Here is a 57,093-nt window from a genome sequence, read left to right on the forward strand (position 1 = left end):
GGCGAAGCCCGGCAGCCCGCCCTGCCCCATCACCGCGCGCACCCAGCGCGGATGCCGCGCCACGTCGAGCAGCCGGCCCCAGCGCAGCCTGAGCGCGCCGCGATAGCTGCGGCGGTCCCATTCGCGGTTGCCGTAATGCACGGCGTCGGCCGTGAGCACCAGCGCCTCGAAACCGCTGCGTCTGGCCCGCGCGAGCAGGTCGAGCGTGATCGCGCGGTCGCGCAGCGGATAGAGCTGGAACCAGCGCCGGCCCTCGGGCGCGGCGGCGGCGATCTGCTCGATCGACGCATTGGCCACGGTGCTGAGCGTGAACGGCACGCCGGCCGAGGCGGCGGCCCGCGCGAGCGCGCAATCGCCGTCGCGCGCCTGCAGGCCGTTGAAGCCCGTCGGCGCGATCGCGAGCGGCAGCGCGAGCGGCCTGCCGAACAGTGTCGCGCCGAGCCGACGCGCGGGCGCGGGCCGCAGCATCGGCGGCAGGAAGCGCCGATGCGCGAAGGCCGCGCGGTTGGCGGCGAGCGTCAGCTCGTCCTCGGCGCCGCCCGCGAGGTATTCGTGGGCGAAGGCCGGCACGCGGGCGCGCGCCATGCGCTCCAGCTCGTCGATGTTGATGGCGTCGGCCACGCGGCGGCGCAGCGGCAGCTTGCGTTCGAGCATGTCAGGCCGCCAGCCGGTCCTGATGCTTGCCGGCGAGACCGAGGTAGACCTCGATCACGCGCGGGTCGTGCGCGAGATCCTTCGCGTCGCCCTGGAGCGTGACCTGGCCGTTCTCCAGCACGTAGGCGGTGTCGGCCACGGCGAGCGCGGCGCGCGCGTTCTGCTCCACCAGCAGGATCGACACGCCCCGATCGCGCAGCGTGGCGATGATGCGGAAGATCTCGCGCACGATCAGCGGCGCGAGGCCGAGGCTCGGCTCGTCGAGCATGAGCAGGCGCGGCTTGGCCATGAGCGCGCGGCCGAGCGCGAGCATCTGGCGCTCGCCGCCCGACAGCGTGCCCGCGAGCTGGTCGCGCCGGTCGCGCAGGCGCGGGAACAGCGCGTAGATCTCCTCCAGCGTCTCGGCCACCGCGCGGTCGCGCCGGCGCCAGCGGTCGAAGCCGCCGAGCAGCAGGTTGTCCTGCACGCTCATCTCGCCGAACAGCTCGCGCTTCTCGGGCACGAGGTTCATGCCCATGCCGACCCTGCGCTCGACGCTCGCGCCGCGGCAGGCCACGGCCTCGAATTCGATGCTGCCGCTCGACGGCAGCAGGCCGATCAGCGCCGACAGCATCGTCGTCTTGCCGGCGCCGTTGGGGCCGATGACCGTGGCGATGCGGCCCTCGCTCACCTCGATGTCGATGCCCGACAGCGCCTCGACCTTGCCATAGGCGACATGCAGGTCGCGCACCCTGAGTAGCGTGTCGGCCATGTCAGACCCCTCCCAGATAGGCCTCGAGCACGGCCGGATCGTTCTGCACTTCCTCGGGCAGACCGGCGGCGATGCGCGTGCCGAATTCCATGACGACGAGGCGATCGACCAGCCCCATCACGAAGTCCATGTCGTGCTCGACGAGCAGGACGGCGAGCCCTTCGGCGCGCAGCTTGCGCAGCAGGTCGCCGAGCGCCTGCTTCTCCTGCAGGCGCAGGCCGGCGGCGGGTTCGTCGAGCAGCAGCACGCAGGGGTCGGCCGCGAGCGCGCGGGCGATCTCGAGAATCCGCTGCTGGCCGAGCGCGAGCGAGCCGGCCGGCAGGTGCATGCAGTCGCCGAGGCCGACGCGTTCGAGCTGGCGCGCGGCTTCGGCCAGCAGCGCGCCCTCGTCCTTGCGGTCGAGCCGCCAGGCCGCCGGCAACACGCCCGCATGGCCGCGCAGGTGGGCGCCGATCGCCACGTTCTCGAGCACGCTCATCTGCGGCAGCAGGCGCACATGCTGGAAGGTGCGCGACAGGCCGCGCGAGGCGAAGGCGCGCGAGCCCTTGCCGCGCATGTCGGCGCCGCACAGCAGCACCTGGCCCGAGGTGGGCGTGTCCACGCCCGAGAGCTGGTTGAACATCGTGCTCTTGCCGGCGCCGTTGGGGCCGATGAGGCCGAGGATCTCGCCCGCGCGCAGTTGCAGGTCCATCTCGTTGTTGGCCACCAGCCCGCCGAAGCGGCGCGTGACCTTGCGCGCCTCGAGCACCACGCTGCCGCGCTCGGGCAGGGCGCGGCGCGACAGGCGGCTCGCGCGGTCGATGCGCGGCGCGCGCGCCGCCACCGGCAGCAGCCGCGCGACCAGCGACCACAGCCCGGCCGACGAGCTTTGCAGGATCACGATCATCAGCACGCCGAAGACGATCACCTCGAAGTTGCCGCTGCGCCCGAGCAGCGCCGGCAGCAGGTCCTGCAACCATTGCTTGAGCACGGTGATGACGCCCGCGCCGAGCAGCGCGCCCCACACGCTCGACGCCCCGCCCACGACGCTCATGAACAGGTAGTCGATGCCGTAGTGCAGCCCGAACGGCGAGGGGTTGATGAAGCGCTGCAGGTGGGCATAGAGCCAGCCCGCCGCGCTCGCCTGCAGCGCCGCGAGGATGAACACCACCATGCGCGCGCGGCTGCTGTTCACGCCCATCGCCTCGGCCATCGTCACGCCGCCCTTGAGCGCGCGGATGGCGCGGCCCTCGCGCGAGTCGAGCAGGTTCTGGCTCGTGACCGCGCCCGCGAGCACGAAGGCCCAGATCAGCCAGTACATCCGCGCCGGGCTGTCGAGATCGAGGCCGAACAGCGCGATGGCCGGGATGTTGCCGAGGCCCGACTGCCCGCCGAGCAGCGTCGAGCTGCCGAACAGGTAGTACAGGCTGATGCCCCAGGCGATGGTGCCGAGCGGCAGGTAATGGCCCGACAGCCGCAGCGTGAGCGAGCCGATCGCCAGCGCCGCCACGAAGGTGACGAGCAGCCCGGCCGCGAGGCCGAGCCAGGGCGAGCCCTGCAGCCAGCCGAGCGTGTCGGCGCCGAGCGCGCCCGACGACAGCACGCCCGTCGTGTAGGCGCCGAGGCCGACGAAGGCCGCCTGGCCGAAGCTCGTCATGCCGGCCGTGCCCGTCAGCAGCGTGAGGCCGAGCGCCACCAGCGAGGCGATGCCGATGTAGTCGAGCAGGCTCACGTAGAACGGCGGCAGCAGGTAAGGCCCGACCGCGAGCAGCGCCGCGAACACCGCGCCGACCATGAGGCGCGAGGGGCGCCGGCGCGGGCCGGCGGACGTGGCGGGCGCCGGGGCGAGCGCGCGCGCGGGTTGGGAGACGCTCATTCCTCGTCCTCCAGTCGATGCGTGGTGAGGGAGCGCCAGAGCAGGACGGGGATGATCAGCGTGAACACGATCACCTCCTTGTACTGGCTCGCGAAGAAGGCCGAGAAGGCCTCGATGAGGCCGACCAGCAGCGCGCCGCCGGCCGCGATCGGATAGCTCGCCAGCCCGCCGATGATCGAGCCGACGAAGCCCTTGAGGCTGATGATGAAACCCGAGTCGTAGTAGAGCGTGGTGATGGGCGCGATCAGCACGCCCGACATCACGCCGATGAAGGTCGCCAGCCCGAAGCTGACCGAGCCCGCGAAATCCGGCGAGATGCCCACCAGCCGCGCGCCGGTGCGGTTGAACGCCACCGCGCGCAGCGCCTTGCCGTAGAGCGTGCGCTGGAAGGCGAAGAACAGCAGGCCGATGAGCGCGAACGACACCGCCACCACCCACACGGTCTGGCTGTTGAGCCGCAGCGCGCCCAGCTCGATGAAGCTGTCGGAGAAGGGCTGGGTGCGCGCGCCCTCGGGGCCGAAGGCGAGCAGGCCCGCGCCCACCAGCGCCACATGCAGCGCGATCGACGCGATCAGCAGCACCAGCGCGCTGGCCTGGGCCAGCGGCGCGAACACCGCGCGGTAGAGCAGCGGGCCGAGCGGCACCAGCACGAGCAGCACCAGCAGCACGCGCAGCGGCGCGGCCAGCTCGGCGAGCGGCAGCGCTTGCAGCGCGAGGCCGAGCGCGACGGGCCAGGCGAGCGTGCCGGCCCACAGCGCGAGCCGCCTGCCCGAGGGGCGGCGGCGTTCGCGGGCGTGGCGGATCGCGTCGGCGAGGCAGGCGGCCAGCGCCACGACGCCGAGCAGCGTCGTCGCGTTGCCGGGCTGCCCGGCCTCGAAGGCGGCCATCGTCAGCGCGCCGAAGGCGACGAACTCGCCGAGCGGGATCAGCAGCACCCGCGTCACGGTGAACACGAGCAGGATCGACAGCGACAGCAGCGCATAGATCGCGCCGTTGGTCACGCCGTCCTGCCCGAGCAGCAGGGCGATCTGGAGGTTCACGTCAGGGTCTCCGGTCCGGGGCGCGGCTTACTTGAGCAGCGTCCAGTTGCCGTTCCGGACGGTGATCAGCTCGCGGCCGCGCTCGTCGAAGCCCGAGTGATCCTCCGGCGTCATGTTGTAGACGCCCTGGGTGCCGACCAGCTCCTTCGTCTGTTCGAGCGCGTCGCGCAGCGCGGCGCGGAACTCGGGCGTGCCGGGCTTGCCCTTCCTGAGCGCGACCGGGATGGCCGACTGGAGCAGCAGGCCGGCGTCGTACACGTTGGCGCCGAAGGTCGCGGGCTTGCTGCCGTTGAGCTTTTCGTAGGCGGCGATGTAGTCGGCGGCGACCTTCTTCGACGGGTTGCTGTCGGGCATCTCGGGCAGCACGAGCATCAGGCTCGCGGCGAGGATCGTGCCCTCGACCTTCTTGCCGCCGTTCTGCAGGAAGGCCGGCAGCGCCGCGCCGTGGGTCTGGTAGAACCGGCCGCGATAGCCCTGGTCCACCAGCGTCTGCTGCGGCAGCACGGTGCTGCCGCCGGTCGCGGCGATGAGTACCGCGTCGGGGTTGGCGGCCAGCACCTTGAGCGATTGCGCCGTCACCGAGGTGTCGGTGCGCAGGTATTTCTCGTTGGCCAGCACCTTGATGCCGTGCTTCTCGGCCAGCGCGTCGAACACGCGGGTCCAGTTCTCGCCGTAGGGGTCGTTGAGGGCGATGACGGCCACCGTCTTCACCCTGGCCTTGACCATCTGGCCGACGAGCGCGGTCGCGATCACGTCGTCGTTCTGCGTGGTCTTGAACACCCATTTCTTCTCGGGCGTCATCGGCTGGACGACGGCCGCCGTGCCGACGGGCGCGAGCATCGGCACGCCCGATTGCGCGACGAAGGGCAGCACCGCCATCGCGTTGGGCGAGCCGGTCGGGCCGATGAGGGCGTCGATGTTCTGCTCGGCGATGAGGCGCCTGGCCTCGGTCACGGATTGCGTCGGGTCGCTCGCGTCGTCGCGCGCGATGTACTCGACCTTGACGCCGGCGATCGTCGTCGGCAGCAGCGGCACGGTGTTCTTCTGCGGCAGGCCGACCAGCGCGGTCGGGCCGGTGGACGAGGTGATGACGCCGATCTTCACCTGGGCGAAGGCGGGGGCGAGCGCCGTGGCGAGCGCGGCGGCGGCGAGGGTGCGGAGCAGCTTCATGGACGGAGGGCCTTGGATGGGGAAATGGGGAGCGCCGGTTACGGAGTTCGGGGCCGGTCTGCGCCGGTCTGGTCGCGCCTGTGCGCGCGGGGTGAGGCGGCGCGGGGCCGCCAAAGGGTTGCGGCGCTGCAAGCGTTTGCGCCGCGATCGCCTGTCATGACGCTCAGGCCGCGAGGCGCGACGCCGCGCCAAGCCGGTGATAGGCGCGGTCGTGATACGCAAGACCCTCGCCATCGGCGCGCAGGCGCACCGCCCGCACCGCGCACAGCAGCACGCCGTGCGAGCCGGCCGGGATGACCTGGTCGATCACGCAGTCGAAGCTGGCGAGCGCGCCGTCGAGCACCGGCGCGCCGGTGGCGAGCGTGGTCCAGCCGGCGAGCGCGAAACGCTGGTCCGGGCCCAGCTCGCGGCTGGCGAAGCCGCCCGACAGCGCCACCTGTTCATGCGCGAGCACGTTCACGCACAGCGTGAGGTTGGCGGCGAACACGTCATGCGAGGTCGAGTTGCGGTTGACGCACACGAGCAGCATCGGCGGCGCGTCGCTCACGCTGCACACGGCGGTGGCGGTGAGGCCGGCGCGGCCGGCAGCGCCGTCGGTGGTGATGACGTTGACGGCGCCGGCGAGGCGCGACATCGCGTCGCGGAAGGCGCGCGGTTCGAGGGTGAGGTCAGACATCGAGCACCAGCCTGTCGTCGAGGGCGCGCGAACGGCACGCGATGATGAGTTCGTTCGAGTCGCGTTCCTCGTCGGTGAGGAAGGCGTCGCGGTGGTCGGGGCGGCCTTCGAGCACGTCGCACATGCAGGTGCCGCAGATGCCCTGCTCGCACGACACCTGCACGCGGATGCCGATGCGCGCGAGCGCGGCCACGAGGGTCTCGCCGGCGCCGACCGTCACCGTCCTGCCGCTGCGCTTCGCCACGACCTCGAAGGGTCGGCCGCCCGCCTCGGCCGTGGCCTGGAAATGCTCCTGGTGCAGCCGCGCCTCGGGAATGCCGGCGGCGCGCGCGCTGTCGAGCACCCAGGTCATGAAGCCTTCGGGGCCGCAGGTGTAGACGTGGCCGCCAGCCGGCGCGGCGCCGAACAGCGCGGCCGCGTCGAGCGGGCCGGTGGCGCCGCGTTCGTCGTCGAAATGCAGATGCACGCGGGCGGCGAAGGGCGCGGCGGCGAGTTCGTCCACGAAGGCGCAGCCGGCGCGGCTGCGGCCGCAGTAGTGCAGCGCGAAGTCGCGGCCGGCGGCGTGCAGCGCATGCGCCATCGCGATCATCGGCGTGACGCCGATGCCGCCGCCGACGAGGAGGGCCGCGCCATCCGCCGCGAGCGGGAACAGGTTGCGCGGCAGGCCGGCGCGCACGCGCGCGCCTTCGCGCAGCTGTTCGTGGGCGGCGATCGAGCCGCCGCGCGAGGCCGGGTCGCGCAGGATGCCGAGGCGCCAGATGCGGCGGTCGGCCGGGTCGCCGGCCAGCGAATACTGGCGCACCAGATCGGGGCCGAGATGCAGGTCGATGTGCGCGCCGGCCTCGAAGGCGGGCAGCGCCGCGCCGGCCGGATCGGCCAGATCGACGACGAGCACGCCCTGGCCTTGCAGGCTGCTGCGCGCGACGACGAGGTCAATGACGTCGGGGGTCATGAAAACGCTTTCAGTGAAGGGGCGCCGGTCAGCGCATGAACACGCCGCCGTTGATGTCCCAGGCGGCGCCGGTCACGAAGCCGGCCGCGCGCGACGCGAGATGCACGACGGTGGCGGCGACGAAATCGGCATCGCCGAGCTGGCGCACCGGGATCAGCGTGTCGACGAGGGTCTGCAAACGCTCGGGCGGCACGGCGGCGCGCACCGAGGGCAGGTCGAGCGGGCCGGGGGCGATCGCGTTGACGGTCACGCCCGAGGGCGCCAGCTCGCGCGCGAACACCTTGGTCATGTTGAGGATGCCGGCCTTGGACGCCGCGTAATGCGCGCCCGAGGCGGTGCCGCCGTTCTGCCCCGCGAGCGAGGCGATGTTGATGAGCCGGCCATAGCCGGCCCGCGCCATGTGGGCGCCGAACACCTGGCCGCCGAACAGGCAGCCGCGCAGGTTCACGCGGATCACGAGATCGAACTCCTCGGGCGTGATCCGCATGACCGGCGTGGTGAGCGTGACCGCCGCGTTGCCGACGGCCACCTCCAGCCGGCCCCAGCGCGCGAGCACGGCGTCGCGCGCGGCCTCGAAGGCGGCCTTGTCGGCCACGTCGAGCGCGAGCGGCAGCAGCCGGTCGGCGTCGCCGCCGAGCGCCTGCGCGGCGTCCTCGGCCAGGCCGAGGTCGCGGTCGGTGACGGCGACGCGATAGCCCGCGCCGAGCAGGGCGGCGGCGATCGCGCGGCCGAGGCCCTGCGATGCGCCGGTGACGATGGCGACCTCGCTCATGCCCGCCCCCTTACAGCAGGTAGCCGATCGCGGTGAGCGCGTCGGTCGAGTTGATGAGGCGGATGACCTTGCGGCGGATGCGGTAGCCGCCGTCGGTCCGGTCGAGTTCCCAGGTCACGTCGGCGACCTGCTGGCGCAGGGTCTCGCGGCGGAACTCGTGCAGGTCCTGGGCGCCGCGCACGGTGACGGTGGCGCCGTCGTCGGCGATCACGCGCAGCCGCGACAGTGCGCGGATGGTGCGCGCCGCCGGCATGGTCGAGATCGATTCGTTGCCGACGAGGCGCCGCACGCGCTTGGCGCGCATCGCGGCGTTGTCGTAGGCGTAGTTGAGGGTGTTGGCGTGGTCGGTCGCGTCGGGGTCGATCGGCACGATGTAGAGGCCGTCGGCGGTCCAGAGCCCGAGCCAGTCGTCGTACTCGGCATGGTCGAGCATGTCGGCTTCGGCCCAGAGGAAGGCGGTGGTGTCTTGCAGCACTTGAGTGTTCATGGCGGTGTCGTCGGGCATCAGGCGGTCATCAGCTTCTTCCACTGGCGGTAGGCGGCGCGCATGCCGGTCTCGGCACTCACGTCGCTCTTCAGGCCGTCGGGGGTGACGGTCTCGCCGGGCAGGCCGCGGTTGAGCAGGATCCAGAGGTCGGGGCCGGCCTGGGCGCCGCGCTGCACGCGCTCCCAGGCTTCGGAATCGTCGGGCGTGCCGAAGCCCATCGGGCCCTGGAAGTGCTCGTGCATGCGCAGGCGCGCCTGGTTGGCCTGTTCCGGGCCGCCGTCCATGACGATGGCGACGTGATGGATCTCGGTCTTGTCCACCGCGATCGGCCGCAGCACGCGGAAGAAGGCCATCGAGCAGGCGACGTTCGGGAACAGGTTGAGGTTGAAGCCCGAGCCGCCGACGGCGCGCACGATGCGGCGCACCGTGGTCTCGTCATGCGTGGCGCGCAGGTGCTCGGCCAGCTCGGCGTAGCGGTCGGGCACAGGCGCGTCGAGGTCGTGCTCCAGATCCACCAGCTCGGGGATCATCACCATCACGCTGTGGCCGTTGCCGAGGTCCTCGACGTAGCCGGGGCCGGCCACGAAGTCGAGCATGCGCTCGGTCTGGGCGTCCACCGAGCTGAGGAAGCTCTTGTGCACGAGCGGGAAGTGATAGGCGTCGGTCGTGTTCTCGAGCTGGATCTTCCAGTTGCCGTTGAAGGTGAAGCGGTGCTCGCCGGCCGCCTTGACCGGGTAGCCGCCGCCCTGCTTCATGAACAGGTCCATCCACTTCTTCGCCGGGCCGAGGTAATCGACCAGCGGCTCGATGTCGGCCTTGAAGGTGGCGAACACCATGCCGGCGTATTGCTCGACGCGCAGGCCGGGCAGCGGGAACTCGCCCTTGTCGAGCATCTGGCCGTAGCTGTCGGGAAAGGGCACGCTGCGCAGCGCGCCGTCGAGGCCGTAGGCCCAGCCGTGATAGGGGCAGACGAAGCTCGCGGTCTTGCCCTTCTTGTGCTCGCAGACGGTGGCGCCGCGATGGCGGCAGCGGTTGAGCAGGACGTGGATCTTCTGCTTGCGGTCGCGCACGACGATGACCGGCTCGGTGCCGACATGGGTCGTCTTGAACTGGCCCGGCTCGGCGACTTCGCTCGCATGCGCGACCCAGACCCAGGTGTTGCGGAACACCTTCTCCATCTCGCTGTCGAAGAGCGCGGCGTCGGTATAGAGCGAGGTGTGCACGCGGTCGGCGCGCACGAGTTCATCGACATTGCGATGCAGGTGGATCGGTTTGGTTTCGGCGTTCATGTCCGTGGTGTGCTTGAGGTTGTCTCGTGGAGTCGTGCAAAGGCTTGCAGGCCGGGCGTCAGGCGTCGGCGGCCGGCACCGGCAGGGGCGCGCTCGCGTCCCAGTGATCGACCGGGCGGCTGAACAGCGCCTCGGTCTCGAAGCGGTCGATGCGCCAGCGCCCGTCCTCGACGGCGAAGCCAACCGACAGCCGTGCCGCGCTGAGCTGCGACGCGCCGCTCGCGAAGGTGGAGGTCTGCAACATGAGCCAGCCGCCGCGCGCCCTGCCCTCGCTCTCGACCTCGATGAGTTCCGAGGTCAGGAAGTGGGCGTTGAATGCGAAGTGCGCCGGCGTGCGCATGTAGCGGCGGAACATCGCGGCGATCTCGTCGCGGCCCGCGTAACCGCCGAAGGTGGCGCCGTAGCGGCCGCCCTTGCCGGCCCAGGTCGCGCCGCGCGTGAAAAGGCTTGCAAGCTCGTCGAGCGGGGTGGCCGCGTCGAGCGCGTCGCACAGCGCCATGTAGCGCTTGAGACAGGCGCGGATCGCATGCTCGGCCTCGAAGCGCGCGAGGCGGGCTTCGAGTTGCGCGAGACGGTCGGCGGACGCCGGAGCACCGTGAGTCGCGTCGGCCACGGCGGCGGGCGGGTTCATCGCGTGCGATCCCGGCTCAGCGCGGAATGACCAGCTCGCGGCCCACGCGGGCCTCGACGCGGCAGTACTTCCACAGCTTGCAGCCGGTGTCGCCGACCGGGATCGTGCGGAACAGGTTGCAGGCAGCGGTGACGGTCTCGATGTCGGGCACGTCGGCCAGCACGTAGGTGGTCCACGGCGCGGCGGTGGACGGGCCGACCATGATGCGGTCGTCGTCCATGTTGCCGAGCACCTTCACGCCGGGGAGGTCGGCGATGCCGTTCATCATCTGGCTGAACGCGCTCCACACGAGCTTCGCCTCGTCGGCGGTGGCGTCGAAGAAGTTCTGGTTCACGCCGATGCAGAACAGCACGCGGTGCGGGGTCTTGGTGTCGCTCATGGCGGGGATTCCGTGGGAGGTCAGAGGTAGCCGGGCAGCGGCGCCTGGTCGAAGAAGATCGCGCCGGCGTTCTGGTAGGTGATGTCGCCCATGAAGGCGTGCTGGGTGATGACGAGGCTGTCGCGCACCTGGCGCGCGAGCGGGCTGGCGTTGTAGATGCCGGTCATGCCGGTGAGCATCTGCACGGCGCGCGTGACCTCGGCGCCGGTGCGCGTCGCATGCGTGGCCGACAGGCGCAGCAGGCTGATCTGCTCGCGCGAGGGCGTGTCGCCGCGCCGGAGCACCGCCCACACTTCGTCGATCGCGCCGTAGAAGAAGGCGCGCGCCGCGCGCAGCGCGGCTTCGGAGCGGGCGACTTCCATCTGCGCGTGCGGCCGGTCGGCCAGGCGCGGCGCGCCGGTGACGGACACGCGGCCGGTCGCCATGGCGCGCAGCTCGTCGAGCGCGGCGCGCGCGATGCCGAGCGACACGACCGACAGCACCTGGGTGGCGAACGAGAGCGTCGGATAGCGGTAGAGCGGCGTGTCGAGCGACGAGGCGCCGCCGCGCACGAAGGTCCAGTCGGGGCTGACGACCTGCTTCGTCACGACGAGATCGTGGCTGCCCGTGCCTTCGAGGCCGATCACGTCCCAGGCATGCTCGATGGACACTTTCGCGCGCGGCAGCACGGCCATGCGCGGCAGCGGACTGGCGCTGCCGTCCTGCGGCAGGATGCCGACGCCGATCATCTCGGCGCCGTAGCAGCCGCTGCCGAAGCTCCAGCGGCCCGTGACTTCATAGCCGCCCTCGACGACGGGCGCGGCCTGGGGCGGGAAGATGCCGCCCGCGAACACCACGTCGGGGCCGTCGGCATAGATTTTTGCAAGGGTTTGCACCGGCAGGCCGGCGAGGTAGATGGCGCCGATGCCGAAGCTCGCCACCCAGCCGGCCGAGCCGTCGGCGCCAGCGATGCGCTCGATCATTTCGCAGAACTCGCGCGGCGACTTCTCGTCGCCGCCGAAGCGCCGCGCGACCAGCGCGCGGTACACGCCGAGCTGCTTGAAGCGCGCGATGACGTCGGGCGCGATGCGGCGCTCGCGCGCGAACTCGTCGCGACGGGCGCGGATGTCGGCGAGCAGCGCGTCCCAGTCCGCGTTCGCGGGACTGACGGCCGGCGCGTCGGGCGGCAGGCTTTCGATGAGCATGGGGTCGTTCTCAGGCAAGGGAGGACAGGCGCAGGCGGCGCGACAGCTCGCGTCCGACGGCGCAGACGAGTTCGTCGGCGCCCTTGGGGCCGACCAGTTGCAGGCCGGCGGGCAGGCCGTCGGCGGTGCGCAGCGGCAGGTGCAGGGCCGGATGGCCCGACAGGTTGAAAGGCCGCACGAGCGTGGTCATGGCGACGGCGGCCGAGGTGTCGGCGGCATCGGCGAGCAGCGGCGGCACGTCGGCCATCGTCGGCAGCGCGAGCACGGTGCAGCGCGCGAGCGCGGCGTCGATCTCGGCCGCGAAGCCTTCGCGCACGAGGTTGGCGGCGGCCACGTCCCCGGGCGTGGTCCGGCTCGCGTTGGCGAGGCGGCGCGCGACATCCGCGCCGACGAGGCCGGTGGCGACCAGCTCGCCGCAGGCGGCCCAGGTCTCGGCATTGATGACGGCGAGGCCGGCGGCGTAGGCCGCGTCCATGCGGGCGAGCGTGACGGGCACGGTGCTGCAATCGCTTGCGGCGATCGCCCCGGCGACGGCGGCGGCCACGGCGGGCGCGGCCTCGACCGCGACGACGCCGAGCGTGATGCCGGCCGGGGCCTTGCAGGCGCCGAAGCCTGGCGCGATCACGCGCATCACGTCGATGAGCGCGTCCATGTCGCGGGCGAGCGGGCCGACGCAGTCGAGCGTGGTCTCGGCCGGCATGACGCCGGCGCGGCTCACGCGGCCGAAGGTCGGCTTGAAGCCGAACACGCCGCAGCACGCGGCCGGAATCCGCACCGAGCCGCCGGTGTCGGTGCCGAGCGCGACCGGCACCAGGCCCGACGCGACCGCCACCGCCGAGCCGCAGGACGAGCCGCCCGGCACGCGGTCGGGCGCGGCCGGGTTCACCGGCGTGCCGGTGTGATGGTTGATGCCGGTCGTGCCGTAGGCCAGTTCGTGCAGATTGGTCTTGCCCGTCAGGCGCCAGCCGGCCCCGAGCAGCAGCGCGACCACCTCGGCATGGGCCGTGGCGGGCGAGCGCCCCTCGAGTGCGCGGGAACCGGCGCGGGTCGGCGCGCCGGCGACGTCGATCGTGTCCTTGACCATCACGGCGGGGCCGGTGGCGCGGGAGTCGAGCGGGTGAACGACGATGGTCATGGCGGGTTTCAGGCTGGGTTGAAGCGGATCGCTTAAATCCAAGCTAGCGCCGTGAAACTTGAATCGTCAACTATTAATTTCCGAGCGGAATGTTTGCCCAATGCTGGTGCCGGAACCGGATGGCGGCCGCATTGTCGCGGTGCATCCACGCCCTGTTATGGGCAGTTCGACAAAATCGCTGGCGATAATTCAAACCCTTGTTTTTATTGGTATTTATATATTTTCGACAGCATTGCGTCGCAATTCGACAAGTATTGCCGCCACTCGCCCGCCATTGCCTTCGGCGGATTCCGGGGCCGACGATCGCCCTCGATCTCTTGCCAAAATCGGCCTATTAATACTTTCTCGTTCATGTATTCTCATGACCATTGAAGACAGCATTTCGAGGTCGTTTCTTGCCCAATCTCATGCTCCACATGGCGGCCGGCATTGCGCCGGCGGTCCGCCGCGAACTGCTGCTCGCGCTCACCGACGCGACCGTCGAATCGCTCGCCGCGCCACGCGGCTCGGTGCGCATCCATCTGGTCGAACTGCCGGCGGCGGCGATCGCCTGCGCCGGCGTGCCGCTGGACGAAGCCGGCCCGGACGCGGCCGATCCGCTCGGCGGGCCGACCGTGCTGGCGCATCTCGTGGCCGGGCGCGGCGAGGAGAAGAAGGCCGCCTTCATCGCGGCCGTGACGGCCACGGCGGCACGCGTGCTCGGCATCGCGCCGGCACCGATCCGCGTGATCGTGGTGGATGTGCCGACGACCGACTTCGGCATCGGCGGCGCGACCGCCAAGTCGCTCGGGCGCTGACGCCGCTTTGCCGTCCGCAAGCAGGCTGCGCCGCCCTCCGCGCGCAGGCCGCGCCGCCGTCATGCGCGGCGGCGGTCGGGCGCGCGGGCCGAGAAAGCACCGCGCCCGACCCGCCACTTAGAATCGCCGCGCCATGCCACCGACCTCCAAGCAGATCCGCTACACGCCGCTCGCCGCCGACTTCAAGGCGGAGGAATTCCCGTTCTACTGGCTCGCGCGCCTCCACGGCGTGTACACGCTGGAGATGGAACGCGCGCTCAAAACCGTCGGCGCCGACATCCCCACCTTCCGCATCCTCATGATCCTCAAGCAGCACGGCGTGCTGAGCATTTCCGAGATCACGCTGCACGCGGTGAGCAAGCTGCCGACCATCACCAAGACGGTCTATCGGCTGCGCGACGACGGCCTGGTCGCCACGTCCTACGCGGCGCACGACGGCCGCGTGGTCGAGGTGAGCCTGACCGACGCCGGCCTCGCGCTCATCGAGCGCATGCAGCTCGCCACCAACGACATCTTCCAGCGCGCCTTCGCCGGCCTGACCGACAACCAGATCGAGCGCCTCAACGCCACGCTGCGCGAGATGCTCGGCAACCTCGGCGGGCTGTGACGCGGCGCGCGGCCGGCCGGGTCGCCACGCCACGCCACGCCACGCCACGCCACGCCACGCGACCGCCGCCCCGCGCTGAAGATGCATCCGGATTGCGGGATCAGCCGCCCGCGTGGCACGTCGCCTGCTTGAAGCCCGGCCCAACGGCCCCGACCCCGCGGGCCGCAACGCAGGCAAGCCTGCGAGGAGCCGCGCATGACATCCGCCCAGCCGCAGCCGGGCAGGCCCGCCGATCCCGCCGCGTGGACGCGGCAGATCGGCCGCCAGTTCTTTCCGCTCGACCTCGTTCCCGACCATGACGTGCCCTTCGCGGCCGACGCCCGCGCGCGGCCGCTCGCGCGGCTGAGGCTCGCGCGCATCGACGCGAGCGCGCATGTCGCGTCGATGAGCCGCGCGATGTGCGGCGCCCTGCCCGCGCGCTATCTCAAGTTCGTCTGGCTCGAACGCGGCCGCGCGAGCTTTGCCCAGGACGGCCGCGCGCTCGAACTCGACGCCGGCCAGTGGTTCAGCTACGAGGCGAGCCGCCCCTACGAGATCCGCATGCGCGACGACCCGCGCTTCACCGTGCTGCTGTTCGAGCGCGCGGCCTGGCAGGCGCGCGGCCCCGACCCGACGGCGCGCGGCCCGCGCGCGGTGGACGGCGCGGCGGCGATCGCGCTGTCGATGCTCAAGACCGCGCTCGACGTGGGCGACAGCCTCGACGGCGCGAGCGCGACGCTCGTGATGGACCAGGCGCTCGCCCTGCTCGCGCGCGCCGCGAACGATGACGGCGAGGCCGGCGCGCGCGGCGGCGCGGCGAGCGGCGCCGCGCGGCTGCTGGCCGAGGCGCGCCGGCTCATCGCCGCGCGGCTCGCCGATCCGGCGCTGTCGCCCGACGCGATCGCCCAGGCGCTGCGCGTCAGCCGCCGCACGCTCTACAACGCCTTCGCGGGCAGCGGCGAATCGCCCCAGGCCTGCGTGCAGCGGCTGCGGCTGGAACGCTGCCGCGAACTGCTCGCGCGCGGCGAGTTGCCGCCGGGCGGCATCACGGCGCTCGCGCTCGATCACGGCTTCTCCGATCCGGCCTATTTCGCGCGGGCCTTCCGGCAGCGCTTCGGCTGCACGCCGTCGGCGGTGCGCGGCGGCGGGCCGGGACCGGGCACCGGCACCGGCACCGGCACCGGGGCCGAGGCCGGGACCAAGCGCCGGCGATGACCGCGGCGGCCGGGATCACGCCGGCCCGGCCGGCACCGGGCCATGGGAGAGCGGGCCGGGCTAGACGGCGACTGCCGTGTCCGTCGCCACGTCGGCGGATGCGGCCTCCGTCACCCAGCGCGGCGCGGGCGCCAGCGCCGCCAGCCGCTCGATGCGCCCGGCCGCCGCGTCGAGCCGCAGCAGCGTCACCCAGCCGTTGCCGACCAGCTCGCGCACGACCGGATGGCGCCCGACCGCGCCCTCGATCTGTTCGCGCGACGCCTCGACATGCACGGCGAGCCGCAGCGGCTCGTGGCGCAGCCGGCGGCCGTCATGCAGCGATTGCAGCGCGAGGCCGGTGCGCAGGTCGCCGCCATTGCCCTCGAACACGCCGATGCTGCCGCCGACCACGTTGTGCAGCGTCTTGTCGCCGCTGCCCCAGCGCCGGTTGTCGACGACCGAGCCGTGGTACTGCGCGTTGATCCAGTGCGCGACGACCATCGGCGCGCCGAGGATCTGTTCGAGCAGCGCGCCGTCGGGGTCGCGGCGCGCGTCGTAGTCGTGCAGGAAGACGCGGCCGTCGAGGTCGAGGCCGCGCGTGCGTTCGCGCGGCGCGACGATCAGCGCCGCGTTGCCGGCGAGGCCCCATTCCGGGCGGGTCTGAGCCCAGTCGGTGGCGCGCTCGTCAAGGGCGCGCGCGCGGGCCTCGGTCGCCTCGGTCGCCTCGGTCGCCTCGGGCGCCTCGGGCGCATTGAGCGCATCGGGCGCATCGGGCGCGTCGGGAGCGAGGCCGAGCCGGCCGGCGCGGCGCGCGCGGGCGGTGCGCGAGGCGGCGTCGAGCGCGCGCCGCAGCCGGTCGAGCGCGGGCCGCGCCGATGTGGGCAGAGCGTCGGTGTCGAACAGCGTGAAGGTGTCGGTGGTGGTGTCGTGGAGGCCGGCGACGAAGCGGGTCGCGGCCGGGATCGTGATGCCGCTCGCGGCGAGGCCGGCGCGCACCTCCGGCTCGTCGAGCAGGGCGGCGAGCAGCCGGGCGTTGACGTCGCCGCGCTGGCCGCCGCAGGCACCGCAGTCGAGCGCGGCGGCGAAGGGATTGTTCGCGCTCGTGCTGCCGTGGCCGGCGAGCAGCACCAGCGGCGCGAAGCCGGCGGTGCGGCCGAGCTGGCGCAGCACGCGCTCGGCCAGCGCCACGCGCGCGGCGGTGTCGAGGCTCGCGGGCAGCGCCGGCCTCAGCCCGGCGCCGGCCGGCAGCGCCGCATGCTCGGGCCGCGTGGCGTCGCCGCGCCCGCCGCGCAGCAGCTTGAAGCCGGCCGCGATGCCGGTGGTCTCGATCGCGCCGAAGGCCGACAGCACGGTCGCGCCGAAATCGCGCCACGGGCGCCGCCGCGCGAGCGCCGCGCGACGCTGGCCGGCGAGCACCTCGGCGAGCGGGCGGCCGTCGAGGTCGGGGCGCGGCGCGGCGGTGGCATGGCCGCCGTCGGCGTCGGCGGTCGAGGCGACCGGCCCGGCGAGGTCGTCGGTCACGCGCAGCGCGGGCGCGAGCAGGCCCGGCAGCTGGGGCCGTTCCAGCTCGGTGCCGAGCGGCGCGTAGGCGACCGGCAGGCCGAAGAAGCCGGCAAAGCCCGAGGTCTCGATGCCGGCGTCGGCGGCTTCCAGCGCGCGGCGGTAGGGCTCGGAGCGCACGTCGATGCAGAACACGGCCTGGGCGAAGACGGCGGGCGCGGCGGTGGCGGACGCGGCTGCCGGCCGGGCCCGCATCGAGCCCAGCAGCGCGGCGTGCAGCGGCTCGCGCCAGGCCAGCTCGATCGCGCGCTGGAGCAGCCAGTCGATGCGCTGGCCGGCGCGCAGCCGCTCGGCGCGCGGGCCGGCGTCGCGCCAGATGGCGGCCCAGTCGGCGAGGTCGAGGTCGGCGCCGGCGTCGGCGGCGAGCAGCCATTCCCAGGCGAGGCGGATCGCGAGCAGTTCGACGATGGCGTCGTCATCGCGGCCCGCGAGACGGGCGCGCCAGCGCTGGCCGGCGCACCAGCCGGCCCAGCCCTGGAGGTCGAGCAGCAGCGCGAGCAGGTAGTCGGCGTGCGCTGCGGGCGGCAGGCCCAGCTCGGCCAGCGCCGCCTCGACGAGGGCGAGCGGCGACGCGGGCAGGCCGTCGATCGCGTCGAGCATCGCGCGCCGGCCGCGCCGCCAGGGCAGACCGCGATCGGCGCGCAGCGCGCGGCGCCAGCTCACGTACAGGCCGCCGCGCCGGTCGGGCTGCCAGCGCGCCTGGGCGGTGTCGAACCAGGCGGCGCAGTGCTGGCTGATCTGGTGAATCACGGTGTCGCGCCAGCCGCACGGCGCGTCGGGCGCGAGCGCGTCGCGCAGGTCGGTCAGCAGCGGCAGGCGCGCGGGCGCGGCGGGGGCCGGCGCCCGGAGCGCGGCGCGCAGGTGGTCGGCGTCGATCGGGGGGAGCGGGTCGGTGCCGGAGCGCGCGGCGAGCGTGGATTCGGCGGCTTCGGCGGCGAGCGCCGCGACGAGATGGCGGTCGCGCAGCCGTCCGGCGCGCCACAGGCCGGCGAACCAGTCGCGCGGCATCGTGAGGCGGGCGCCGGCCAGCGCGCCGAGCCGCGCGGCGGCGGTCTCGACAGGAAACGCGCGCCAGCCCCACCACGGGCTGACCGCGATCCAGCGGTCGAGCGGCCAGAGCGGCGCGATGCGCTCGCAGGCGGTGGCGATGGCGTCGGCAAGGTCGTGTCCGGTCGGAAGCCGGGGGGCGAGAGGAGCGTTCATGCGGATCTTCGGGACGTGAGGGGCCGGGCGCGCGGCCGAAGCCGGCGCCGACGGAGTGGAGCGGAAGGGGAGACGCTTGCCGGAGGCGGGCGCGGCGCGCGGATGGCTGCCGGGGCCGCTTCGCCGAGTCCGGGGTGACGGCTCAGGCGGGCGGCAGCGCGACCGGCGCGATGCCGGCGCGCGCAACCCGGGGCGGCGGCCAGAGGCGGAAGGCGCGGCGGCTCAGCCAGTCATCGACATACAGGCCGCCGAAGCACCACGGATGCAGCCGGCGCGCGAGCCGGCCGTCGGGCGCGGCGCTGATAACCGCGTCGAGCAGCATCAGCAGCCCGAAGCCCGCCACCGCGACCGGCCACCACGGCGTGCCGACCGCTTCCGGCGCGAAGCGGCCATCGAGCAGCGCATGCGCCGTGAAATACCCCGCCGCCAGCGCCAGCACCGCGCCCGCGCGCCAGGGCAGCGCCGCCGTGCCGGGCCGCAGCAGCGGCGCGAAGGCGAGCGCGACGATCGCGGCGAGCGTCAGGTCGGCGGCCGTCCACGACGACGCATGCCCGAGCAGCGCCGCGGCCTGCCCGACCGCGATCGCCGCCACGCCGGCCAGCGCCAGCGCCAGCGCCGCGCCCGCCGCGAGCTCGCCCGCGCCCGGCCGCGCCGCCGGCGCCAGCAGCCGGTCGGTGACGGCCAGCCGCACCCGACCGCCCGCGCCGAGGAAGGCATGCGCCTTGTAGAGCGAATGCGCGACCAGATGCAGGAAGGCCATGCCCGGCGCGCCCAGGCCGCACTCGACGAACATGAAGCCCATCTGCGCGCACGTCGACCACGCGAGCGCGACCTTCACGCTCACGCGCGTCGCCATCGACAGCGAGGCGACGACCGCCGTCGCGCAGCCCACGACGACGAGGCAGCCCGTCGCGAGCGGACTGGCCGCCACCACCGGCGCGAGCCGGATCAGCACGAAGCCGCCGAGGTTCACCACGCCCGCATGCAGCAGCGCCGAGAACGGCGTCGGCGCCTCCATCACCTGCACCAGCCAGCCGTGCACCGGCAGTTGCGCGCCCTGGAGCAGCGCCGCCACCGCGACCAGCGCGACGCCCGCGCTCGCCGCGAGCGGCAGGCCGTCGGCGGCGCGCGCCGCCAGCTCGTCGATGCGCAGCGTGCCGAGGCTCGCGCCGAGCAGCACCAGCCCGGCCGCGAGGCAGACATCCGCCGCCCGCGCGACGAGGAAATGCTTGTGCACCGCGAGCCGCGCCTCGGGCCGCTCGCGGAAGAAGCCGAGCAGCCGGTTCAGCGCCAGCCCGGTCGCCGACCACGCCAGCGCGAGCGGCAGCAGATGGTTGGCCGCCGGCACCGCGAGCGCCGCCACGAGCGTCAGCAGCAGGCCGCGTGCCGCGCGGCGCGCGCCGGGCTGGCCGTCGAGATTGCGCGCCGCGTACCGCACGACCACCCGGCCGATGAAGGCGACCAGCAGCATGAAGACCGCGCCGGCCGCATCGAGCCGCAGCCAGTCGCCGGCCACCGGCCCTTGCAGCGCGGCAATCGCCACGGCCACAAGCGCCGCCGCGAGCGCGAGGTCGAGACCGCGTTGCGCGATGCGCCAGGCGAAGTCGGTCAGCGCCCGGTCATCGCGGCCGCGCACGCCGGCCAGACGTGCGAGCCGCCGCAACGGCAGCACGGCGGCGCTGAGCGCGCACAGCGCGGGCAGCAGCGCAAACAGGACAGGCCAGACAGGCAGTTCGACCGGCAAGAACATGAGCGGAATCCTCGGGAATGACGACGGCCGCGACTGTCGCCCGGCTTCCACCCCCAAGTAAAATTCATTATTCCTGCGTTTTCGTTCGCTTTGAGTGAACAGTCATGCGGCTCAACTACCACCACCTGCACTACTTCTGGGCCGTGGCGAAGGACGGGAACCTCACCCGCGCCGCCGCGCGGCTGCACGTCTCGCAATCGGCGCTGTCGGCGCAGATCCGCCAGCTGGAGGAGCAGCTCGGGCAGGCGCTGTTCGAGCGGCGCGGCCGGCGGCTCGAACTCACCGAGGCCGGGCGGCTCGCGCTCGGCTATGCCGATTCGATCTTCGCGGCGGGCGGCGAGCTGGTGTCGCTGCTGCGCGAGGGCCGGCGCGCCGAGCGCCAGGTGCTGCGCATCGGCGCGCTCGCCACGCTGTCGCGCAACTTCCAGCAGAACTTCGTCGCGCCGCTGCTCGGCCGCGACGACGTGATGCTGGTGCTGCAATCGGCCGGCCTGCCCGAGCTGCTCGCGCGGCTGCGCGTGCACAGCCTCGACGTGGTGCTGTCGAACCGGCGCATCCCGTCGGCGGCCGACGAGCCCTGGCGCTGCCGGCGCATCGCGCACCAGCCGGTGAGCCTCGTGGGCCGGCCGCGCGCGACGCCGTTCCGCTTTCCCGACGACCTGCCCGACGTGCCGCTGCTGCTGCCCGGCCGCGACAACGACATCCGCGCCGGCTTCGACCTGCTGTGCGAGCAGCTCGGGCTGCGCTGCCAGCTGCGCGCCGAGGTGGACGACATGGCGCTGCTGCGCCTGCTCGCGCGCGAGTCCGACGGCCTCGCGCTGCTGCCGAGCGTGGTGGTGCAGGACGAGCTGCGCAGCGGCGCGCTGGTCGAGCATGCGGTCGTGCCCGACCTGGAGGAGAACTTCTACGCGATCACCGTCGCGCGGCATTTCGAGCCGCCGCTGCTGACCGCGCTGTTCGAACGGCCGGAGGCGGATGTGCTGCATCCGGGCGCGCCGGGCTGATCGGCGCACGGCGGGCCGGCGCGGGAACGTCGGCGCGCGGGACGCCATCCCGCACCGCCTCGCCTCGCCTCGCCTCGCCTGCACGCCAGTCCTGCACCGCCTGCACGCGCAGGCAAGCGGCGCCCGCGCGCCAGACCTAGCCTCACCGCACTCATCCCGACCACGAGCGCGAGGCCCGCATGCCCTTTCACACCCGCCACTTCATCGCCGGCGACTGGCGCGACAGCGCCGACGGCGCCACCTTCGACAAGTTCGAGCCAGCCACCGGCGAGCTGCTCGCCCGCGTCGCCGCCGGCACGCCGGCCGACGTGGATGCCGCCGTCGCCGCCGCGCGCGCGCAGTTCGACGGCGGCGAGTTCGCGCGCCTGCCCGGCGCGGCGCGCGGCCGCCTGCTCCACCGCCTCGCCGACCTGCTCGAACGCGACAGCGACAAGCTCGTCGAACTGCTCGCGCGCGAGCAGGGCCGCGTGCCGATGGAAATGCGCCTGCTCGACCTGCCGATGAGCATCGACACGCTGCGCTACTTCGCGGGCTGGGCCGACAAGCTCGAAGGCCGGCAGATCCCCACCGGCGGCTTCATGGGCCGGCCCACCGTCAACTACACGACGCGCGAGCCGGTGGGCGTGGCGGCGCTGATCGTGCCGTGGAACGCGCCGCTCATGATCGCGTGCTGGAAGCTCGCGCCCGCGCTCGCGGCCGGCTGCACGGTCGTGCTCAAGCCGTCGGAGGACGCGCCGCTCGCGCTCGGCGCGCTGGCCGCGCTCGCGGCCGAGGCGGGCTTTCCGGCCGGCGCGGTCAACCTCGTGCAGGGCGGGCCGGCCGTGGGGCGCGCGCTCGTCACGCACGCGGGCATCGACAAGATCAGCTTCACCGGCAGCACCGAAGTCGGCCGCAGCATCGCGCGCGACGCCGGCCCGCTGTTCAGGAAGCTCACGCTCGAGCTCGGCGGCAAGGCGGCGCAGATCGTGCTGCCCGGCGCCGATCTCGGCCAGGCCATCGGCGGCATCGCGATGGGTCTGTTCGTGGACCAGGGCCAGACCTGCGCCGCCGGCTCGCGCATCCTGGTCCACCGCTCGCTGCACCGGCCGCTCGTGCAAGCGCTTGCGGGCGCGGCCGACGGCCTCGTGCTCGGCAACCCCTTCGACGCCGGCACGCAGATGGGCGCGCTCATCAGCGCCCGCCACCGGGCGCGCGTGCGGGGCTGCATCGACGCGGCGATCGCGGCCGGCGCCAGGCGCGTCGCGGGCGCGGGCGCGGTGCCCGGGCGCGGCTACTTCGTGCGGCCGACGCTGTTCGACGAGGTGGACCCAGCCTCGGTCATCGCCCAGGACGAGGTGTTCGGCCCGGTCGGCGTGGTGATCCCCTTCGACACCGAGGAGGAAGCCGTCGCCATCGCCAACAACACGCGCTACGGCCTGTCGGCCTCGGTGTGGACGCAGGACGTGGGCGCGGCGCACCGCGTGGCGGCGGGCCTGCGCGTGGGCGCGGTCGCGGTCAACGGCTGGAGCCCGCTCGACGCCCGCCTGCCCTGGGGCGGCGGCAGGGACAGCGGCATCGGCCGCGACCTGTCGGCCGCCGCGCTCGACGGCTATCTCGACGACAAGGTCGTCACCCTCGTGCTCTGACCCGCGGCCAAGGACAACAACGATGAAACCCCTCCTCCTCGCCGCCGCGCTCGCGCTGGCCGGCACCGCCTCGCCCGGCGCCTTCGCGGCCGATGACGCCGCCCGCGCCACGCCCGCCGACGCCGCGCGGCCCGCCGCCGCGCCGGCCGCCGACGCCCGCCGTGCAAGCGCTTTCAAGCCGGGCAACGTCACCGCCGCCCGCCTCGCCGCCGCCGACGCCGACGGCGCCGACTGGCTCGCCCACGGCCGAACCTACGGCGAGCAGCGCTACAGCCCGCTCAGGGCGATCAACGCCGGCAACGTCGCGCGCCTCGGCGTCGCCTGGACGCAGAAGATCGACTGGGACCAGGGCGTCGAGGCCACGCCCATCGTGGTCGATGGCGTGATGGTCACGACCGGCCCGTACAGCATCGTCTATGCCTTCGACGCCGCCACCGGCCGGCCGCTCTGGAAATACGACCCCGAGGTACCGCGCGACAAGGGCGGCGAAGGCTGCTGCGGCGTGGTGAACCGGGGCGTCGCGGTGTGGGAGGGCAAGGTGTACGTCGGCGCCTACGACGGCCGCCTCGTCGCGCTCGACGCGCGCGACGGCAGGCTGCTGTGGCAGGTCGACACCCGGCTCGACCCCAACCGCAGCTACACCATCACCGGCGCGCCGCGCGTGGTGAAGGGCAAGGTGCTGATCGGCAACGGCGGCGCCGAGTTCGGCGTGCGCGGCTATGTCACCGCCTACGACGCCGCCACCGGCCGGCAGGCCTGGCGCTTCTTCACCGTGCCCGGCGATCCCGACCTGCCGCCCGAGGACAAGGCCATGGAAATCGCGCGCAAGACCTGGTCGGGCCGGGGCTGGCTGCGCTGGGGCGGCGGCGGCACGGTGTGGGACTCGATGGCCTACGACCCGAAGCTCGACCTGCTCTACATCGGCGTGGGCAACGGCTCGCCGTTCAACTACGACTTCCGCAGCGACGGCAAGGGCGACAACCTCTTCCTGTCGTCGATCGTCGCGCTGCGCCCCGACACCGGCGAATACGTCTGGCACTACCAGACCACGCCGGCCGACATGTACGACTACACGGCCACGCAATCGATCGTGCTGGCCGATCTCGACATCGACGGCCGCAGGCGCCAGGTGCTGATGCAGGCGCCGAAGAACGGCTTCTTCTACGTGCTCGACCGCGCGACCGGCGAGCTGCTGTCGGCCGAGCCCTTCGTGCCCGTCAACTGGGCCTCGCGCATCGACAAGGCCACCGGCCGCCCGGTGCTCACCGGCAAGGCCAACTATCTCGACGGCGAAGGCGCCAAGCTCGTGATGCCGAGCTTTCTCGGCGGCCACAACTGGCAGCCGATGTCCTTCCACCCTGGCACCGGCCTCGTCTACCTGCCCGCGCAGGAGACGATGGCCGGACTCGAAGCGCAGAAGGAACCTCTGTTCCTGCCGACGAAGAAGGTCGTCAACATCGGCCTCGACGTGCCCGACCTGCCCGAGGACCCGAAGGTCGTGCAGCAGATTGCCGGCGCCTGGAAGGGCCGCCTGCTCGCCTGGGATCCGGTGAAGCAGAAGGCCGCGTGGACGGTCGAGTATCCGACCGCGTGGAACGGCGGCACGCTGGCCACCGCCGGCAACCTCGTGTTCCAGGGCACGGCCGACGGGCGCGCCGTCGCCTATGCCGCCGACACCGGCCGCAAGCTCTGGGAAGCACCCGTCAACTCGGGCGCGATGGCCGGGCCGGTCACGTACAGCGTGAAGGGCGTGCAGTACGTGAGCTTCATGGTCGGCTGGGGCGGCTCGTTCCCGAACATCACCGGGCCGCTCTCGCTCGCCGCGAAGGTGAAGCCCGAGGCGCGCGTCGTGACCTTCCGGCTCGACGGCAAGGCCGCGCTGCCCGCGCCGAAGCACGCGCCGGCCGAGCAGCCCGAGCCGCCCGCGCTCGGCGCCAGCGCCGAGGAGCTGACCGTCGGCCGCAGGATGTTCAACGGCCTGTGCGCCAACTGCCACGGCATCAACGCGGTGAGCGGCGGCGTCGTGCCCGACCTGCGCTATCTCACGCCCGCGAAGCACGAGGCCTTCAACGGCATCGTCGCGGGCGCGCGCATGCAGCGCGGCATGCCGTCCTTCGCCGAGGTGCTGAAGCCGGAGGACATGCGGCTGATCCACGAGTACCTCGTGAAGCGCGCGCACGACCTGAAGGACGGGCGCTGAGACTGCGGCGGGACGGCCACCGCCCGCCCGCCGCTAGCCGCGAAAGATGCGGATCGCCCCGAGCGCGATCACCACCAGCCCGACGGGCAGCATCCACCACAGCAGACCGAAGAGGCTGCTCGTCGCGCGCAGCGACCAGCCGATCCAGCCGGCCAGCGCGCCGCCCATGCCGACGAGCACGAGCAGCCAGCCGCCGATGGTCTCGGACGCTTCGCCGAACATCGTCTCGTCGGGGTCGCCCATCGAGGCGGCCATGAGGAAGAACGGCAGGCTGGCGAGCATCAGCCCCCACTTCGGCGCGCCGAGCCGGTCGGCGATCCAGATCGGCAGGGTCAGGGCAACAAGAATCAGGCATTGCTTCATCGGCGGGAAAGCGGGGGTTGCGGGCGGCCGCATTCAACCATCGAACGCCGCCTGCAAGGCCGCGATGTCGAGCTTGACCATGCTCATCATCGCGGTGGCGGCGCGCGCGGCGGCCTCGGTATCGGTACTGGCGATCATCTCGTCGAGCACGGCGGGCACGATCTGCCAGCACACGCCCCAGCGGTCGCGCAGCCAGCCGCATTCCTCGGCGCTGCCGCCGTCGAGCAGCGCGTTCCAGTAGCGGTCGATCTCCTCCTGGCTGTCGCAGGTGACGACGAGGCTGATCGCGTGGTTGAACGGGTCCATCGGGCCGGCCGTCATCGCGGTGAATTCGCGGCCGAGCAGCGTGAACTCGACCACGCGCACCGCGCCGGGCGGGCCGGCGGGCGTCTCGATCGGCATGCTGGTGACGCGGCGGATGGCCGAGTCCGGAAACAGCGAGGTGTAGAAGGCGGCGGCCTGTTCGGCCTCCTCGGCGTACCAGAGGAAGGGGGAGATGCGGGCCATGGCGGGCTCCTGCGCGGGTGGACGACCGGCCGACGCTAGGCCGCGTGCGCGGGACGCGGCCAAGCCTGCAACGACTGGAGACTGTTGCGCCGCAGCGGGCGGCGCGTGGCGCCGGGCACCCGCCGCGTGAGACGGCCGGCGATGTGGCGCGCCGCCTCAGCCCCAGGTCTCGCGCAGCGTGGCGCGGAACAGCTCGTTGAGCAGCGCGCCGACCTCGCCGCGCTCGGTGACGGGCAGCGCGAGCCTTTCCAGCCGGTCGAGTTCCGCGACGATGAAGCGCTGGATCGCGGGAATCGGCGGCGCGAGGCCCAGCTCGGGCGTGACGCGCTTGCGGTCGAGCAGCTCGTCGATCGCGGCGCGCAGGCCCGGCTCGGCGTCGATCAGCGGCAGCAGGCGGGCGAACTCGATCGGCGCGGGCCGGCGCTGTTCGAGCAGCCAGCGCACCGAGAGCAGCGCGCGCAGGACGTAGAAGTACTTCTTGAGCCTCACGCGCTCGTGCAGGAGATGCTCGCGGAAGTTCGTCTTCGCCATGCTGCGGTAGTGATGCACGCCGCGCTCGATCGAGTACACCTCGGGCAGCAGTTCGCGGCAGCGCCGGCGCAGGCTGCCGCGCTCTACGTAGGTGATCGGCGACTGGAGCCATTCGACGAAGGCCGGGTTCGATTTCCAGAACAGCCGCAGCGCCTTGCGCAGGTCCCAGCCGTTGATGTCCATGTCATCGACGATCGGGTACTCGATGACGTCGCGCTGCTCCTCCAGCGTGACGGCCGCGTACCAGTCGGGCCGGTTCGCGTGGATGAAGCGGCCGTCGTAGTCGCTGTCGGGCGAGGCGAAGCCCCAGGCGCGGCTGCCCGATTCGACGGCGAGCAGGACGCGGACGTCGTGTTCGGCTTCGGCGGCGGCGAGGCGGCGGAGGATTTCCTGCTGCTTGTCGGCGGGGATCATGGCGGTGGCTGGCGTCTTGCTGCCGCGCGCGGGCGGCCGGGAGGCGCAGCCTACGACAGGCAGAAAAAGCCCGTCACGAATCGCTTCGCCACGGGCAAATGCCGGCACCCATCGGTGCGCGACAGGGGGCGGCGCGGCGGCGGACGCTGGCGCCGCCATCGGTTCATGCGCCCCGGCCCGTCACGGCCGCGCCGACAGCGCGCGCAAGGCCTTGCCGAGCCGGTCGCGCTCGGCGCCGATCGCGCTGGCGAGGGTCGCATCGTCATCGGGCAGGGAGATGTCGGCCGCCGCCAGCGCGGCGCGCGCCTCGGCGCCGGTCTTGCCGAACAGCGGCGCGACGCTGCCGATCGGCGCGCCTGCAATCGCTTGCATCGCGATCACGGACGGCGAACCGCCGCCCTTCCGGTCGCCGTCGGCGCCGACGAAGAAGCTCGCGCCCAGCGCGAGCACGCACAGGCCCATCACCGTGGCCGGCCGGGGCAGGCGCAGGTAGCGCTTGAGCGCGCTCCAGTTGACGACCCCGTGCAGCACGCCGGCGCCGGCCATGAGCCAGCCGGCCCATTCATGCACCGGCTTCTGAAGGCCGCGGTCGAGGTGAAAAAACATGAGCCCGCCCGTCACCGCCATCAGCGCGAAGCTGCCGATGGTGAGCGGGGTGGCCCAGTCGCGGAGGGTTCTGTTCATGGTGTTGTCCGTGCGGCGATGAGGTTGGCCGGCGCGCGATGGCCGGCGGACCCGGGGCGCGGGCCGCCGGCCCGCCGGCGGCGTCGAGCGCAATCCGCCAGCCTGCCGCCGGCGCGTGTCTGCCATGCTTCGCGCCGCCCCGAGGCGCCCGCCCGGGCCGCCCTTCAAAGGAAACCGCCGCATGACCACCCTGCCCGGCCCCGATGGCGAACACCGCTGCTTCTGGTGCCACGCCACGCCCGACTACCTTCGCTACCACGACGAGGAATGGGGCTTTCCGGTCGCCGACGACCGCCGCCTGTTCGAGAAGCTCTGCCTCGAAGGCTTCCAGTCGGGCCTGAGCTGGCGAACCATCCTCGTCAAGCGCGACAACTTCCGCGCCGCCTTCGACGGCTTCGATTTCACGAAGGTGGCGCGCTACGGCGAGGCCGACGTGGCCCGGCTGCTGGCCGACGCGGGCATCGTCCGGCATCGCGGCAAGATCGAGGCGACCATCAACAACGCCCGCCGCGCCGAGGAGATGGTGGCCGCGCAGGGCTCGCTCGCGGCATGGTTCTGGCGCTTCGAGCCGGCGCGCGATCCGTCCGTCGCGCCCGAGGTGATGGCCAAGTCGGCCGAGTCGATCGCGATGTCGAAGGCGCTGCTCAAGCTCGGCTGGAAGTTCGTCGGGCCGACGACGATGTACGCCTTCATGCAGGCGATGGGCATGGTCAACGATCATTCCGACGGCTGCCGCACGCGGGCCGAGGTGGAGCGGGCGCGGGCGGCGTTTGCTCGGCCGGGGCGCTGAGGGCGACAGACCGGCGCGTTCCCCCCGCGCGACACCCGCACGCAAACGGCCACCCGCGCCGCGCCGGGCTGCCACCATCGCCCCCACCATGAAGCAGCCCACCGAAACCCTCTCCTCCCTCGCCCACGTCGGCGCCGTCCTCGCCTTCCTGCTCGCGCAGTTCCTGCCCGGCCACGGGCTGGCCGCGAGCGCGCTCTGGCTCGTGCTCGCGGCGACCGTGCTGCGCCTGCGCGACCTGCCGCCGCTCGCGCAACGCTTCTGCGTCGGTGGCGTGGCGGCCTACGCGGCCGTCGCGCTCGGCATGCCAGAACAGCGCGCCGAGGTCGATCGCGCGCTCGGCCAGGGCGTGGCCTTCTCCTGCCTGCTCGCGGTCCTCGGCGTGGTGCGCTATCCGGTCCGGCGCTCGCCCACCGTGCGCGAGGCCGCGCGCGGCCTGCTCGGTTTTCCGCCGAGGCGGCGCTACGCGGCCGTGAACGCGGGCTGCCATTTCCTGAGCCTGCTGTTCAACGTGGGCGTGATCCCGCTGCTCGGCGACCTGCTGCACGCCCGCGCCGCCCACCTGCCGCGCGATGCCGACTGCCACCGCCTCGTGCTCGCGAGCATGCGCGGCGCGGTGCTCATGACGATCTGGTCGCCGATGGGGCTGGGCGTGGCCATCGTCACGACGGCCATTCCGGCGCTCGATCCGGTCGGCTTCATCGCGCTGGCCTTCGGCGTATCGATGACGCTGATGGCGCTGACGATCGCGGGCGCGGCAGGGCGGGCGGCGGCTGCGAGCGATGCCGACCCGACGGCGGACACTGCCGGCCTCGTCGCAGACGGCCGCGACACGCGCGCCGACACCCGCGCTGCAAGCGCTTTCACGCCCTCCGGCGCCGCCCGGCCCGACGCCGCCCCGGGCGGGCATGTCGAGCTCGCGCTCGTGCTCGCCGCCGCCGCGCTGCTGCTGGCGGGCGCGATCGGCGTGCATCAATGGCTGCGCTGGAGCTTCATCGCCTCGACCATCCTCGTGCTGCCCGCGTTCGCGCTGGCCTGGCTCGGGATCGAGCGCGCGATCCTGCGCGGCGCGACGCCGGCCGAGCACGCGCGCGGCCTCCTGCACGGCATCGCCGACATGCGCGCCGAGAGCGCGATCTTCCTGTCGGCGAGCGTGATCGGCGCGGCGGTGTCGCTGTGGGTGCGCGCGCTGCCGGCGTGGCAGGCGATCCAGGGCGCCGAGGTGCCCGCGCTCGCGGTGCTGCTCGCCTGCCTGACGATCGTGCCGCTCGCGGGCGCGCTGTTCATCCCGCACACGATCCTCATCATCCTGATCGCCCAGCTGTTCGGCGCGAGCCCGGTCGGGCAGGCGCATCCGTATGCGCTCGGCCTCGCGCTCACGCTCGGCTGGGCCACGGCGGTGAGCGTGTCGCCGATCAGCGCGATGTCGCTGCTGAGCGGCCGGCAGTGCGGCGTGGGCGCGCGCACGATCGCGCATCACTGGAACCGGCGCTTCGCGCTCGCGCTGTTCGCGGGGTCGGTGGCGACGGTGGTGGCGCTGCAGGCGGCCGGATACTGAGGATGAACAGGCTCGATGGCGCACCGGACCGCGTGATCGGCGGCAGCTTCGTGGCCCGGCCGCGTCTCAACCCGCGGGCGGCGACGCGTCGTCGAGCCTGATCGGCGCCTTGCCGTCGGCATTGCCGGCATCGGCGTGCCCGTCGTCCTGCGGCGTCTGCCCGGTCACCGGCTTGGCGGCGGCACCCTGCACCGCGGTGCGCGTCGCGGCGGGGCGGATGCCTTCGACGAGGCCCCGGATCATCAGCAGGATCGGCTCGGAGAAGAAGCCGGTCCCGAAGGCGAGCACGGCCCCCGATGCCAGCGTGGCGGGCGTCACGATGTACCAGGAAGCGAGCGCCAGGAAAGGCGCCGACACGAGCTGCATGATCTGGAAGACCACGCTCTCGCGCGTCTCGAACTCCAGCATCGGCGGCTCGTTGACCCTCAGCTTGTCCTTCACGTAGCCGACGTCGGAACGGCGCTGGTACTCGGGAATGCGGCGCGACAGGCTGACCGCACCGCCGATGTAGGCGAGCACGACGACGAACAGCGGAACAGCGAGGCCGCCGTGGATCTCGGCGTACTCGCGGTGCGCGCGATCGTTGGCGTCGGTCACGCCTTGTGCCAGCTTGGCGCAGGGCGGTGCCGCCGAGTCGCAATCCTTGAATTCGGGCACCAGACGCCGCTGCGTAGTCCCGCCGATCGCCACCAGCCAGCCGTATTCGCGATCGACCTCGCGTCCCTGCCAGGTCCTGTCGCCGTCGGCACCCTTCGTTGACGGAGTCTTGTACTCGGGGCAGCGCGCCACCGAGGAGATCGCGCCGACATTGCCGTCATCGACCACGACGCAGCCGCGTACCAGCTGGATCGCGCCCGCGCGCGGCCACACGGCCGGCGTCGTGCCGTTGTAGCGGACGATGGCGTCGGTGTCTGCGATGAACGGCAGTATCAGCAACGCGAATGCGCCGAAGGTGAAGCCATAGGCGAACACGAAGGAATGGTGCTCGCGCCCTTCCGTCGCGGGTCCGGTGAAGCAGACCATGAACCAAAGGGCCATGCCGGCCAACAACAGCGTGAAGACCACGAACCGCGCGATCGGCCAGGGAGCTTTCTCCGTCGTCACGCCCCCCACCAGCGCCACGAGTGCCAGCAGCAGGACGAGCAGCACCCAGGGAATCCAGCGCAGGAAACGCAGCGCCGCCGAGTCGGCCTCGGCAGTGTCGGAAGCGGGCTGCCGATCCGCCGCGGGTGCCGGATCGCCCTGCGGCGGTTCGTTGGGAGACGAGACGATGGCCATAACGCACTCCGTGCAGCCGGCTGCCGGTACCCGGCCGCCCCGGCGGCGAAAGAATGCACGGATGCTAGGAGCGTCGATGCCGGCCCGAAATAGGATTCACGCGTCCATCGGCGATTGCACCGAGCACGCCCGGCCTCCTTGAGCGCGCCGCCGCGGTGGTCATGCGCCATGCGAGCCGGCGGCAGCAGAACGGCGGCCGAGCGGCGGGCGCGATGGGCACGCGCCAAGCGGCCGAGCCGCCACCGACGGGCGCCGGCTCGCATCGCCAACGGTAACGGTTACGGCCCGCCGCGGACAGGCGTTGGCGCCCACACCGCCGCATACCCTTGGCTGGATTCGTCCTACCCCGGCCCGCCATGTCCACTTTCGTCAACCGCACCGCCCATCTCGCGCAATTCGTCGTCCGCAGGGGCGAGCAGGTGATCGCGCGGCTCAGCGGCGTGGCGCCGGATACCCGACCGGTATCCGGGCCATGGCCGCGCCAGCCCGCCATCCGGCTGACGCCCGACACGGGCGCGGTCAGCACCGGCGAGGTGTATTCGATCCACGCGATCATCGACGGGATCACGACCGAACCCGTGACCACCGACAGGCTCGATGCCGTCGTCACGCTGACGGGCTGCGCCGGCGAGGGCTACCGGCTGCTGCTGGATTGAGCCGGCCGCCACGTTGGTGCGTGGCGGCCGGCGCGCCGGCTCAGAACAGGTCGTTCGCGTCGATGGCCGTCAGGCCGACGAACTCGATCACATGCTCGGCGGCGGTGTCGGCGTCGGTGCTGAGATAGAGGAAGAGGCTGCCGTCGTGCACGTCGTAGCGCACGGCGTTGGTCGAATCGCCGCTGAAGGCGGCGGTGCCGAGGAAGCGCGTGTCGGCAGGCAGGAAGTCGAGGTCGAGCTTGTCGATGCCGCGCGTGAAGTCGGTGATGACATCGTGATGCCCGGCCGCGAGGCCGTCGCCCAGGTCGGCGAGCTGGTAGTAGCGGAACTGGTCGGCGCCGCTGCCGCCGGTGAGCGTGTCGGCGCCGGCCGCGCCGACGAGGGTGTCGTTGCCGGCGCCGCCGTCGAGGCTGTCGTTGAAGGCGGTGCCGAGCAGGTAGCTCGCCCGGTCGCCGGTGTCGGTGCGCGTCGCGCCGAGGAAGTCGCTCATGTCGAGCGCGGTGACGCCGCGCAGTTCGAGCGCGTACTCGGCGGCGATGTCGCTGTCGGTGCTGAGGTAGAGCACGCCGTCGCTGAACCAGGCGTGGTTGGTGGTGTTGCCGCCGGTGGGCGCCGAGGCGAGCAGCGCGAACGAGCGCGAGGTGGCGTCGTAGCTGGTGCCGCCGCCGAGCAAGAGGCTGGAGATGCCGCCGAGGTCGAGCTTGTCGCTGCCGCGCACGAAGTCGTAGATCACGTCGCGCGCGCCGCTCGCGGGGCCGGTGCCGAGGTCGGCGAGGCTGTCGAAGCGGAACACGTCGGCGCCGCTGCCGCCGTAGAGCGCGTCGGCGCCCGTGCCGCCGATGATGAGGTCGTTGCCGGTGCTGCCGTTGAGCAGGTCGCGCGAGCTGCCGCCCCGGAGCGTGTCGGCGCCGCCGTTGCCGTAGAGCCGGTCGTAGCCGGCGCCGCCGATCAGCAGGTCGTTGCCGTTGCCGGCGGTGAGGGTGTCGTTGCCGTCGTCGCCCGAGAGCGTGTCGCGGCCGTTGCCGGCGGTGATCGCGTCGTTGCCGCTGCCGCCGACGAGGCTGTCGCCGAGGCTGTCGTCGCCGTTGTCGAGCGCGCCGATCAGCACGTCGTTGCCGGCACCGCCGTCGAGCGTGTCATGGCCGAGGCCGCCGGCAAGCGTGTCGTCGCCGTCGCCGCCCGAGAGCGAGTCGGGCGCGTCGCCGCCGTAGATCGAGTCGTTGCCGGTGCCGCCGCGGATCGTGTCGCGCCAGAGGCCGCCGCCGAGCTGGTCGTCGCCGGCACCGCCGTCGATGGTGTTGGCGAAGCCCGAGAAATTGAGCACCCAGTCGTTGCCGGCACCGCAGTACACGAGGGCGCTGGAGCCGATGTCGATGGTGATCTGGTCGCTGCCGTCGCCGGCATCGACCGTGTCCTTGCCGCTGCCGGTGGAGATGACGTCGGCGAAGTCGCTGCCGCTGATCGAGTCGTTGCCGCCGTCGCCGTAGAGGAAGAGCCAGTTCGCGGCGGCGCGGGCGTTGATCCGGTCGTTACCCTCGCCGCCCGAGATGTAGCTGGTGCCGGCACCGGCGGTGATGCTGTCGTCGCCGGCGTCGCCGTGCAGTTCATCGGCGCCGCCGTCGCTCGCGATGATGTCGTTGCCGGCGCCGCCGTACACGGTGTCGCTGCCGCCGCCGCTGCGGATGCGGTCGTTGCCGTCGCCGCCGTCGAGGCTGTCGGCGCCGACCGTGCCCCAGAGTTCGTCGTCGCCCGCGCCGCCGAGCAGCGTGTCGCCGAAGCGGCCCTGGTCGCGCGTGGCATCGGTGAAGGCGCCGGCCCAGTGCACCGTGAGATAGGGCGAGGCGTAGCCGAACAGGTAGTCGTTGCCGGCGCCGCCGACGATCGAGTCGCTGCCGGCGCCGCCTTCAAGCGTGTCGCTGCCGCCCAGGCCGGTGAGGGTGTCGTTGCCGCCATAGCCGCTGATGGCTTCGCCGCTGGCGAGGGTGACGCGCAGGTCTTCGGCACTGTCGGGCTTGCGGTCGGATTCGGGGATGTTCATGCGAACAGGGGCGCGAGGAACGCGAGGCTGCGCGCGTGGGCGAGCGCGGCGCTGGCGGGTTCGTAGGCGGCGCGGGCCCAGCAGTTGAAGCCGTGCTTCGCGTCGGGATAGTCGTGGAATTCGGCGAGCGCGGCGGCCGGCGACGCGGCCATCGCGGCGCGCACGGCGGCCACGGCCTCGGGCGGGATGCTCTCGTCGTGGCCGGCGTGATGGAACAGCACCGGCACGCCGATGGCGGGCGCGAGGTCGAGCCGCGTGGCGATGCCGCCGCCGTAGTAGGCGACGGCGCGGTCCACGCCGCATTGCGTCGCCGCCGCGTAGGCGAGCCGCCCGCCCATGCAGTAGCCGAGCGCGGCCACGCGGCCATTGCAGGCCGGCAACGCGCGCAGCGCCGCGACGGCCGCGCCCATGTCGGCGACGGCGTCGTCATGCGCGAGCGCCTTCATGAGCGCGAGCGCGCGGTCGCGCTCCTCGCCCACGTAACCCAGCTCGACGCGCGGCGCCTGGCGCCAGAACAGGTCGGGCGCCAACACGGTGAAGCCGGCCAGCGCGTACTGCTCGGCGACGCGGCGGATGTGCGCGTTGACGCCGAAGATCTCCTGCAGGAGCAGCAGGCCGGGGCCGCGTCCGGCCGGCGGCAGCGCGCAATAGGCGTCGAAGCCGCCGATGCGCAGCCAGGATGCGGTGACGGGTTCGCCAACGGGCTTGAAGGCGGAGGAAGCGGATGGGCTGTTGCTCATGCGGACGGTCTTCACGGAAGGAAGGGAAGAGGAGACGACCGCGCTCAGGCGCCGTCGAGGTTGGCGAGCATGCGGCGCAGCAGCGCCGCGACCTGGTCGCGCTCGTCCTTCGAGAAGCCGCCGACCGCGGCCTTCGACAGCTTGCGCGCCTGGGCCGCGAGCAGCGCCTGCACCGCCTCGCCGTCGGCCGTGAGGCTCAGGCGCAGGCTGCGCCGGTCGGCCGCATCGGGCTCGGCCGCGAGCAGGCCGCGCTCGCGCAGGCCGGCAACGAGCCGCGCGGTCTGGCCCTTGTCGCGGCCCGAATGCGCGACCAGGTCGGTCTGGGTCGCGCCCGGGTGGCGCGCGAAGAAGCCGAGCGCCTTGCTTTCCATGTGCGTGATGTCGTGCGCGCCGTCGCGCAGCACCCGGTACTGACGCGAGCGGTAGGCGTGCATGACCGCATGCACGAGTTCGAGCGGATCGTCTGCCGGAAGGCGGCTCATGGTTGACAACCTCAACTATCTTTCGCGATATTGGATGACATTATCAATCATCTGCGCGGAGGGCGCGATGACCGATTCCACGTCCGGGCGCCGCATCGAGCGCGTGCGCCACGAACTCCGGCTGCGCGAGCTGACCGTCGTGCGCGTCGCGCGGCCGACGCCCGGCTTCGCCAGCATCACCTTCGGCGGCGACGCGCTGGCCGACTTCGTGTCGCTGTCGTTCGACGACCATGTGAAGTTCTTCTGTCCCGGCTGCGACGCGAAGCGCGACTACACGCCGCGCCACTTCGACGCCGCGCGGCGCGAGCTGACGATCGACTTCGCTCTGCACGATGACGGCCCGGCAAGCAACTGGGCGCGCAGTGCCGCGCCGGGCGCCGTCGCCACCATCGCGGGGCCGCGCGGCTCGATGATCATCCCGGCCGATCACGACTGGCATCTGCTCGTCGGCGATGCCTCGTCGCTGCCGGCGATCCGCCGCCGTGTCGAGGAACTGCCGGCCGGCGCGCGCGTGATCGTCGTGGCCGAGCTGGCGTCGGCCGACCGTGTCGCCCTCGCGGGTGAGGCGGCCATCGAGACCTTCTGGGCCGACGATGCCGACGCGCTGCTCGACCGCGTGCGCGCGCTGCGCCTGCCCGACGGCGACGGCTTCGCCTGGTGCGCCGGCGAGGCCGCGACGATGAAGCGGCTGCGCGCCCTGCTCGTCGACGAACTGGGCCTCGCACCGGACGCGCTCAAGGTCGCGGCCTACTGGAAGCGCGGCGAAGCCGGCCATCACGAACAGCCGGGCGGCTGAGGCCAGGCCGCAGACGTGATGAGTTACGGGAGCCGCGCCGATCAGCGGCGCCGGTCCGGCCATCAGCACGGCGCCGCCCGTCAACGCCGCGCCGGTGTCACCCAGCGCCCCTGGCGCCGCCGGCGCGCCCAGCGGCCGAGCGTGGCATAGAGCCGCACCACGTCGAGCGGCTTGCCGAGGTGATCGTCCATGCCGGCGTCGAAGGCGCGAGCGCGGTCCTCGGCGAGCACGTCGGCGGTCATCGCGATGACGGGCAGCCCGGCGAGTGCCGGCCGCTCGCGGATCGCGCGCACGACGGCATGGCCGTCCATGCCGGGCATCTGCACGTCGAGCAGCACGCAGTCGAAGGCGGCGGCATCGGCATCGAGACGGGCCAGCGCGGCGGTACCGCTGTCGAGCGCCGTCACCTCCACGCCCGCATGCCGCAGCAGCTCGCGCGCGACCTCCAGGTTGACCGGGTTGTCATCGACGACGAGTACGCGCAGGCCGCGCAGCGCATCGGCTTCCGGCGTGACCGGCACCGCCGCCGGCGGGTCTGCAAGCCCTTGCAAGACGGCGCCGCCGGCCGGGTCCGCGCCGTCGGCGGCGGGCGCGGGTCGGGCTGACGCGTCGGCAGTCGCAGCCATGTCCGCGCGGGCACCGTTGGGCGTGGCCGTTGCGCGTACCTCGGGCGCGAGCCGTGTGCGCAGCAGGCAGTCATGCAGCGACGACGGCGTGACCGGCTTGGCCAGCACCTCGGTCACGCTGCTGCCGGCGGCGGCGCGCAGCGCCTCGACCCGGTCCGACGCCGTCACGAGCAGCAGCTTGGGCACCCGCCCCGCGAAGCGCGCCGCGAGCAGCTCGCCGAGCTGGCGCGCGGTCTCGATGCCGTCGATGCCGGGCATGCGCCAGTCGATCAGCAGCCAGTCCCAGCACTCGCGCACCGCCGAGGCCAGCGCCAGCGCCGAGATGCCGTCGGCGGCGCGGTCCACCGCCAGGCCGAGGCCCTCGGCCATCGCGCCGATCACCTCGCGTGCGTCGGCCGAGTCGTCCACCAGCAGCAGCCGTGCGCCGCGCATCTCGTGCCAGCGGTTGGGCCGGGACGCGCCCGCGCCGAGCGCGAGCCGGACGTGGAAATGGAAGGTGCTGCCCTCGCCCGGCCGGCTCTCGGCCCAGATGCGCCCGTGCATGTGCTGGACGATCTCGCGGCAGATGCTCAGGCCCAGACCGCTGCCGCCGAAGCGCCGCGTGGTCGAGCCGTCGGCCTGGGAGAAGGGCTCGAACAGCCGCGTCATCGCCGGCGGCGCGATGCCGATGCCGGTGTCGCGCACCCAGCCGCTCAACAGCACGCCACCACCGGGCGCGGGCGCCGCCGTGAGGCCGATCGTGACGCTGCCGCGCTCGGTGAACTTGATCGCGTTGCCGCCGAGATTGACGATCACCTGGCGCAGCCGCATCGGATCGCCGACGAGGCCGGCGGGCAGCGAGCCGTCGAGGTCGGCCAGCAGCTCCAGCCCCTTGCGCTCGGCCGTGACCGCGAGCAGGTCGAGCGCGTCGGCCAGCACGCGCTCGGGATCGAACTCGATGTGCTCCAGCTCCATGCGGCCGGCCTCGATCTTCGACATGTCGAGCACGTCGTCGAGCAGTTGCAGCAGGTCGAGCGCGGCACGGTGCGCCTTCTCGATCTGGTCGCGGTTGCGCGCCTCGGGATCGCGGATGAGCGCGAGCTGGGTCATGCCGATGATGGCGTTCATCGGCGTGCGGATCTCGTGGCTCATGTTGGCGAGGAAGGCGCTCTTGGCGCGGGTCGCGTCGAGCGCGGCCTGGCTGGCGGCCTGCAGCGCCTGCTCGGACTGCCGCCGCGCCGACACGTCTTCCATGATCGAGAAGAAACGGCCCGGGCCGCTGTCGGCCAAGCGCAGCGCGGTCACGCTCAGGATGCCCGAGGGGCCGCCGTCGAGCCGCTCGTGCGTCCAGTCGCGCGGGCCGGCGATGCCGTCGCGCTCCAGCGCCGCGAAGAAGTCGGCCGGCGCGTCGGTCGCGCTGGCCCGGCCGTCGGGCTGGACCGGCGGCGACAGTGGCGGCTCCCAGGGCTTGAGGCCGATGAGCTGGCGGTCGGAGGTCGCGCCGAACAGCCGCACCGCGGCCGGATTGCAGCGCCGGATGCCCTCCTCCGGATCGAAGAAGACGAAGCCGATCGGCGCATTGGCGAAAGCCGATTCGAAGCGCAGCACGGCCGCGTGGCGCTCGGTCTCGTCAAGCCAGTAGCCGTCGTAGGTGCGGCTGTGGCCGTCGGATTCGGTGCGCGCATGGCTGTGGGTGGCGATCCAGCGCTGCCCGCCCTCGCCCGCGACCGGACGCAGCACGGGTTCGACGGGCGGCGCGTCGGGATCGAGGCCCATGCGCCGCCAAGGCTCGGCGGCAGCCTCGCCCTCGGCGGCGATGCTGTCGCCGAAGGGTCGCTCGCGCCCGCCGAGAAAGAGGAAGCGGCGCTCGCCTTCGGGCCCGACGCGGTAGCGGAACAGCGTGAGCGGCAACGCGCCGATCATGTCGAGCAGTTCGCGCCGCGTCTCGCCCACCACATGCTCGCGTTCATGGGCGCGCCAGGAGATGGCCAGCGCGCCCCAGCCGAGCACGACCAGCAGCAGCGCGAAATTGAAGCTGCCCAGCATCAGCGAGGTCTCATCATCCAGCGGACGCAGTACCCAGACCCGATAGGGATAGCCCGGCACCTTGGACGAACGCAGCAGATGGCGCCGGTCGTCGATGCTGACGCCGCCCTCGATCGCGGCCGACGGGAGCGCGAGCGGCTGCCAGTCGAGCGGCGCGGGCAGGTCGCGGAAGCTGGCGCGCATGCGCGCGTCGGCGCCGGCCGCCGGCTCGATGAAGGGCAGGCGCCGCAGCTCCAGCCCCGCACGGTTGGATGACAGGATCACGCCATCGGCATCGGTCATCACGACCACGTCGCCCGTGCCCTCGGCGAACAGATGCTCGAACGCCTCGGGCTCGAACTTGATGAGCAGCACGCCCTGGGGCCTGTCCGCCGGCCCGATGCGCGCGCCGAAGCTGAAGCCGCGTCGACCGCTCTGGGTGCCGACCGAGTACATGTAGCCGCGTCCGTCCGCGAGGGCGGCCGAGATCGCGGGGCGCGCCGACAGATCCCGGCCGATGGTGTCGATCACGCCGGTGGCAAGCCCGCTGTGCGCCGTCGAGACGCCGCAGCCGTCGGTGATGGTCGCCTGCTGCACCGGGAAGTCGGCGCGCAGCGAATCGAGCCAGGCCGAGATCGCCCTTACCTCGGGCCGGGCCACGAACGTGGCGCGCAATTGTTCGCGGCCGGCTGCATCGCGCCTGACGCAGGGCGGGCCGCCGAGGCCGCGCCGCGCATAGTCGGTGACCTGGGACTGGTGCGAGAGCATGACCGCGAGCGCCGACCACTGGCGGAAGCTGGTCTCGACGCTGCGCACCGCGCCGATCGCGCGTTCGCCCGACTCGGTCGAGAGACTTTCGTAGTACGCGTTCAGCCGGATCCGGCCCGCCAGCAGCGCCAGCGCCGCGACGAACACGGCCCAGACCAGCGCGGCCAGCAGATGGTGCCGGCGGGCCTTCGGCGCGGGCCGCGCAGCTCCGGTGGCGGTTGTGATTGTCATTGGGACTCCAGGGTCGGACTGGCCGGCCAGGGCCGCACGTCCCGAGCCGGCAAGCGCGCCTTTGCTCCCCCTGCGGCGCGCCGATCCTAGGTTAACCGCGACCGGACCCCGGAGCCCGCTTGTCCTTGGCGCCAGCGCACCACCGCCGACCGGCTGCGAGCCCTTGCCGGACGACCCGCCCGTGGCTTGGCGCCCTCCCAGGCCCGCCTGCTCGACCGGCCGGGGCAAGGCGGGCCCTGCCCCGTTCCCGCGCTGCGCCGGTCGTGCGGGCGCCGCGCCTGTTCACGCTCGCCTCAGGCGCTGATCTGCTCGCGCCGGCCCGCGCCGACCGCCGCGCCGCTCAGGTTGACCGCGCTGGTGATCGCCTTGAGCGACGCCGTCACGATGCTCGCGTCGATGCCCACGCCGAACACCTCGCGCCCACCGATCGCCAGCTCGATGAAGGCGCAGGCGCGCGCGTCCCCACCCTCCACGCTCGGCGCCAGCGCCCGTTCCTCGAAGCTGCGCACCTGGGCTTCGATGCCGATGGCGCGCAAGGCATGTACTGCCGCGTCGATCGGGCCGTTGCCCTCGCCCGCGAGCAGATGGGGCGCGCCGTCGATGTCCACCGCGAGCCGCACCGCCTGGCCGCGCGCGGTCTCGCTCAGATGCTGCTCGCGCAGCCGCATCGGCGCGTCGATGTCGATGTAGGTCGCGCGAAACAGCTTCCACAGTTCGGCCGCGCTCACCTCGCCACCCATCGCGTCGGCATGCTTCTGCACCACGCCCGAGAACTCGACCTGCAAGCGGCGCGGCATAACCACGCCGTATTCGGCTTCGAGCAGATAGGCGACGCCGCCCTTGCCCGACTGGCTGTTGACGCGGATGACCGAGTCGTAGCTGCGGCCCACGTCGGCCGGGTCGATCGGCAGATAGGGAATGGCCCAGCGCTCGTCGGGCCGGCGCGCGGCAAAGCCCTTCTTGATCGCGTCCTGATGCGAACCCGAAAACGCGGTGAACACGAGGTCGCCCGCATACGGATGACGAGGATGCACCGGCAGCTGGGTGCAATGCTCGACCAGCCGCGCGACCGCGTTGATGTCGGAGAAGTCGAGGTTCGGAGAGATGCCTTGCGTGTACAGGTTCAGCGCCAGCGTCACGAGATCGACATTGCCGGTGCGCTCGCCGTTGCCGAACAGGCAGCCCTCGACGCGCTCGGCGCCGGCCATGAGCGCGAGTTCGGCCGCCGCCACGCCGGTGCCGCGATCATTGTGCGGATGCAGGCTCAGCACGACGCAATCGCGGCGCGCGAGGTTGCGGTGCATCCATTCGATCTGGTCGGCATACACGTTGGGCGTCGCCACCTCGACCGTGGCCGGCAGGTTGAGGATGACCTTGCGCTCGGGCGTCGCGCCCCAGGCCTCGGTCACCGCGTCGCAGACTTCCTTCGAGAAATCGAGCTCGGCGGCGGTGAAGGTCTCGGGGCTGTATTCGAGGATGACCTCGGTCTCGGGCATCGTCGCCGCGATCTCGCGGATCAGCCGCACCGATTCGACTGCAAGGGCTTTCACCTCGGCACGACTCATGTTGAAGACGACTTCGCGGAAGGTCGGGCTGATCGCGTTGTAGATGTGCATGATCACGCGCCGCGCGCCGCGCACGGCCTCGAAGCTGCGCCGGATCAGATGCTCGCGCGCCTGGGTCAGCACGCCGATCGTGACGTCATCGGGAATCCGGCCGTCATCGACGAGGCCTCGCACGAAATCGAAGTCGGTCTGCGATGCCGACGGAAAACCGACCTCGATCTCCTTGAAGCCGATGCCGACCAGGCAGTCGAACATGCGCGACTTGCGCTCGGCGTTCATCGGCTCGAACAGCGCCTGGTTGCCGTCGCGCAGGTCGGTGCTGAGCCACAGCGGGGCGCGCTCGATCGTGCGCGACGGCCATTGGCGATCGGCGAGCGGCACCGGCGGGAAGGCTCGGTACTTGGCGGACGGGTTCTTCAGCATGCTTCGCTCCTTGGCGTGGTGTTGTTCGTCGTGGAGCAACATCTTCGTGCGCACGGGGCGGAGATTTATTGCTTTCTTGGCGTATTAATGGGCCAATCACGCAATTTTCTTGCGTTTATTGGCGGTTGTTTCGCATCATTCGCCGATCACGACTTTCCCGCGTCAGAACCGATGGAACTCGACCGCCACGATCGCCGCCTGCTCGCCGTCCTCCAGGCCGAGGGCCGCATCAGCAACCAGGATCTCGCCGAGCGCATCGGCCTGTCGCCGTCGGCCTGCTTGCGGCGCCTCAAGGCGCTGGAGGATGCGGGCGTGATCGCGGGCTATCGGGCGCTGCTCGATGCCCGCAAGCTCGGCCTGACGCTGGTCGCGCTCATCGGCATCTCGATGGACCAGCACACGCCCGAGCGCTTCGCGACCTTCGAGGCGAGCATCGCCACCCTGCCCCAGGTGCTCGAATGCCTGCTCATCACCGGACAGCAGTCCGACTACCAGCTCAAGATCGTGGTCGAGGACATGGACGCCTATCAGGCGCTGCTGCTCGACAAGATCACCCGCATTCCTGGCGTGACCGGCGTGCATTCGAGCTTCGTGCTGCGCCGCGTCGTCGATCGCACGGCGCTGCCGATCGGCGGCACCTGAAGCGGCAGGCGGCCGGCCAGCGACGTGATGACTTTCGGGAAGGCCGAGGGTTTGCCCGGATGACGGCGTCGCCGCAGTCATCACGTCGTGCGATCGGCGCCGGACTCAGCGCGCGCGGCGCGAGCGTTCGAAAGCGAGCAGCTCGCGGTCGCTGGGGGTCCAGGCTTCGCCGGCGCGTTCGCAGGCCAGCCAGCGAAAGAACATCGCCCGCACCATCGGCTGCTTGATGCCGGATTTCTCGAAGTGGCTGTGCGCGACCTTGAGATTGACGGGGATGCCGTCCTGCTTGAAGCGCGCGAGATAGTCGTCCTGCACCTCGGGCGGCAGGCTTGGCCAGTCACGGCGGGCCAGGTTCGCGAGGTCGTTGCGGTAGTCCTCCAGGCTTTCGGTCGCCATCACGTCGGCCGACAGACGCCGTGGCCCTTGCTCGGCCACGGCGGCGCTGACGCGTGAAGTACGCTCAGCCACCAGTTCGTCCTTCACCGTGATGAGCAGCCCCTGAACGTTGCGCACGGGCGCCAGACGGGCATCGGCCAGCCGCGTCTTCACCCGCCCGACGGCCTCGTTCATCAGCTCCTCGCCATGCTCGCGGCACAGCTCGGTGGCCAGCTTGCGTGTCAGGCCGAGGCCGACGAGGGCGTCGGCGCTGGTCGTCTTGCCGGCCTCGACGGTGTCGACGGGATCATCGATGCGGCGGAAATCGCTGCGCTGCGTCACCTTGAACTGGAGCGAATCGACACTGCCGCCGACCTTGATCGGCTTGGCCTCCACCCAGATGTCGTCGAGCACCGCATTGAGCTCCTTGACCGCGGGGGCGATCACATCGCGGTTGAAATACCGCCATTCCTTGTACTTCTCGACCTTGGCGCCACTGCCGTCGCCGGTCTTGCGTGAGCGCAGGCGGGCCGTCAGTTCAGCCGCCTCGTTCGATTCGCCGGTGAGGATCGGAATCCAGTCGCGCCAGGCACGGCGCTCGGTCAGGCCGCTTGGGCTCGTCTTGTAGCGGCTGACAACCCGGAACAGCGCCAGCGAGGAATGCCGCGTGAGCTGATTCGCGATGGCCAGCGAGCTTTCGAACCAGTGTTTGTGCTCCTGCATCTGGCGCAGCAGCGCTGGGGGAAAAGTCCATTCGAGGCAACGAATGCCGCGGTTGTCGATCACGAACTCCACGCTGCCCAGGAGCTGGGTGGAGGTCCAGGCCCTCACCTCGCCGGTTTCGCGGTCGCGTGCGGATGATGCCCATTCGACCAGTGTCTTCTGGCACTGCCGAATGCTTTCCTTCAGATGCTCGCTGTCGTTGCTGCGGTACTCGATGTCCTTCTGCAACGTGGACAGCGGGATGCGCCAGAGCAGCCCGAGGTCGGTTCGCGTCGCCTGCGTCTGGAGCGAATACGACACGAGAAACATCCACAGCTTGTGGCTCAGGTAGGTGAGCTTGCGCGTCTTGGGTTCGATCGCCGACATCTCCACCGGATGGCGGATGTTGCGCAAGTCGCCGTCCTGCTTGCGCAGCGCCAGGTCGGGTACGACCGTGGCTTCGGTGGATGCAGGCAGGAAACTGGGGCCAGCGGACTCTCCGATGTTGACGGCGTCGTTGAAGAGCGTGCTCTGCGGGTCGGCTTTTCTGCGGGCCATGGCGAATGTGATGAATGGCAGGGCGCGATTATCACATCATCCGCGGCTGATCAGCGGCTTCGTTTTCGGCGGGGTCTCGTGTTCTTGTTCTTCAGTCGTCTCGACCCGGCTTCGACTGCAGTTTGAAATATCAGTCATTGATTTTCTATTGAAGAACTTGTGAACGGCGAATCTTCATTGAATTCAACCAGATAGATGATCTTCCGGAGAACGTTCAGGAGGTTGCGTGAGCTGTTTCGGGAAATCACGTGATGCTCTTCAGGCGAATCCGGATCCCTGACGTGATGAGTTTCGGGATATCACGTGAGTGGATACATTAGCGGCCCTGATTCGATACGTGATGAGTTTCAGGAGGGATGTGGATATCACGTCCGATAGCGATTCGGCTGCCTGCGGTCCTGCTCGCCCTAAAGATCTTCCGCCGCCAAAGTGGTTGCCAGGGGTGACGCTTGCCTGGCTATCGATTTTTCCGAAGAGACAGTGCTCTCGCATCCCTGTTTTCGGCAACGTGATGAGTTTCAGGAAGCCGCTCGCTGCGCCGGACGGCTCGGATCATTGGGCAGCACGACATTCGTGCCGGACGGATATTCCACGGGAGATGTTTGTCGCCAGGGCGAGATGTCGGCGAGGGGTAGATCGTCATTCGGCCGGAACTGAACTCACCGGGTGCCGGAATGCTGGCCGCGGACTGCCTGGTGGTGGAAAATCGTCCTTGGAAGACAAATTCTCCTTCACAAGGACACCCGAAACATGTCACGCGAAACCAAATCCCGCAGCAAGAGCAAGGTTCTGGCGGAGCCGCCGCCCGTCCAGGCTCCCGGACTCATCGGCGCGGATGAGCTTCATGGCCTCGATGAGCATCTCTCCGCGATGATGGATCGGCTGAAGGCCGCCATCTACAAGCCCGCAGGCACGAAGCCGACGCCGGTCTTCAATGCGGCCCAGCTGGCCCGGCTATGCGGCAAGTCGGGTAGCACGATGCTTCGCAATCTGGAGAAGGCCGCCGAACTCGGATTGGCGGACGGCTTGGCCGAGGGAGCCACCGGATCCCAGCGCAGTTTCACACTCGAGCAGGCTATCGATTGGGTATGCGCGCTTGGCGGTGCTGCCTATCAGCGCAGAGAGGGGCAGCAAGCTGCGGTGATTACCGTGGGGTTCTTCAAGGGGGGAGTCGGCAAGACGATCGTCGCGACCTCTCTGGCGCAGGGACTGGCGCTCAAGGGCTACAAGGTTCTCACCATCGACTTTGATCCACAGGGATCGATGACCGCCATGCTGGGCGTCGACCCGGCCACCGTCGAGGCCGAGGAGACCTTCACACCGCTGGGAACGCCACCGGGACACCCGCTGCATCGCACCACGCTTGCGGAGTCCATTCGCCCGACCTACTGGACCGGGGTCGATCTGGTCGCGGGCAGCACGAACCTTTTCCAGTGCGAGTTCTATCTCCCCTTGAGGGCGATGAACGCGCAAGCCGAAGGGCGGCAGTTCAATTTCCTCGAGGTACTCGCCAAGGGATTGCGGCAGATCCGCGAGGACTATGACTTCGTGATCATCGACACCCCCCCTGCGTTGTCCTACACCACGATGAACGCCTATCTGGCCGCTGATGCAGTGCTGATGCCCATCGTGCCGGAGGGCTTGAGTCTTCAGAGCTCTGCGCAGTTCTGGGACATGTTTACCGAACTGTTCGATACGGCAGAAAAACTGCGCGATACGCCCAAGCGCTACGCCTGGCTGGGGGTGGTGCCGAGCAAGGTCGAGAGTCACAAGCCGGCCGTGCAGTCGATGCTCAAGTGGATTCGCGGCTTTTATGGTGAATACGTCATGACCAGCGAGCTGCCTCAGACCGACGTTGTCAAGACCGGGGGCACGACGCTTGGCACGGTCTACGACATCAGCAAATACGTGGGCTCGAACAAGACCTATGAGCGTGCGCGTGAAGCTTTCGACCGACTCGTCAACGAGGTCGAACTGATGACGCGGCGCCATTACTGGGGCGAAGAACTCGCCGACGACATCACGGGAGGCAAGGCATGAGCAGTCGCAAGGGAGTCGCGGGCAGTCTCGCGGAGTTGACCGAGCAGATATTCGGAAATGCCGGGGAGACGCCACAGCGAGTGGCGCCTCGTCAGCGCGGGAGTGGTGCGATCGGAGCCCCGACCGAGCTGGCGCAGTTCTCGGTTGGATATCAGGAACTTGAGCGAAAGGTCGAGGAGCTGGAGGCGATCAAGGGCCATGCCTTGCGCGTGCCGCTTTCGCTTTGCGACGATGCGCCCTTTCACACTTCGGCGCTTGACCGCGAACAGGTCGAGAAATTGAAGCTCAACCTACGCGAGAACGGCCAAAGCGCGCCGGCAATCGTGCGTCCCAAGGCGGATGGCCGCTACGAGATTCTCGCTGGGCGACATCGTAAGGCAGCCCTTGCGGAACTCGGCGAGGACAGTTGGGATGTGAGCCTGCGCGACATTGATGATGATCTGGCCGAACGGCTGGTGTTCTACGACAACCTGCTGGCACCAAGTATCAGCGAGTACGCCAAGTATCTTGGTTTTGCGCGACGCCGCGAGAGTCGCAAGCTCACGCTGGAGCAGCTGGCGCGTGAGTCGGGCGTCAGCAAGAGCCTCGTCGCGCGTCTGCTCACCTTCGGTGATCTCCCACCGGATGCCTTGGAGCTGATCGCGCAAGCGCCGGAAAAGATCGGAGCCAAGTTGGCCGAAGAACTTGCCGGACTTGTGCCTCGCTATTCGGCGCGAGTCACGGAGGCAGTGGCGATGGTAATCGCCGGAGCCCTTGCGCCTTCAAAGGCCGGGGCCTGGGTAGTCGGACTGAAGGCCAATGCCCGACTTGCCAGTGCTCCGGAAGTCGTCATCAAGCGAGGCAAGGCAACGTACGCCAAGCTCACGAGGCGAGCTGAACAGATGGTCATCCGCTTTTCTGATCCCAATGAAGCTGAGGCAGTTCAGGCGGCAATCGCTGAGCTTTTGCGCAATCGGGCTGCCGGCTGATCCGTGACAGCGTGGGCTTCCACCGGGTGGAAGCTTTTTAAATCAATGAGTTGCAGAATGAGCTGGACATGAGCGTCTGTCATGATCTGCTCGAAACAAGGAATGCGCTGACTCCTGAAAGTCATCACATCCTTGTTCTGGCATCGCAATTCGTTGGCGGTTCCACGTCTTACGGAGTTGATTCATGGCGCTGAATAGTGATTCAAAACCATGAGGTGCTTTCGCGTTCAGACGCTGTCCGATCGCTCCCGGCAACAGGGTCAGTTCAGGCGGGCTGACCCACCGGGAAGCAGCTGGAAATCCATTCTCTTGATCACCGCACGGAGGATTCGGATTTGATTAGAAATTTCTCTTCAAAGATCTGTTGTCTCGATCATGTGCTCATGAGATTTCAGGAGCGAGCCCCGATCTGGATAAGGGCATGACATGATGAGATTCGGGAGCTGTTGACCGGCTAGGCTCAGACATCTTTAACTTCAGCAGCCGTTTCTACGCCTTTGCCGGCTGAAAGAGGTCAGGTGTGTGATCGTGACCTTTCCATGCCAGTGCAGCACATTCATTCATTGCAATTGGACGAGTTGGTTTGCCTCGTCCATCCGTGACGAAGTATGCATGTTCAGACATAAATATAAATCATTGATTATTTAATAATTATATTAAAAATATAAAGCTAATAAATCAGTCATGGAGTTGACCTTGCGCCGGCGCAAGGTCAACTCCATGACCTGGTCCACTCGGCCAAAGCAGTGATCTATAAGGAACGTCTATGAAATACGTGTCGTATTTCCATGAATAAGAACAGCTGAATTCCGGTTGGGCCTAAACTGTCGCCCATTCCAGCACATGGAGAGAGCAATGATTGTCGTCGTAGGAGCGGAAAAGGGTGGAGTTGGGAAGACTGCAATAGCAACCAACCTCGCGGCACTGGCCACAAAAGAAGATATAGAAACGATATTGTTGGATACGGATTCACAAGGATCTGCAACTGCATGGATCCGCATTCGAAATCAGAATGCAATCAAGCCACCGATTTCCCTCTTGACGGTGCACGAATCGCCAGCCAATGAGCTGAACGCCCTGGCAGCCAAGTTTGAGCTGGTGATAGTCGATGTCGGTGCGCAGAACTACCGGACGATGCTGCAAGCCGCGACGGTTGCCGATCTCGTGCTAGTTCCCACCGGCCCCGATCAGCTCGAGGTTGAATCGGCACAGAACGTATTCGAGGCCTTGCGCGCGATCGATCCTCGCCACAAGCGAGGGAAGGTTCCAGCATTCATCGTTCCCAACCTGCTTCCCACCAACACACGCTCGCGGGAGGAAGTCGCGCTGCGAGAGTTTCTGGCAGAGGTCGGGCTTCCCGTCTTCGATGCGGGCTTGCGGCATCGGACAGCGTGGCGAAACTCGCGTCGTGATGGCTTGGCCGTTCATGAGCTGACTGGCCGCGATGCCTGTCAGAAATCTGCCGCCGAAATGCGGGCGGTCTTTGACGAAGCCGAACGTCGTGCAGGTGAACTGCTTGAGCAGGGAGATTCGCAATGAGAGCGTTCAAGCGACGCACCGATACGGGACAGACCGCATCGCCGGCAACGGTAGCGGCCATCGAGCAGACTTTCACACCCCGGCGCGTGCCAGAAGTCGACAGTGTCGTCAGCACCAGCGCTGACGGCATGGCTCTTCCGAAAGTCGGGGAGGTCGTCGACATTCCCCTCGCGAGGATAGAGAAGAGCAAGTACAACGCGCGTCGAATCGTTGCTGCTGCCAGGAACGAGGACCTTGCCCTCAGCCTGGAAGCCGATCGCCAACTGGTGCCGGTAGCCGCCTTCGTGATGCCGAACGGCCGGATTGGTCTTATTGACGGTCAACGGCGATTCGAAGCTCAACGACTCAGAGGCGCGGAAACCTTGCGCTGCGAGATTCATGAGGCGCCAGCTGACAACCGCGCGCTCTATCTTGCGTCTCGGCGCGCCAACGTCGAACGGGAGTCGCAATCTCCGCTTGATGACGCTCTGGTCTGGCAGGACCTGCTACGCGACGGAATTTTTGCGTCGCAGGCCGAGCTGGCGCGAGAAGTCGGCACGACCGAAACGACGGTCTCACGCACGCTTGGGTTGATCAGCATTCCGACGCGTTTCCTCCACATGATTGCCGAGCGTCCCGATCTGCAGAACCTTCGAATGCTCGACGCTCTCAAGCGCTACTTCGACGCGGCAGGAGAAGAGGCGTTCGAGCGCATGATTTACGAGGTGGATCACAAGGGCTTGAGCTCACGGGACGTGGACAGTCGTCGCAAGGCGATTGAGCGCGGTCCGGTGAGCAGGGCACGTAGCGACCAACGCGAGCTCACATTCCGCAACGGCCAAGCGACGCTCAAGCACTTCGAGGCTCAGGGGCGTATTCAGCTTCAGATTGATGCAGTGCGTGATCCGGAGATTGCGCAGAAGTTGAGGGAGCGCCTGCAGCAGGTTCTCGATGAAGTACTGGGCAGCGTGGACCAGCAGATCGCAGCAGGAACCGACTGACCCCAATTGCGCCGCCAACGCATCTTGCGCCGGCGCAAGACCGCCAGCGCGGGAGTCGCGGGCACGCTAACCGGCAAGTTGCTTGACATTGCGGGGGGACTTTCCGGTTCGATGCCGATGGCTTCGAACAGTGCCCGCTATGAAGTCGGTGGCGGCAAGGTCTGCGGCTCGCTGCAGCGACGGAGATGTCCTGCGACGATGTTGTACAGCTGAGTAGGGCCAATCGGATGCCAGGCGCAGGTCCCGCTTGACGGGCGCCGTCCCCTTCGGCCTTGGAGTAATGCTGTCGTCGCCAATCTCTCCACCAAGATGGGCAGCGACTGACGAGACCACTGTTCCCCAGCGAGTTGCCGCAGATTACCCTCAAGAGCCTCGACGATCTCGTACGGGAGTTCGGTTGGCTTGCCACCAGATGGGGCCGCGACCGAAAAGCGCCCGTCGGAAGTGCTGAAGTCGCCGACTTTCAGTCGAAGCATTTGCCCGGGCTTGAAGCCACAAGCGAAGCGCAACCACAGAATCAGCACGAGGCGATGGTCGCGGTGTCCCGGCCCTTCGGGCACGGCTGAGAGCAGACGGGACAGCGTATCCGCCGCAGGCGATCGGGAGTCCTTCTTGCCCGCAGCAGACTGCCTATTTGCATTCCCTGGCGAGGTCCGGATCGACGTCGTCGGCAACATTCCTTTGGGTCGCGAATTCCGGGACGTCGCCGCCCTTGCGGAAGAAGATGAGGAGGCCGAAAGTTCTCGCCACGGATTGCACTCGGCCTGGCCCGTAGCCATCAGGAAATCGAACAACAATCCGAGGTTGGCAATCTCCTGCGCCACCGACGACGGCCCTAGCGGACCGCCGAACGGGCGCCAGTCCATCGAATCGCGTCGCGCGGACTTTCGGCCGATCCAGTCGGCGCTGGCAAGCTTCCAGCCAAGACTGCGCCATTCGGTTTCGCCGAGTCTGCCAAGCGATGACAGCCAAACCCGGTATCTGGCTGCACATGCCGTATCGACATCCTTGAGCCGACAGTCGGCCTCGTGACGTAGCCACAACAGCAGTCGTTCGGCGCTTCGGCGGAATGTCCGATGGCTATGCGGACTGCCTTCGAACTGCGCAAGCCAGCGGCCAACGACGGCGACATCCGGGTATGGATCGGCTTTCGTCGTGTCGTCCGGATGCCCCGACTGACTGCCGGCAGCTGCCAACCCGGTAGCACCTCTGACCATCGCTTCAAATGGCTGAAGTCTCGCCACATGATCGGATTGCTCCGGCTCCGGCTCCGGCTCCGGGGATCCGATACGGCGTTCGGTCAGCCAGGCATCGAGCCGACGAGCCCAGACTTCGCCGACACCGGGCACGGCGGGCCATCGTTGCCCTTTTCGTGCCGAAAGCGATTGCCGTACCGCGCCGAGTGTGACCAGTCCCGCAGCAGCGAGCTTTTGCGCCAGACGAGGAGCCAGCCAGCGATGCACGTCATCCGCCGCCTCAGGCGCTGCCGGCGTCGCCTGCGCCAGCAGATCGAGCGCGGCGCGCATGCGCACAAGCAGACGTTGGCGTCGGGCGCGGGAGTTGTCGGCTTGCCCATGAGCCGCATTCCATAGCTCGATCAGCTCGCACTCTGACCAGTCGCCGGAATCAGGCAGGGTTGCGGCAAATTCGTCGAGACTGGGTACGGGGGAGGCGCGTATCCGGTGCGGGTCGCGGCGAAGCAGCCCGATCAGATCGCCATGACCGCTTGCCGCTGCGATGCGGACCAGGGCCTGGCGCACCCAGACGAGGGCTTCGCGAGCCCCCATCTCGTTGTAGTCACCATCAATGCGCAGATAGCGTTCCCAGGCCGGCCGAAGCTCGACTCCCTCGATGATCGCGCGATAGAAGGCGAGGTGGTCGCGGGTCAGTTCTCGTTCGCCGACGGCCGCGACGCGGGCTGGCGGTTGGACGGAAGTCATTGATTTGACGATAGAAAAGAATCCGTGACATCGAAGGATCCGGCACCTGGCCTGATCGGGCCGGAAAATCCGTAACTGATGATAGTGGATCACCTTTCCGCCGCATACCGGAGCCGACCGCTAATGCCGACGATCCGGTCGAGGCTGTGCCTGCGATCTTGTCGAAGAGCGGCGACACTGGCCGGCCGAGCCGCCGGCAGTCCCTGATGCTGCCCCGGCTCGGCGACAAGCGGCCGAGTCCGCCCGCGGACAAGTGGCCCGCGGCGATTTAGGTGCCGGAAACGCCATCGCCTTGCCGGACTGTACGCACCGCAGCGCTGTCAGCCCGCAGCACCATGAGAGGAGGCAGGGAGCATCGGTCTCCTGACCCGGCCTTCGGCCAGAGCCTCTTCAGGCGCTCCGGCCGCGCGCCGCGTCGGAGACCTCGGCTCAGCCCACCTGCCTGCGCTGGCGGCGGCGCGCCGTCAGCGCGCCCAGGCCGGCGATGCCGCCGAGCAGCATCGCGTCGGGTTCCGGTACCGCAGTGACGGCCCGGGTTCCCTGGGCGACGAAGTCGAAACGCAGGCCCGAGCTGATGTCGGCATCGGTGGTGTTGCTGAGCATGACGCTGCCGGTGTCGGAATACACATCCATCGCGCCGTCGGCGTTGGGCGTGCTCTCGTGGTAGTCGAACCAGAGCACGGCCGCGTTCGCGAGGGCGTTGTCCTCGCTCATCGACACGCTCGCGGCATAGATCGCGCCGCCGCTGACGGCGGCATCGCCTAACACGCGCGCGCCGTAGCCGAATTCGAGCATCAGCCCCGTGCCGCGGCCGACGGTGAAGCCAAGATCACCGCTGCGGGCCTGGAGAAAGAACACGCTGCTGCCCGATCGCTGCCGCTGGCGTCAATGCCGTCGTCCGGATCGAGATCGACGAAGTAGTAGTTCGAGACCACGAGGTTCTGCCGCACGGTGCACGACTGGGCGTGGGCCGGCGCGCCGACAAGTGCGGCAACGCCGCCAAGGCCCAGGGCAAGAAACTTGAGTTTCGTTGGAGCGATTTCGGAAGAGGGCAGGGATGCAGACAAGGGCCATGCGGCACCAGGTCGGAATCTGACGGCAGGTTTCCGCGATCTTTCGCCCGTCGCATCCAGGTGTGCGCCAATGCACGCAACTCACCTGAACCGGTGTGAATCTCCAACCGCGAGCGACGGCTAGCGACGGCCCCGTGGCGCGCCACGCCGCACTGGGCCGATGCGGCACGCATGGCGCGATCGGCGCGGACCAAGGGCAAGTCCCAAGGCCGGTTTCCATACGCATGCGTCCGGGCTGGCTAGCATCGGGGTATCCCTTCCTCCCTGCTTCGATCTTCATGACGTCCGGTTCCTCCCGCACCGCCGATCCTTCGGGCGGCGCTCTCGTGCGCGCCCGCCTGCGCCCGCCGCTCGCCACGCCGCGCTGGCTTGCGCGGCCGCGACTGGAACGCAGCCTGTCGGACTGGCTCGTCGCCACGGCACCGCTCACGGGTGACGTGCCCGGCGCGCGCGTGGCGGTCGTGGCCGCGCCGCCGGGCGCCGGCAAGACCACACTGCTCGCGCAATGGCATGCGGCGCTGGGCGCGGACGGTTGGCATGCGGGCTGGCTGGCCATCGATGCCGGCAACGAGCCACCCGCGACGCTGCTCGCCTGCGTGATCGATGCGCTCGGCGCGGCGCGCGGGCCGGCGGCGGGCGCGGCGCGGATGCGGCGGCGTGACGGCTTCGCGCCGCTGCCGGCGCTGCTCGCGACACTCGTCGACGGGCTCGCGGCGACGCGCCGGCCGATCGCGCTGTTCATCGACGATGCCGATCGCCTCTCCGACCAGGCCGCCGTCGATCTGCTCGATACGCTCGCCCGGCTCGGACCGCCCGGGCTGCTGCTGGTGCTCGCCGGCCGGGCCGAGCCGGCGCTGCGTCTCGGTGCCCAGGCGCTTGCGGGCCGGTTGCTGCGCCTGCCCGCCGACGCGCTGCGCCTCAACCTGGCCGAGGCCCGCGCATTAGCCGCGCTCAACGGCACCGGGGGCAGCGACGCGGCGGCCGCCGCCGAGTCCGCCGTCGCCGATCCGATCGCCGCGCTCTGGCGCCGCACCGAAGGCTGGGTGACCGGCCTCGTGCTCGGCATGCTGCCGCACGCCTGCCTGCCCCAGGCCGACGTGGCCGACAACCCCGCGCTCGCGCGCTATCTCGCCGACAGCGTGCTCGCCCGCCTCCCAGCGCCCGCCGTCGCGCTGCTGCATGACGCCGCGCCCTTCGCGCGCTTCGACGCCGCGCTCTGCGACGCCCTCGGTCCGCGCGAGGACAGCCGCGCCATCCTCGACGAACTGGAGCACCGCCACCTGTTCGTCAAGCCGCTCGGTGACGGCTGGTACCGCTTCCACGCGCTGTTCGCCGAGCATCTCTGCACACGCTTGCATCGCGCCGAGCCCGGCCGCGAGCGCGCGCTGCGGCTGCGGGCCGCGCACTGGTTCGCGGCGCGCGGCCACTGGCGCGAGGCCGTCGCCGAAGCGCTCGCCATCGGCGACGACGCACTCGCCTTGCCCTGGGCCGAAGCCTTCTCGCGCCGCATGGTCGAGACCGGCGAGGTCGCGGTCGTGGCCGACTGGCTCGGCGGCCTGCCGCTGCGCCTGCGCCAGCATTCCCTGCCGTTGCGGCTGATCCAGGCCTGGGCGTCGGCCTTCTCGCTCGACCTGCGGCGCGCCCGTCGCGCCCTCGCCGACCTGGAGGCCGACATCGCCGCCGGCCGGCTCGCCGCCGATGCCGCCACGCGCGGCGACTGCCTCGCGGTCGGCGCCATCATCGACGGCCTGAGCGATCGCAGCGACGCCGCCATCGACGGCGCCGACGCCGTGCTCGCGACAAGCCCCGAGCCCGGCGGCTGGGCCGAGCGTACCGCCCACATCGCGCGCACCTTCGGCCTGTGCTCGGCCGCGCGCTTCGCCGAGGCGCTCGCCTGCGGCCGCGCCGACGCGGCCGAATGCCGTGCCGCCTCCGACCGACCGCCACCCGACGCCACGATCGCGGGCAGGCCCTCGCTGAGCGCCGCTGTCGCGAGCCGGCCCGCGCCGCTGTATCTCGACGTGTTCCAGCACAGCATGCGCGGCCTCTCGCACATCACCGCCGGTGAGCTCGACGCCGCGCGTCGCGTGCTCAGCCATGCGCTTGCGCTGGCCGAGGCCGGTGCCGGCCCGCTGTCGGCTGCCGCCACGCTGCCCGCCGGCTACCTCGCCGAAGTGCTGCACGAGCAGGGCGAACCGGCCGAGGCCGAGGCCCTGCTGCGCGGCCGCGAGCCGGCCGCCTTCGGCGTGACCGCGCTCGGCTCGCTGGCACGCTACTGCGCGGTATCGGCACGGATCGCCGCCGGGCAGGGGCGACTCGACGCCGCGCTGGCCGTGCTCGCGCGTGGCGAGCAGGCCGCCGCCGAGCGCGACTGGCCGCGCCTGCTCGCGCTCTGCCTTGCCGAGCGGATACGGCTGCTGTGCGATGCCGGCCGACTCGACGAGGCCCGCGCCGCCGTCACCCGCGCTTGCGACGCGCTGCCTGCCACGCCGCCACCGCGCCCGAGTTCGCGGCTCGAAACCTGGCTCGCCTGGCAGGAGGCGCGCGCCACGCTCGACCTGCACGACGGCCGCCCGACCGACGCGGCGACCGCCTTCTTCGGCGCGGCAGTGCAGGCGCGCGCCGCCGGCTTCCATTACCGCGCGGCGCGCATGCAGCTGCTTCACGCGGTGGCGCTCGATGCTGGCGGCATGCCGGCCGAGGCGATGCGCGCGCTCGCGGCGCTGCTGCCGGACATCGAGACGCAGGGGCTGGTCGCCAGCCTGGCCGACCTTTGCCCGCGCGTCGAGCTGCTCGCGGCCGCGCGGCGCCTGATCGAGGTGCCGGCCGTCGCGGGCAGCCCGGTGCGCGCCGCGCCCGGTGGCGGCACGGCGCTGCTGTCGCCGCGCGAGCGCGCCATCCTGGCCGGTCTGGCCGATGGCCTTACCAACAAGGCGATCGCGCGCGTGGCCGGGGTCACGCCCGAGACCGTGAAGTGGCATCTGAAGAACATCTTCGTCAAGCTCGACGTCAGCAATCGACAGGAGGCGATGCGTCATGCGCTGCTGCTGGGCCTTGCCGCCGCGCCGCAACCCCCCCGAGCGGGGAGCTGACCGGCGCGGGCGCGGCGGCAAGACTCCCCGACTCATGGTCAAGGCCGGCCCACACGGCCAGACCACCATCCGGAGGAGACCCCCGCATGACCACGCCCCCCGCCGCCATCCCCCACGCGGCCGCCGAGGCCTATGCCAATCCGCTGCTGATCCGCCAGCTGCTCGTCAACCCGCTGCGCCAGTCGCCCGACCAGACCATCGTCTATCGCGGCGAACAGCGCTTCACCTACCGCCAGCTCGGCGAGCGTGTCGCGCGGCTCGGCAGCGCGCTCGGCCGGCTCGGCGTGCGGGCGAGCGACACCGTCGCCGTCGCCGACTGGGACAGCCACCGCTATCTCGAAAGCTACTTTGCCGTGCCGATGATCGGCGCCGTGCTCATGAGCGTGAACGTGCGCCTCTCGCCCGACCAGATCGCCTACACGGTCGATCATTGCGAGGCCAGCACGCTGCTGCTGCACGGTGACTTCCTGCCGCTGCTCGCGCAGATCCGCGCCCGCTTGCCTAAGCTCGAGCGTGTCGTGCTGCTGAGCGACACGCCGGTCACGACGCGTCCCGACGGCATCGACACCGACTACGAGGCCCTGCTCGCCACCGGCGACCCGGCCCATGTGTTCGGCGACTTCGACGAGAACACCCGCGCCACCACCTTCTACACGACGGGCACCACCGGCATGCCCAAGGGCGTGTTCTTCAGCCACCGCCAGCTCGTGCTGCACACGCTTGCAGTGATGGGCGCGCTCGCGAGCAATCCGGGCGGCCAGAACTTCAATCGCGGCGATGTGTACATGCCGATCACGCCGATGTTCCACGTCCACGCCTGGGGCATGCCTTACGTGGCGACGCTGCTCGGCGTGAAGCAGGTCTATCCCGGCCGATACCAGCCCGACCTGCTGCTGCGCCTGCGCAGCGAGGAAGGCGTGACCTTCTCGCATTGCGTGCCGACCATCCTCCAGATGCTGCTCGACGCGCCCGGCTCGGCCGGCCACGACCTGCGCGGCTGGAAGATGGTGATCGGCGGTGCGGCGATGACGCCCGCGCTCGCGCGCGCCGCGCTCGGTCGCGGCATCGACGTGTTCACCGGCTACGGCATGAGCGAGACCTGCCCGATCGTCGCGCTGTCGCAGCTGCGCCCCGGCGACGCGGGCGCCGACGCTCACGCCGCACGCACGTCGGCTTATGCCGCCGGCAAGTCGGCCGCCGAAGCCGCGATCGGCGCCGGCGACATCACCGACGCCGAAGTCGCCCGCCGCGCCCGCACCGGCCATGCCGTGCCGCTCGCCGACCTGCGCATCGTCGATCCCGACATGAACGACGCCGCCCACGACGACCGCGCCCAGGGCGAGGTGGTGGTGCGCACGCCCTGGCTCACACAGGGCTATCTGCATGCGCCCGACGCGGCGCGCGCGCTGTGGAACGGCGGTTGGCTGCACACGCAGGACATCGGCCGCATCGACGCCAGCGGCTCGCTCCAGATCACCGACCGCATCAAGGACGTCATCAAGTCGGGCGGCGAATGGATCTCCTCGCTCGACCTCGAGGCGCTGATCGCGCGTCTGCCGGCGGTGGTCGAGGTCGCCGTCATCGCCGTGCCCGACCCCAAGTGGAGCGAACGGCCCCTGCCGCTCGTCGTGCTGCGCGCGGGCGCCGTCTGCACCGCCGACGAGGTCATCGCCCATCTGCGCGTCTGCGCCGAGCGCGGCGAGATCTCGCGCTTCGCCGTGCCGACCGAAGTGCGCTTCGTCGAGGCGCTGGAGCGCACGAGCGTCGGCAAGCTCAACAAGAAAAGGCAGCGCGAAGTCGCGCTCGGCCGCTGAGCCAACGCCGGGGGAAATGACATGA

47 protein-coding genes (1 of these 47 cut by a window edge) are annotated in these 57,093 nt (G+C 70.6%); 17 read left to right on the top strand and 30 right to left on the bottom strand.

The features are described from left to right. The 14 genes from H566_RS0112175 to H566_RS24740 all read right to left on the bottom strand — a co-directional run. Positions 1-654: the 5' portion of an alpha-hydroxy acid oxidase gene (locus tag H566_RS0112175; RefSeq protein ID WP_156924411.1), read on the bottom strand. Its footprint begins 540 nt before the window's first position; only the first 654 of its 1,194 coding nucleotides appear in the window; its start codon is at positions 652-654; its stop codon lies off the left edge, out of view. Position 655: 1 nt separating this feature from the next. After that, a complete protein-coding gene (locus H566_RS0112180; RefSeq protein ID WP_028311655.1) occupies positions 656-1,405 on the bottom strand; it encodes an ABC transporter ATP-binding protein in 750 nt (249 codons plus the stop codon). A gap of 1 nt (position 1,406) precedes the next feature. Further along, positions 1,407-3,260: a branched-chain amino acid ABC transporter ATP-binding protein/permease gene (locus tag H566_RS0112185; RefSeq protein WP_051378687.1), complete on the bottom strand. Its 1,854-nt coding sequence runs from the start codon at positions 3,258-3,260 to the stop codon at positions 1,407-1,409. Further along, positions 3,257-4,300 carry a branched-chain amino acid ABC transporter permease gene (locus H566_RS0112190; protein WP_028311657.1) on the bottom strand — a complete coding sequence of 348 codons (1,044 nt, stop codon included), beginning with the start codon at positions 4,298-4,300 and terminating at the stop codon, positions 3,257-3,259. Before H566_RS0112190 ends, H566_RS0112185 begins: the two co-directional genes overlap by 4 nt. A 27-nt stretch (positions 4,301-4,327) precedes the next feature. Next, entirely contained in the window at positions 4,328-5,470 is a 1,143-nt protein-coding gene (locus H566_RS0112195) for an ABC transporter substrate-binding protein (protein WP_028311658.1), read from the bottom strand. A gap of 163 nt (positions 5,471-5,633) precedes the next feature. Beyond that, a complete protein-coding gene (locus H566_RS0112200) occupies positions 5,634-6,146 on the bottom strand; it encodes a flavin reductase (protein ID WP_028311659.1) in 513 nt (170 codons plus the stop codon). Then, a complete protein-coding gene (locus H566_RS0112205) occupies positions 6,139-7,098 on the bottom strand; it encodes a PDR/VanB family oxidoreductase (RefSeq protein WP_028311660.1) in 960 nt (319 codons plus the stop codon). The genes H566_RS0112200 and H566_RS0112205 overlap by 8 nt, the downstream gene beginning before the upstream one ends. A gap of 28 nt (positions 7,099-7,126) precedes the next feature. Further along, positions 7,127-7,870 (bottom strand): SDR family NAD(P)-dependent oxidoreductase, encoded by a 744-nt coding sequence (locus H566_RS0112210; RefSeq protein ID WP_028311661.1) that lies wholly within the window; start codon positions 7,868-7,870, stop codon positions 7,127-7,129. A 10-nt stretch (positions 7,871-7,880) separates the two neighbouring features. Then, entirely contained in the window at positions 7,881-8,357 is a 477-nt protein-coding gene (locus H566_RS0112215) for an aromatic-ring-hydroxylating dioxygenase subunit beta (protein WP_028311662.1), read from the bottom strand. Between the two features lie 17 nt (positions 8,358-8,374). Further along, positions 8,375-9,646, bottom strand: a complete 1,272-nt coding sequence (locus H566_RS0112220) for an aromatic ring-hydroxylating oxygenase subunit alpha (RefSeq protein WP_028311663.1) — start codon at positions 9,644-9,646, stop codon at positions 8,375-8,377. A gap of 58 nt (positions 9,647-9,704) precedes the next feature. Beyond that, complete coding sequence (locus H566_RS0112225) at positions 9,705-10,277, bottom strand: nuclear transport factor 2 family protein (protein WP_051378688.1); 573 nt, start codon at positions 10,275-10,277, stop codon at positions 9,705-9,707. A 16-nt stretch (positions 10,278-10,293) separates the two neighbouring features. Further along, positions 10,294-10,656, bottom strand: a complete 363-nt coding sequence (locus H566_RS0112230; RefSeq protein WP_028311665.1) for an IacB protein — start codon at positions 10,654-10,656, stop codon at positions 10,294-10,296. 20 nt (positions 10,657-10,676) lie between these two features. Continuing rightward, a complete protein-coding gene (locus H566_RS0112235; protein ID WP_051378689.1) occupies positions 10,677-11,840 on the bottom strand; it encodes an acyl-CoA dehydrogenase family protein in 1,164 nt (387 codons plus the stop codon). Positions 11,841-11,850: 10 nt separating this feature from the next. Then, the gene (locus tag H566_RS24740; RefSeq protein ID WP_034411518.1) at positions 11,851-12,975 is read right to left on the bottom strand and encodes an amidase; all 1,125 of its coding nucleotides are present in this window, start codon (positions 12,973-12,975) and stop codon (positions 11,851-11,853) included. A gap of 395 nt (positions 12,976-13,370) precedes the next feature. Between H566_RS24740 and H566_RS0112245 the strand changes: the two genes are divergently transcribed. From H566_RS0112245 to H566_RS24745, 3 genes are all read left to right on the top strand, one after another. Further along, positions 13,371-13,772 (top strand): tautomerase family protein, encoded by a 402-nt coding sequence (locus tag H566_RS0112245; protein ID WP_028311667.1) that lies wholly within the window; start codon positions 13,371-13,373, stop codon positions 13,770-13,772. A gap of 133 nt (positions 13,773-13,905) precedes the next feature. After that, a complete protein-coding gene (locus H566_RS0112250) occupies positions 13,906-14,379 on the top strand; it encodes a MarR family winged helix-turn-helix transcriptional regulator (RefSeq protein WP_028311668.1) in 474 nt (157 codons plus the stop codon). A gap of 195 nt (positions 14,380-14,574) precedes the next feature. Further along, positions 14,575-15,573 (top strand): AraC family transcriptional regulator, encoded by a 999-nt coding sequence (locus tag H566_RS24745; protein ID WP_051378691.1) that lies wholly within the window; start codon positions 14,575-14,577, stop codon positions 15,571-15,573. A 60-nt stretch (positions 15,574-15,633) separates the two neighbouring features. On the opposite strand, the gene H566_RS24750 is transcribed toward H566_RS24745, so the two are convergent. Together H566_RS24750 and H566_RS24755 are read right to left on the bottom strand one after the other, a co-directional pair. Beyond that, positions 15,634-18,315: a DUF2309 domain-containing protein gene (locus H566_RS24750; protein ID WP_051378692.1), complete on the bottom strand. Its 2,682-nt coding sequence runs from the start codon at positions 18,313-18,315 to the stop codon at positions 15,634-15,636. A gap of 142 nt (positions 18,316-18,457) precedes the next feature. Next, positions 18,458-20,065 carry an NADH-quinone oxidoreductase subunit L gene (locus H566_RS24755; RefSeq protein WP_051378693.1) on the bottom strand — a complete coding sequence of 536 codons (1,608 nt, stop codon included), beginning with the start codon at positions 20,063-20,065 and terminating at the stop codon, positions 18,458-18,460. Positions 20,066-20,169: 104 nt separating this feature from the next. On the opposite strand from H566_RS24755, the gene H566_RS0112270 reads away from it, so the two are divergent. From H566_RS0112270 to H566_RS24760, 3 genes are all read left to right on the top strand, one after another. Then, on the top strand, positions 20,170-21,069 hold the full coding sequence (locus tag H566_RS0112270) for a LysR family transcriptional regulator (protein WP_028311669.1): 900 nt from the start codon (positions 20,170-20,172) through the stop codon (positions 21,067-21,069). Between the two features lie 179 nt (positions 21,070-21,248). Beyond that, entirely contained in the window at positions 21,249-22,694 is a 1,446-nt protein-coding gene (locus H566_RS0112275) for an aldehyde dehydrogenase family protein (RefSeq protein WP_028311670.1), read from the top strand. Between the two features lie 22 nt (positions 22,695-22,716). After that, positions 22,717-24,894 carry a PQQ-dependent dehydrogenase, methanol/ethanol family gene (locus tag H566_RS24760; protein WP_034411520.1) on the top strand — a complete coding sequence of 726 codons (2,178 nt, stop codon included), beginning with the start codon at positions 22,717-22,719 and terminating at the stop codon, positions 24,892-24,894. A gap of 33 nt (positions 24,895-24,927) precedes the next feature. Here the strand turns inward: H566_RS24760 and H566_RS0112285 are convergent, their stop codons facing one another. From H566_RS0112285 to H566_RS24765, 4 genes are all read right to left on the bottom strand, one after another. Further along, complete coding sequence (locus tag H566_RS0112285) at positions 24,928-25,257, bottom strand: hypothetical protein (RefSeq protein WP_028311671.1); 330 nt, start codon at positions 25,255-25,257, stop codon at positions 24,928-24,930. Between the two features lie 33 nt (positions 25,258-25,290). After that, positions 25,291-25,764, bottom strand: coding sequence for a VOC family protein (locus H566_RS0112290; protein WP_028311672.1), 474 nt, complete (start codon positions 25,762-25,764; stop codon positions 25,291-25,293). 156 nt (positions 25,765-25,920) lie between these two features. After that, complete coding sequence (locus H566_RS0112295; RefSeq protein WP_028311673.1) at positions 25,921-26,709, bottom strand: nucleotidyltransferase domain-containing protein; 789 nt, start codon at positions 26,707-26,709, stop codon at positions 25,921-25,923. Positions 26,710-26,889: 180 nt separating this feature from the next. Further along, complete coding sequence (locus tag H566_RS24765) at positions 26,890-27,393, bottom strand: DUF4405 domain-containing protein (RefSeq protein WP_034411521.1); 504 nt, start codon at positions 27,391-27,393, stop codon at positions 26,890-26,892. Between the two features lie 181 nt (positions 27,394-27,574). Between H566_RS24765 and H566_RS0112305 the strand changes: the two genes are divergently transcribed. Continuing rightward, positions 27,575-28,183 carry a DNA-3-methyladenine glycosylase I gene (locus H566_RS0112305; RefSeq protein ID WP_028311674.1) on the top strand — a complete coding sequence of 203 codons (609 nt, stop codon included), beginning with the start codon at positions 27,575-27,577 and terminating at the stop codon, positions 28,181-28,183. A gap of 88 nt (positions 28,184-28,271) precedes the next feature. Continuing rightward, positions 28,272-29,738 carry a hypothetical protein gene (locus tag H566_RS0112310; protein ID WP_028311675.1) on the top strand — a complete coding sequence of 489 codons (1,467 nt, stop codon included), beginning with the start codon at positions 28,272-28,274 and terminating at the stop codon, positions 29,736-29,738. Positions 29,739-29,804: 66 nt separating this feature from the next. Here the strand turns inward: H566_RS0112310 and H566_RS0112315 are convergent, their stop codons facing one another. Next, on the bottom strand, positions 29,805-31,016 hold the full coding sequence (locus H566_RS0112315; RefSeq protein WP_028311676.1) for a hypothetical protein: 1,212 nt from the start codon (positions 31,014-31,016) through the stop codon (positions 29,805-29,807). A gap of 356 nt (positions 31,017-31,372) precedes the next feature. Between H566_RS0112315 and H566_RS0112320 the strand changes: the two genes are divergently transcribed. Then, positions 31,373-31,672: a hypothetical protein gene (locus tag H566_RS0112320; RefSeq protein WP_028311677.1), complete on the top strand. Its 300-nt coding sequence runs from the start codon at positions 31,373-31,375 to the stop codon at positions 31,670-31,672. Between the two features lie 40 nt (positions 31,673-31,712). Here the strand turns inward: H566_RS0112320 and H566_RS30375 are convergent, their stop codons facing one another. The 3 genes from H566_RS30375 to H566_RS0112335 are packed head-to-tail and all read right to left on the bottom strand — an operon-like array spanning position 31,713 to position 34,932. Next, complete coding sequence (locus H566_RS30375) at positions 31,713-33,710, bottom strand: calcium-binding protein (protein WP_051378694.1); 1,998 nt, start codon at positions 33,708-33,710, stop codon at positions 31,713-31,715. Beyond that, positions 33,707-34,450, bottom strand: a complete 744-nt coding sequence (locus H566_RS0112330; protein WP_084545035.1) for a dienelactone hydrolase family protein — start codon at positions 34,448-34,450, stop codon at positions 33,707-33,709. Before H566_RS0112330 ends, H566_RS30375 begins: the two co-directional genes overlap by 4 nt. A gap of 44 nt (positions 34,451-34,494) precedes the next feature. Continuing rightward, complete coding sequence (locus H566_RS0112335) at positions 34,495-34,932, bottom strand: MarR family winged helix-turn-helix transcriptional regulator (RefSeq protein WP_028311679.1); 438 nt, start codon at positions 34,930-34,932, stop codon at positions 34,495-34,497. Positions 34,933-34,999: 67 nt separating this feature from the next. Here H566_RS0112335 and H566_RS0112340 point away from each other — a divergent pair, with 67 nt between their 5' ends. Next, positions 35,000-35,728, top strand: a complete 729-nt coding sequence (locus H566_RS0112340; RefSeq protein ID WP_028311680.1) for a siderophore-interacting protein — start codon at positions 35,000-35,002, stop codon at positions 35,726-35,728. A gap of 80 nt (positions 35,729-35,808) precedes the next feature. Here the strand turns inward: H566_RS0112340 and H566_RS27480 are convergent, their stop codons facing one another. Then, the gene (locus H566_RS27480; RefSeq protein WP_051378695.1) at positions 35,809-39,357 is read right to left on the bottom strand and encodes a response regulator; all 3,549 of its coding nucleotides are present in this window, start codon (positions 39,355-39,357) and stop codon (positions 35,809-35,811) included. Positions 39,358-39,650: 293 nt separating this feature from the next. Then, a complete protein-coding gene (leuA, locus tag H566_RS0112350; RefSeq protein ID WP_028311681.1) occupies positions 39,651-41,345 on the bottom strand; it encodes a 2-isopropylmalate synthase in 1,695 nt (564 codons plus the stop codon). Positions 41,346-41,516: 171 nt separating this feature from the next. On the opposite strand from leuA, the gene H566_RS0112355 reads away from it, so the two are divergent. Next, entirely contained in the window at positions 41,517-41,987 is a 471-nt protein-coding gene (locus tag H566_RS0112355) for an Lrp/AsnC family transcriptional regulator (protein WP_028311682.1), read from the top strand. 105 nt (positions 41,988-42,092) lie between these two features. Here the strand turns inward: H566_RS0112355 and H566_RS0112360 are convergent, their stop codons facing one another. Continuing rightward, positions 42,093-43,622, bottom strand: a complete 1,530-nt coding sequence (locus tag H566_RS0112360; RefSeq protein ID WP_028311683.1) for a replication initiation protein — start codon at positions 43,620-43,622, stop codon at positions 42,093-42,095. A gap of 750 nt (positions 43,623-44,372) precedes the next feature. Here H566_RS0112360 and H566_RS24780 point away from each other — a divergent pair. From H566_RS24780 to H566_RS0112380, 4 genes are all read left to right on the top strand, one after another. Continuing rightward, positions 44,373-45,662, top strand: a complete 1,290-nt coding sequence (locus H566_RS24780) for an AAA family ATPase (protein ID WP_084545036.1) — start codon at positions 44,373-44,375, stop codon at positions 45,660-45,662. Continuing rightward, positions 45,659-46,630: a ParB/RepB/Spo0J family partition protein gene (locus tag H566_RS28340; RefSeq protein WP_084545037.1), complete on the top strand. Its 972-nt coding sequence runs from the start codon at positions 45,659-45,661 to the stop codon at positions 46,628-46,630. The genes H566_RS24780 and H566_RS28340 overlap by 4 nt, the downstream gene beginning before the upstream one ends. An 855-nt stretch (positions 46,631-47,485) precedes the next feature. Next, positions 47,486-48,169, top strand: coding sequence for a nucleotide-binding protein (locus H566_RS28345; RefSeq protein ID WP_084545085.1), 684 nt, complete (start codon positions 47,486-47,488; stop codon positions 48,167-48,169). Then, the gene (locus H566_RS0112380) at positions 48,166-49,149 is read left to right on the top strand and encodes a ParB/RepB/Spo0J family partition protein (protein ID WP_084545038.1); all 984 of its coding nucleotides are present in this window, start codon (positions 48,166-48,168) and stop codon (positions 49,147-49,149) included. The genes H566_RS28345 and H566_RS0112380 overlap by 4 nt, the downstream gene beginning before the upstream one ends. 137 nt (positions 49,150-49,286) lie before the next feature. Here the strand turns inward: H566_RS0112380 and H566_RS28350 are convergent, their stop codons facing one another. From H566_RS28350 to H566_RS29430, 3 genes are all read right to left on the bottom strand, one after another. Then, positions 49,287-51,089, bottom strand: a complete 1,803-nt coding sequence (locus tag H566_RS28350; RefSeq protein ID WP_084545039.1) for a phage integrase family protein — start codon at positions 51,087-51,089, stop codon at positions 49,287-49,289. A 429-nt stretch (positions 51,090-51,518) separates the two neighbouring features. Beyond that, positions 51,519-51,947 carry a PEP-CTERM sorting domain-containing protein gene (locus H566_RS0112395; RefSeq protein ID WP_028311689.1) on the bottom strand — a complete coding sequence of 143 codons (429 nt, stop codon included), beginning with the start codon at positions 51,945-51,947 and terminating at the stop codon, positions 51,519-51,521. Then, positions 51,884-52,156 carry a hypothetical protein gene (locus tag H566_RS29430; RefSeq protein ID WP_169732527.1) on the bottom strand — a complete coding sequence of 91 codons (273 nt, stop codon included), beginning with the start codon at positions 52,154-52,156 and terminating at the stop codon, positions 51,884-51,886. Before H566_RS29430 ends, H566_RS0112395 begins: the two co-directional genes overlap by 64 nt. A 284-nt stretch (positions 52,157-52,440) precedes the next feature. On the opposite strand from H566_RS29430, the gene H566_RS0112400 reads away from it, so the two are divergent. Further along, positions 52,441-55,254 (top strand): winged helix-turn-helix domain-containing protein, encoded by a 2,814-nt coding sequence (locus H566_RS0112400; protein WP_028311690.1) that lies wholly within the window; start codon positions 52,441-52,443, stop codon positions 55,252-55,254. Positions 55,255-55,340: 86 nt separating this feature from the next. Further along, entirely contained in the window at positions 55,341-57,068 is a 1,728-nt protein-coding gene (locus tag H566_RS0112405; RefSeq protein WP_028311691.1) for a long-chain-fatty-acid--CoA ligase, read from the top strand. Positions 57,069-57,093: the final 25 nt, after the last annotated feature.

The organism is Derxia gummosa DSM 723 (genome assembly GCF_000482785.1).
Classification (GTDB): Bacteria; Pseudomonadota; Gammaproteobacteria; order Burkholderiales; family Burkholderiaceae_E; genus Derxia; species Derxia gummosa.

Bases quoted from the DNA above. Each gene is read 5' to 3' on its own strand.
- H566_RS0112270 (WP_028311669.1), top strand. From the start codon at position 20,170: ATGCGGCTCAACTACCACCACCTGCACTACTTCTGGGCCGTGGCGAAG.
- H566_RS0112230 (WP_028311665.1), bottom strand. From the start codon at position 10,656: ATGAGCGACACCAAGACCCCGCACCGCGTGCTGTTCTGCATCGGCGTG.
- H566_RS28345 (WP_084545085.1), top strand. From the start codon at position 47,486: ATGATTGTCGTCGTAGGAGCGGAAAAGGGTGGAGTTGGGAAGACTGCA.
- H566_RS0112250 (WP_028311668.1), top strand. From the start codon at position 13,906: ATGCCACCGACCTCCAAGCAGATCCGCTACACGCCGCTCGCCGCCGAC.
- H566_RS0112315 (WP_028311676.1), bottom strand. From the start codon at position 31,016: ATGGCCATCGTCTCGTCTCCCAACGAACCGCCGCAGGGCGATCCGGCA.
- H566_RS0112200 (WP_028311659.1), bottom strand. From the start codon at position 6,146: ATGTCTGACCTCACCCTCGAACCGCGCGCCTTCCGCGACGCGATGTCG.
- H566_RS0112285 (WP_028311671.1), bottom strand. From the start codon at position 25,257: ATGAAGCAATGCCTGATTCTTGTTGCCCTGACCCTGCCGATCTGGATC.
- H566_RS24760 (WP_034411520.1), top strand. From the start codon at position 22,717: ATGAAACCCCTCCTCCTCGCCGCCGCGCTCGCGCTGGCCGGCACCGCC.
- H566_RS0112185 (WP_051378687.1), bottom strand. From the start codon at position 3,260: ATGAGCGTCTCCCAACCCGCGCGCGCGCTCGCCCCGGCGCCCGCCACG.
- H566_RS24750 (WP_051378692.1), bottom strand. From the start codon at position 18,315: ATGAACGCTCCTCTCGCCCCCCGGCTTCCGACCGGACACGACCTTGCC.
- H566_RS0112220 (WP_028311663.1), bottom strand. From the start codon at position 9,646: ATGAACGCCGAAACCAAACCGATCCACCTGCATCGCAATGTCGATGAA.
- H566_RS24740 (WP_034411518.1), bottom strand. From the start codon at position 12,975: ATGACCATCGTCGTTCACCCGCTCGACTCCCGCGCCACCGGCCCCGCC.
- H566_RS0112295 (WP_028311673.1), bottom strand. From the start codon at position 26,709: ATGATCCCCGCCGACAAGCAGCAGGAAATCCTCCGCCGCCTCGCCGCC.
- H566_RS0112205 (WP_028311660.1), bottom strand. From the start codon at position 7,098: ATGACCCCCGACGTCATTGACCTCGTCGTCGCGCGCAGCAGCCTGCAA.
- H566_RS0112320 (WP_028311677.1), top strand. From the start codon at position 31,373: ATGTCCACTTTCGTCAACCGCACCGCCCATCTCGCGCAATTCGTCGTC.
- H566_RS0112405 (WP_028311691.1), top strand. From the start codon at position 55,341: ATGACCACGCCCCCCGCCGCCATCCCCCACGCGGCCGCCGAGGCCTAT.
- H566_RS24780 (WP_084545036.1), top strand. From the start codon at position 44,373: ATGTCACGCGAAACCAAATCCCGCAGCAAGAGCAAGGTTCTGGCGGAG.
- H566_RS0112180 (WP_028311655.1), bottom strand. From the start codon at position 1,405: ATGGCCGACACGCTACTCAGGGTGCGCGACCTGCATGTCGCCTATGGC.
- H566_RS0112305 (WP_028311674.1), top strand. From the start codon at position 27,575: ATGACCACCCTGCCCGGCCCCGATGGCGAACACCGCTGCTTCTGGTGC.
- H566_RS0112330 (WP_084545035.1), bottom strand. From the start codon at position 34,450: ATGAGCAACAGCCCATCCGCTTCCTCCGCCTTCAAGCCCGTTGGCGAA.
- H566_RS0112235 (WP_051378689.1), bottom strand. From the start codon at position 11,840: ATGCTCATCGAAAGCCTGCCGCCCGACGCGCCGGCCGTCAGTCCCGCG.
- H566_RS28350 (WP_084545039.1), bottom strand. From the start codon at position 51,089: ATGACTTCCGTCCAACCGCCAGCCCGCGTCGCGGCCGTCGGCGAACGA.
- H566_RS0112335 (WP_028311679.1), bottom strand. From the start codon at position 34,932: ATGAGCCGCCTTCCGGCAGACGATCCGCTCGAACTCGTGCATGCGGTC.
- H566_RS24765 (WP_034411521.1), bottom strand. From the start codon at position 27,393: ATGAACAGAACCCTCCGCGACTGGGCCACCCCGCTCACCATCGGCAGC.
- H566_RS27480 (WP_051378695.1), bottom strand. From the start codon at position 39,357: ATGACAATCACAACCGCCACCGGAGCTGCGCGGCCCGCGCCGAAGGCC.
- H566_RS24755 (WP_051378693.1), bottom strand. From the start codon at position 20,065: ATGTTCTTGCCGGTCGAACTGCCTGTCTGGCCTGTCCTGTTTGCGCTG.
- H566_RS0112360 (WP_028311683.1), bottom strand. From the start codon at position 43,622: ATGGCCCGCAGAAAAGCCGACCCGCAGAGCACGCTCTTCAACGACGCC.
- H566_RS0112310 (WP_028311675.1), top strand. From the start codon at position 28,272: ATGAAGCAGCCCACCGAAACCCTCTCCTCCCTCGCCCACGTCGGCGCC.
- H566_RS0112195 (WP_028311658.1), bottom strand. From the start codon at position 5,470: ATGAAGCTGCTCCGCACCCTCGCCGCCGCCGCGCTCGCCACGGCGCTC.
- H566_RS0112275 (WP_028311670.1), top strand. From the start codon at position 21,249: ATGCCCTTTCACACCCGCCACTTCATCGCCGGCGACTGGCGCGACAGC.
- H566_RS30375 (WP_051378694.1), bottom strand. From the start codon at position 33,710: ATGAACATCCCCGAATCCGACCGCAAGCCCGACAGTGCCGAAGACCTG.
- H566_RS0112380 (WP_084545038.1), top strand. From the start codon at position 48,166: ATGAGAGCGTTCAAGCGACGCACCGATACGGGACAGACCGCATCGCCG.
- H566_RS0112290 (WP_028311672.1), bottom strand. From the start codon at position 25,764: ATGGCCCGCATCTCCCCCTTCCTCTGGTACGCCGAGGAGGCCGAACAG.
- H566_RS0112210 (WP_028311661.1), bottom strand. From the start codon at position 7,870: ATGAGCGAGGTCGCCATCGTCACCGGCGCATCGCAGGGCCTCGGCCGC.
- H566_RS24745 (WP_051378691.1), top strand. From the start codon at position 14,575: ATGACATCCGCCCAGCCGCAGCCGGGCAGGCCCGCCGATCCCGCCGCG.
- H566_RS0112355 (WP_028311682.1), top strand. From the start codon at position 41,517: ATGGAACTCGACCGCCACGATCGCCGCCTGCTCGCCGTCCTCCAGGCC.
- H566_RS0112215 (WP_028311662.1), bottom strand. From the start codon at position 8,357: ATGAACACTCAAGTGCTGCAAGACACCACCGCCTTCCTCTGGGCCGAA.
- H566_RS28340 (WP_084545037.1), top strand. From the start codon at position 45,659: ATGAGCAGTCGCAAGGGAGTCGCGGGCAGTCTCGCGGAGTTGACCGAG.
- H566_RS0112340 (WP_028311680.1), top strand. From the start codon at position 35,000: ATGACCGATTCCACGTCCGGGCGCCGCATCGAGCGCGTGCGCCACGAA.
- H566_RS0112225 (WP_051378688.1), bottom strand. From the start codon at position 10,277: ATGAACCCGCCCGCCGCCGTGGCCGACGCGACTCACGGTGCTCCGGCG.
- H566_RS0112400 (WP_028311690.1), top strand. From the start codon at position 52,441: ATGACGTCCGGTTCCTCCCGCACCGCCGATCCTTCGGGCGGCGCTCTC.
- leuA (WP_028311681.1), bottom strand. From the start codon at position 41,345: ATGCTGAAGAACCCGTCCGCCAAGTACCGAGCCTTCCCGCCGGTGCCG.